Source organism: Cypionkella sp. (assembly GCF_036782355.1).
GTDB lineage: Bacteria > Pseudomonadota > Alphaproteobacteria > Rhodobacterales > Rhodobacteraceae > Cypionkella.
Window position 1 is genome coordinate 1,833 of record NZ_DAIPZF010000003.1, and the last position, 56,560, is coordinate 58,392.

Consider the following 56,560-nt stretch of genomic DNA (forward strand, 5'->3'; position numbering starts at 1 on the left):
ATTTAGTAGCGGTAATGCTCGGCCTTGAACGGGCCTTCGATTTTAACGCCGATATAGTCGGCCTGATCTTTGCGCAATTCAGTCAGTTTCACACCTATTTTCTTCAGATGCAGACGGGCAACTTTTTCGTCCAGCTCTTTCGGCAGAATATAGACGCCGGGCTGATAGTTGCTGCCGTTGGTCCAAAGTTCGATCTGCGCCAGAACTTGGTTGGTGAAAGAGGCCGACATCACAAAGGAAGGGTGGCCGGTGGCATTGCCAAGGTTCAACAGGCGGCCTTCGGACAGCAGGATGATCCGCGCGCCCGAGGGCATTTCGATCATATCGACTTGGTCTTTGATATTGGTCCACTTGTGGTTTTTCAGCGCCGCAACTTGGATTTCATTGTCAAAGTGGCCGATGTTGCCGACGATCGACATGTCTTTCATCTCGCGGATATGCTCGATGCGGATCACGTCTTTGTTGCCGGTGGTGGTGATAAAGATATCGGCGCTTGCGACGACGTCTTCCAGCAGCACAACTTCAAAGCCATCCATCGCGGCTTGCAGCGCGCAGATCGGATCCACTTCGGTGACCTTGACGCGGGCACCAGCGCCTTGCAGGCTGGCGGCCGAACCTTTGCCGACATCGCCGTAACCGCAAACCACGGCAACTTTGCCTGCCATCATCGTATCGGTGGCGCGGCGAATGCCGTCGACGAGGCTTTCTTTGCAGCCGTATTTATTGTCGAACTTCGACTTGGTGACCGAATCGTTGACGTTAATTGCAGGGAAAGGCAGCTCGCCCTTTTTGTGCAGATCATAAAGACGGTGAACGCCGGTGGTGGTTTCTTCGGACACGCCTTTGATCGCGGCTTTGGTTTTGGCGAACCAACCGGGGGATTCTTTCATCCGCTTTTGGATCTGCGCTTTGATCACGACTTCTTCTTCGGAAGAGGGCACCGAAAGCACATCTTCGCCGGCTTCCATCCGTGCGCCAAGCAAAACGTACAGCGTCGCATCGCCGCCATCGTCCAGGATCATATTCGCGCCTTCGGGGAACATGAAGGAGCGGTCAAGATAATCCCAATGTTCAGCCAGCGACTGGCCTTTTACCGCAAAAACCGGCGTGCCGCCTGCTGCAATGGCAGCTGCGGCGTGGTCTTGGGTCGAGAAAATGTTGCAAGATGCCCAGCGCACATCGGCGCCCAGCTCGACCAGCGTTTCGATCAAGACAGCGGTCTGAATCGTCATATGCAGCGAGCCAACAATACGCGCGCCTTTCAAAGGCTTTGAAGCGCCGAACTCTTCGCGGCAGGCCATCAGGCCCGGCATTTCGGTTTCGGCGATGGTCAATTCTTTGCGGCCATAATCGGCCAAGGCGATGTCTTTAACGATATAGTCCATATCTCTACCTAGATGACTTCTATTTTGCCGCGCAGGTAGCATGAACAGGGCTTTTAAGCAATGTGACATGCCTGCGCCAAAACCTCGCTTTTGACGCAAAGCGATGCTATTGCCACAGGGCGAGTGTCGGAGGAATGATGTGGACCTGGTTTAGAACCCCTGCGCGGCTGGTTCCAACGGCGTTTTTGCTGGTGATCTTGTTGGGCACTGCGCTGCTGAGGATGCCGATCTCGCAAGCGGGCTCGGGTGAGACCAGTGTTTTGCAGGCGCTATTTACGGCCACCTCTGCGGTGGCGGTGACGGGTCTGGTTGTTGTGGATACCGCCAAGCATTGGTCGCTGTTTGGTGAGGCTGTGATCTTTGCGCTGTTTCAGATTGGCGGCGTGGGCATCATGACCAGCTCGACGCTGCTGGTGCTGATGGTGTCGCGGAAACTGAGCCTAACGCAGCAGATTATGGTGACAACCGAAAGCCGCGGCATCGTGATGGGCGATGTGAAAGCGGTGCTGACGCTGGCCATCGGTGTGATGCTGACGGTCGAGCTTTTGGTCGCAAGCGTGATGGTGCCGCATTTTCTGGGTCGTGGCCTTGGCTTGCCTGCTGCGCTTTGGCAGGCGATGTTTAACGCAAGTGCCGCGTTTACAAATGCTGGTTTTTCGATCTACCCGGGCGGCATGGCATCCTTTATCCACGACCCTTGGCTGTTGATCGCAATCATGGTGGCGGTGCTGATCGGCGGGCTTGGTCTGCCAGTCTATTACGACCTGCGCCATTTGCACGGGTCACAGCACAAACTGTCGCTGCACAGCAAATTGACGCTGATCACCACAGGCGCGCTTTTTGCGCTGTCTTTCGTGCTGACCGCGGGGTTTGAATGGAGCAATCCGCAAACCCTTGGGCTTTTGCCGCTGCAAGAACGCTTGGTGAATGCCGCCTATCACGGTTTTATGGCGCGCTCTTGTGGCATGAACACTTTGGACATGACCGCCATGACCGAAGAAAGCCTGTTGTTGACCTATGGCATGATGCTGATCGGTGGTGGCTCGGCTTCGACGGCAGGAGGGATTAAAGTCTCTACTCTAGCGATTTTGGTCCTAGCAGTCTGGCACGAGGTGCGCGGCAATCAGGATCTGACCGCCTTTGGCCGCAAGGTGTCCGCGATCGTTCAGCGAGAGGCGCTTTCGGTCTTGGTGCTGGCGGTGGGGATGCTGTTTGCGGGCATCATGGCATTGCGGATCCTGTCGGATCTGCCGCTGCGGCAGGTGGTGTTCGAGGCGATCTCGGCCTTTGCCAATGTCGGGCTTTCAATGAATGCAACAGCGCTTTTCCCGCCAGCAGCGCAGGTGGTGCTGATTTGTTTGATGTTTATTGGCCGCGTCGGCACCATCACCGTGGCCGTGGCCTTGGCGCTGCGCTATCGTCGGGCCAGCTATCACTATCCGGAGGAACGTCCAATTGTTGGGTAAACTGTTTGGCCGCAAAGCCGAGTCGAGAGACGATTCCGTGGTCGTGATCGGCATGGGCCGCTTTGGCAAATCGGTGGCGACCAGTCTGGCGCAGCTGGGCCACGAGGTGCTGGGCATCGACGAGAATGCCGAGTTGGTGCAGGAAATGTCGGGCACGCTGACGCATATGGTGCAGGCCAATAGCACCTCGGTTGAAACGCTGCGGCAGCTGAACGTCGGCAATTTTACCCATGCGGTGGTGGCGATCGGGTCAGATCTTGAGGCCTCGATCCTGTCGGTTTTGGCACTGTCGGAACTGGGAGTGCCTGACATTTGGGCCAAGGCAATCAATGAACGCCATGGCCGGATTTTGCAGCGCACCGGCGCGCATCACGTTATCCAGCCCGAAAAGCTGATGGGCGAGCGGGTGGCGCATTTGGTAACCTCGAAACTGATGGAATATATTACCTTTGACGACGATTTTGCCATCGCCCAAGCCCATGCCCCGCAAGACAGCATCGACAAAACCTTACAGGAAAGCGCGCTGCGCCAGCGCTATAATGTCACCGTGGTGGGCATCAAACGGCCGGGCGAAGATTTCACCTATGGCCAGCCCGAAACCATGGTGCGACACGGAGATGTGATGATTATTGCTGGGAAAATCCACGATGTTGAAGCCTTTGCAGGCAAAAGCTGATGCCGAAACAGCCGCGGGCGTGGCAACGCATGCTGTCAGGGCGCAGGCTTGATCTGCTGGATCCAACCCCGATGGATATCGAGATTGACGATATCGCGCATGGTCTGGCCTTTGTCGCGCGTTGGAATGGCCAGACGCGGGGCGATTGGCCCTATTCGGTGGCCGAGCATTCGCTTTTGGTCGAGCAGATTTTTAGCCGCCAAACCGCCACCTCGCCAAGATGGCAGCTTGCTGCGCTTTTGCACGACGCGCCAGAATATGTGATTGGCGATATGATTAGCCCAGTAAAAGCCGCGATTGGGCAAAGCTATGGCGAGCTTGATCTGCGGCTGACCGCAGCGGTGCATATTCGCTTTGGGCTGCCAGCGGTGCTGCCTGTTGAAATAAAAAAGGCGATCAAGGCGGCGGATAAAGTTTCGGCTTGGTTAGAAGCAGTACAAATCGCAGGTTTTAGCGAAAGCGAAGCAAATAAGCTGTTTGGCAAGCCCGAGACTTCGGTTTTGCGGGGCTTAAAAATTCATCTTCGCGCGCCCACAATTGTGCGCGAAGATTTTATAAACCGTCACAGCCAGCTGCTTGTGGCGATAGGGTAAAATGAAAAAGGGCCGCATGTTGCGGCCCAAATCCTTTAAAGCGACAACTCTTCTGGTGTTTTTCCGGCAGCCAAAGCCTCATTGAACCAACGAGGCTTGCGTCCGCGGCCAGACCAGGTGTCAGACGAATCATCTGGATTCGCGTATTTTGCAACCGCTGGGGAGCGTTTGCGTGGTACGGTAACCCCAGCCAAATCGGCAAGGGAAAACCCCTTGGCGCGAGCAATTTCTTCAAGTTCTGCAATAGCTTCTTTGCGCTTACGGTCTTCAAAAGAAGAAATAGCCTTAGCAACTTGGGATTGTAAATCTTTCAGTTCCTTAAGGGAGAGATCGTTAATATCAATAGTCAAGTTGACATCCTTTTTACATCATCATGTCTTTTAGTAAGTGATTTAATTTAATCAATCAATAATTCTATTTCGGGCTGCGCTTTGCAAGGATTCTTTGCAAAGTCCTGCGATGCATTGAAAGTCTGCGCGCAGTTTCAGATACGTTGCGATCACACATCTCATACACGCGCTGGATGTGTTCCCAACGCACACGATCGGCCGACATCGGGTTTTCTGGCGGTGGCGGCATCATTGCGCCCTTAGCCAAAAGGGCATTTGTGATGTCATTCGCGTCAGCGGGTTTTGAAAGATAATCTGTCGCGCCGAATTTAACAGCAGCAACCGCCGTCGCAATTGCACCATAGCCCGTTAAAACTACGATCCGGCTATCTGGGCGACGCTCGCGCAGCGTTTCGACGACATCTAACCCATTGCCATCTTCAAGCCGCAGATCAATGACGGCATAGGCCGGCGGACGCGCCATCGCAATTGCACGACCTGCGGCAACCGAACTTGCAGTTTCAGGTGCAAAACCACGCTTTTCCATTGCCTTTGCAAGCCTTTTTACAAAAGCCTCGTCGTCATCAACCAAAAGCAAAGACCGATCCGGCCCCAGCTCTACGCCAAGATCTTCAGTCATAAGTTCCCTCACATTCCACTCTGACCATATCTAGGTCGCAATGCTGTCTTGGTCAAATAAGCTGTCAACTGTGATCAATAAAACAAGCCGTGCGATCGGCCATTTGTTGCGCCGTATCGTCTCGACCAAAGAAATCAGCAAAGCCTGTCCCGGGCAACATTAGATAAGTAAAGGTAGAGTGATCCATCAGATAATATTGATCACTGCTATCTTGTTTCTTGAAATAGGTTTTATAGGCTTTTGATGCGGCCTTAATCTGATCTTCGGTGCCAGTGAGACCAACCATCTTTGGGCTTAGGTTGGCGCTGAATTCCTTAACCACGGCGGGCGTATCGCGTGCGGGATCAATGGTGATGAACACAGGCGTCACATCATAGCCTTTGTCTGCCAGCAGATCGACAGCCTCGACGTTGCGGGCATTGTCCAAGGGGCAGACATCGGGGCAAAAGCTGTAGCCAAAATAAACAAGCGAAGGCTTGGCCAGAACCTCTTTATCGGTGACGGTCTTGCCAGTGCTGTCGATCAGCGTGAAAGCGCCACCAATCGCGCCACTGCCACCTGCAACGGTTGCGCTTCGGCATTCGGCAAAGCGATCATTGCTTTGCTGGTTCCAGACCATAAGCGCTGTCCCGCCCAGCAGACCGGCCACTGCTGCAATTGCCAGCGCGGAATAAACCTTTAGCATTGCCCTCACCTCCATGGTTGCGCGGAAATTTCGCGTCTATGGGCTTTGTTAGAACCTGAAACCCGCGCAAAAGGCCAGAGCTGACCATGTCAAACCCCCGTGACATTTTCACCCAAAGTGATGATTTTCGCACCGAGCAGAATGATTGGCTGCGGCTGCGGACACTTATTTTGCTGCGCTGGACTGCAATTTTTGGCCAGCTTGCGGCGCTTGCGGTGGCAACCCAGTATTTCGCGCTTCAGCTGCCGCTTGGCCTGTGCTTTCTTGCCATAGGTTTAGCGATTATTGCCAACCTGCTGGCTGTGTTTATTTTCCCAGCGAACAAGCGTCTGAGCGAGGGGGAAGCCATGCTGACGCTGGTCTTCGATCTGGCGCAGCTTGGGTTTTTGCTGTTTTTGACCGGCGGCCTGACCAATCCTTTTGCGCTGCTGATCCTTGCACCGGTGATTGTCTCGGCCACGGCTCTGCGGCTGCGCAGCACGATTGTATTGGGGATTTTGGCCGCAGGCATTGTGACGCTGATTGCGGTCAAGAACCTACCACTGCGTTATCGCGACGGCAGCGACTTTGCTATCCCCGAGCTGTTTGCTTTTGGATTTTGGATCGCGCTTTTGATTGGTATTGGCTTTTTAAGTGTCTATTCGCGCCGAATCTCAAGCGAGATGCGATCTATGTCGGATGCGCTTTTGGCAACGCAAATGGCCTTGGCACGGGAACAAAAGCTGACCGATCTGGGCGGCGTGATCGCTGCGGCGGCGCATGAGTTGGGCACACCGCTTGCGACAATAAAGCTGGTCAGCACTGAATTGATTGACGAGCTTTCCGATCAGCCAGACTTGGCGGAAGATGTTTTACTGATCCGAGACCAGGCGGATCGCTGCCGCGACATTTTGCGGTCTATGGGCAAGGCGGGCAAGGACGATCTGCATATGCGGCAGGGCTTGCTCTCGGCGGTGCTGCGCGAAGCGGCAGAGCCGCATCTGGATCGCGGCAAAACGGTTCACTTTTCGGTGACCGCTGCGGCGCAATCGGGGCTGCGTGAACCTGAAATTCTGCGCCGCCCCGAGCTTATTCACGGTCTGCGCAATTTGGTGCAGAATGCCGTCGATTTTGCGCGGGACAGGGTCTGGATCGATGCGCACTATAGCGACAGCCGCTTGCGGATTTTGATTGTCGATGACGGGCCGGGCTATCCCTCACAGGTGATTGGCCGCATCGGCGACCCCTTTGTGCGCTCGCGGCGCGATCCGCGCGACCTGAGCCGACCAGGCTATGAGGGCATGGGGCTGGGGCTGTTTATTGCCAAGACCTTGCTAGAGCGAACGGGGGCAGAATTGTCTTTCGCCAATGGCAGCGACCCGTTTTTGCAACCCGAAGAACGGCCCGAGCGCAGCGGCGCGATTGTCGAGGTGGTCTGGCCAAACGCGGTGATTATTGCCGAAAGCCGTGCAGGTTTGGGGCTTAATCAAGTGATCGAGCCTTAATGCACCTAGCGTCGCTTCTGCTCCGTTCTTTAACCGACCGTTAACGAAGATGTCGTTAATCTTAACGAGCGAATTTTTAACGGCGCGATTGGAAGACAAGGATGGATTGGCAAATATTTTTTGCCGCACTCTCCGCAGGGCTTGTTGCTGCGGCGGTGGGGATTTTGGCGCTTTGGTTTTCGCACAGTCAGGTGGTTGGTTTTGAAAAAAGCATTTTTACCGACGAGACCCGCGCGGCGATCTTTTTGTTTGACGGTGAAAGCCTGATCGACAGCACGCCTGAGGCGCGCGGATTGCTTGCGGCCAGTCAGGCGCCGGGCACAGAGTGGGAAAAGCTGATGGCCTTTCTTGCGCCACGCTTTGACGGACTGGAGGCGCAGCTTTTACGACTGCCAGAGCTAGGCAGCTTTGACCTCGCCTCGCGCTGCGCCAGTCCTGCCTTGACCCTGCGGGCAGAACATCGAGGCGGCCTGAGTCAACTCGAGCTGAGGGATGCCGCAAGCGGGGCAACGCAGGGCAGTGATCCCTTGATCCAGCGCGCGGTGCTAGAGGAACTGAGCATGCTGCGCGATGCGATTGCGGCCGCCCCCCTGCTGGTTTGGCGCGAAAACGGCGCGGGAGAGGTGATCTGGGCGAATGGACCCTATTTGCTGCAATCTTGCGCTGTTCTGACGGAAGGCCGCGAGTTGGGCTGGCCCTTACCAAGGCTGTTCACCCCGGCAACCAGCCAAAAAGATCTGAACGATCATCGGCAAAACCTGAAGCTGCCCTCGGGCCAGCAAGCTTGGTTTACGATTTCAAGCAAAGTCGAAACGCTGGGCTGGCTGCGCTATGCGGTTCAGGCAGATGGCGCGGTTCAGGCCGAGACCGCTTTGCGCGATTTCATGCAAACCTTTACGAAAACCTTTGCCCAATTGCCAATTGGCTTGGCGATTTTCGACGCCGATCGTAAATTACAGCTGTTTAACCCAGCTTTGCTGGATTTAACCCAGCTTCCAGCTGATTTTCTTTCGATGCGGCCGACGCTTCTTTCGGTTCTGGATGCGATGAGGGATCGAAAGATGTTGCCAGAACCGAAAGACTATCGCGGTTGGCGGCGACAGCTGAGTGAGATGGAAAAAGCAGCGGCTTCGGGGCTTTATGAAGAAACTTGGAACCTGCCAGATGGGCAGACCTATAAGGTTGTCGGCCGGCCCCACCCGAATGGCGCGATTGCCTTGATGATCGAAGATATCTCAACCGAAATGCTGCGAACGCGGCGGTTTCGAGCCGATCTGGAACTGGGACAATCGGTGATTGATCAGCTGGAAGATGCCATCGCGGTCTTTGATCAGGCGGGGCTTTTGGTGATGTCGAACGCGGCCTATGCCCAACTTTGGGGTCATAATCCCAGCGCGTGGGTCAGCGATTGCAGCTTGCGCAGTCTGAGCGCACATTGGCGCAGCCTGTCGCCACCAAGCGGACTTTGGGCCGAGGTCGAGGATTATGTGGCCACGATCGGCGACCGCGAGGCTTGGCACGCCGAGGCGCGGTTGCTGGACGGCAGGCTGCTTGACTGTGAGTTTGCGCCTCTGGCGGGAGGCGCGACGCTGGCGCGGTTTCGGGTGCAACCGGTCACTCAAGCACTGCCGACCAAGCTCGCGCCGCGCGCAAAGCAGCAACGCCGCTAACGATCCTATCTTGCGGTGCGCGGTGGGCAGGCTAGACTCGCGCCTATGGATCAAATGGCACCACTTTGTATTTTTCTGCCCTCGGAAGAGGCAACGACAGCGCTTGGCGCTTGGTTCGCCAAGCGTGCGCAGATTGGGGATACACTGCTGCTTTCGGGGCCGATTGGCGCGGGCAAAAGCCATTTCGCACGCGCTTTTATTCGCGCAAGGCTCGGGCGGGCCGAGGATGTTCCCTCACCGAGCTTTACTTTGGTGCAGACCTATCAAGCGGATGTCGAGATTTGGCACAGCGACCTTTACCGCTTGTCGCATCCGGATGAGGTGCTGGAACTGGGGCTGGAGGAGGCGTTTTCGACAGCAATCTGTTTGGTGGAATGGCCAGATCGGCTGGGTAAATTCGTGCCAAAGCAAGCAATTTGGATTGGTTTTGCCAGCAAATCCGAGGGTCGGATGGCCGAAATCCGCTTTACAGATCGCGGGGCTTTGCGTGCAGATCTCGTCGAGGATTGGGTGCGATGACAGCGCGTTTGCCGTCAGATCAGTTTTTGCAGACCGCGGGCTGGGGCGATGCGAACCGGCAGTTTCTTGCCGGCGATGCCTCAGATCGCAGCTATGAGCGGCTCAGGCGGGGAGATCAGACTGCGGTCTTGATGGATGCCCCCCCAGGAAAAGGTGACGATCCTGCCGATTTTCTGAAGATTGCGACGCATCTCAGCGAGCTGGGCCTCTCTTCACCACGCTGTTTGGCGCAGGATTTGGCAAATGGATATCTGCTTTTAGAAGATCTGGGTGACGCCCTGTTTGCGCGCCTGTTAGAGCAGGATATTTCCATTGAAAACCGTCTCTATACGGCTGCAACGGCGGTTTTGGTGCATTTACAAAGGGCTGCGCCACCTGCTGATCTGCCCAATCTTTCTGCGCAAGATTGGGCAGAAGCCGGCTGCTTTGCACTGGACTGGTATCGTTTTGCAATCATGGGTGACAGCGGTGAAAAGGATGATTTCAAAGCAATATTGACAGAGGCGATGACAGACTTTGCTGATGGACCGCGGGTGCTGATTTTACGCGATTTTCATGCCGAAAACCTGTTATGGTTGCCAGAACGTCTGGGCCTTGCGCGCGTTGGGCTGCTGGATTTCCAGCTCGCGCAGCTTGGCCAGCCCGGCTATGATCTGGTCTCGCTGCTGCAAGACGCCCGCCGCGATGTTTCACGTGAAACCGAAATCGCAATGCAGCATCAGTTCTTGCAGCTGCAAGGTGGGTCTGAGGCGGATTTTCAAGCCAGTTATGCCTGCCTGGGTGCGCAACGGGCATTGCGCATCCTTGGGATTTTCGCGCGACTTTGCCTGCACGGCGGCAAATCTGGCTATCTTGCCCTATTGCCGCGGGTCTGGGGGCAGTTGCAACGCAACCTTGCCGCGCCCGAACTTGCACCGCTTGCTGCAATCTGTGCAAAACTTCTTCCATCACCCAGCCCTGAAGCCCTACAAAAGATAGGCTCGCAATGCGCCCAGTTTCGGTAATGCTCTATGCAGCAGGATTTGGCACCCGTATGGGAGCGTTGACAGCGCATCAACCCAAGCCAATGGTTAATGTGGCCGGAAAACCTCTTATTGATCATGCTCTTAGCGTCGTGGAGACGGCCGGCATCACGGATATAACCGTGAACCTGCACTATCTTGGTGAGCAAATTGAACAGCATTTACAGCGGCGTAGCATCAAGTTTTCGTATGAAATCCCGCAGATCCTCGATACTGGGGGCGGGTTGAAAGCCGCGGCAAAGCATCTTGGCAAAACGCCTGTGATCACCCTGAACACCGACGCAGTCTGGACAGGGCAAAACCCGATCAAGCAATTGCTGGCTGCTTGGGATCCTGCGCGGATGGATGCGCTTTTGCTGCTTCTGCCACAAGATCAGGCGCTTGGGCACAATGGCACGGGCGACTTTCTGCTGGATGATACCAACCGCATCACCCGCGCGAAAGGCGCCAAAGCCCCCGTTTACCTTGGAGCGCAAATTCTTAAGACAGAGCTGGTTTTCGATTTTTCAGAGACAGTATTTAGTCTCAATACCATCTGGGATCAAATGATCGAACAAGGACGGGCCTACGGCATTCTGCATCAGGGCGGCTGGTGCGACGTCGGGCGGCCCGAGGGCATAGCCCTCGCCGAAAGCCTACTGCATGTTTAACAAAAACCACATTTTCGCTCTGCCACCCGGCTGCGATTTTCCTGCCGAAGTGGTGCGCGGTCTGACACAACGCTTGGCCGATCAACCACCCGAGGCAATGGCTCGTGTGACGCTCTACCTCAACACTGCGCGGATGCTGCGGCGAGTTGAAACGCTTTTTGCCGCGTCAGAGCCGCGTTTTCTGCCAAAACTCCGGTTGGTCACTGACCTGGTGGCAGACCCGCTGCTGGCCCTCCCGCAACCGATTCCGCCCCTGCGCCGCCGCCTGCAACTGGCCGAACTGATCGCCAAACTGCTAGATTCCCAACCCGATCTTGCACCCCGCTCGGCGCTTTACGACCTTGCCGACAGCCTTGCGCTTTTGATGGACGAGATCCAAGGAGAGGGGGTGCAGCCCGAAGCCATTGCCACTCTGGATGTCTCTAACCACTCTAAACATTGGGAAAGAACTCAAGCTTTTCTGCGTATTATCGCGCCAGTCTTCGCCGAAACTTTAGACAAAGAGGCGCTGCAACGCCAAGCCGTTTTGCGCCTTTCCCATCGCTGGAGCGTGGCTCCGCCGATGGATCCGATCATCATTGCGGGCTCCACGGGCTCGCGCGGCACCACGGCTTTGCTCATGCAGGCGGTGGCGAAACTGCCGCAAGGCGCGCTGATCTGGCCGGGCTATGATTTCTCGACCCCGCCCGCAGTCTGGCAAGCAATGGAGGATGCGCTTACTGCCGAAGATCATCCGCAATATCGCTTTCGGCACCTGATGGATCTGCTCGACATCCCAGCCCATGCCGTACACCCTTGGACATCCGCCAGCCCCCCTAACGCCAATCGCAACAGCTTAATCTCGCTCTCCCTGCGCCCAGCTCCTGTCACCGACCAATGGCTGATAGAAGGCCCTAACCTGCCTGATTTACAGGTTGCGACCGCCGAAATTGCTCTGGTTCAGGCCCCCACCCAGCGCATCGAGGCGCTCGCAATCGCAATGATCCTGCGCGAAGCGGCGCAAAATGGCACCAAGGCTGCGCTGATTTCACCCGATCGCAACCTCACACGACAAGTTACTGCTGCCCTTGACCGCTGGGCGCTCTTGCCCGACGATTCTGCTGGCCGGCCGCTTGCGCTCTCGGCCCCGGGACGGTTTTTGCGCCACATCGCTGGCCTTTTTGGGGAAAGGCTCACCGCCGACCGTTTGCTGACAGTGCTGAAGCACCCGCTGACCGCGTCGGGTGACGCGCGCGGCAACCATCTGCGCCATACCCGCGATCTCGAACTGAAACTGCGTCGCAAGGGGCCCGCTTTTCCACAAGCCGCTGATCTGCTGGCTTGGGCCGCCGCGCAAAAAGACCCTGAAGCTGTCACTTGGGCCAGCTTTTTCGCTCCAGCCCTGACCAACCTAGACATAGTGCAAGAGGCCCCCCTAACCGAGCATGTCAGCCGCCACCGACTGCTCGCCGAGAGCATCGCCCGCGGGCTTGACCCAGAGGGCAGCGGTGGGCTTTGGGCGAAAGAGGCTGGTGCCGAGGCGCTAAAGCTTATGGAAACCTTGGCCGCCGAGGCCCCCCATGGCGGCAGCTTTACCGCCGCAGCTTACCGTGATCTGTTTGAATCTTTGGTGCATCAAGGCGAGGTCCGCGAGGCAACCCAAGCCCATCCAAACATCATGATTTGGGGCACGCTTGAGGCCCGAGTTCAAGGTGCCGAGCTGCTGATCCTTGGCGGTTTGAACGATGGCATCTGGCCCAGCTTGCCAGCTGCCGACCCGTGGTTGAACCGCAAAATGCGCAAAGATGCGGCTCTGTTATTGCCCGAACGGCAGATCGGCCTGTCGGCACATGACTACCAACAGGCTATCGCCGCGCCGCAAGTGGTGCTGACCCGCGCCCTGCGCAATGCCGAGGCAGAGACCGTCCCCAGTCGTTGGCTGAACCGGCTGACCAATTTGATGCAAGGCCTGCCGCAGCGCAATGGGCCGCAAGCGCTTCAAGATATGCTCAAGCGCGGCGATGACTGGCTTGCGCTGACAACCGCCCTTGAAGACCCGCCCAAAGCCCTGCTCTGCGATCCTCGGCTTCAACCCGCCAAACGCCCCGCTCCACAGCCGCCGGTGACAGCGCGGCCCGATCGCTTGTCTCTCACGCGAATCGAGACGCTGATCCGCGACCCCTTTGCAATTTATGCGCAATATATCCTTGGCCTGCGCCCGCTTGACCCATTGCACCAATCCCCAAATGCGCGGGATCGTGGCATTATCGTGCATGAGGTGCTGGAGCGTTTTGTGAAACTTCGCCCAGAAACCGAGACCAAACCGCAGGCGCGCGCGCGTTTGTTGCAGATTGCGCAGCAGGTTTTGGCGGAAGAGACCCCCTTCCCATCAGCTCGCACACTGTGGCTGGCGAAACTTGAACGCGCGGCAGATCATTTTTTGACCCAAGACAGCAAACTTGGTGGCACAGCCTTGGCTGTTGAAACCCAAGGTGCGCTGCAACTTGGCGAGCTGCCCTTTACACTGTTTGGCACGCCGGACCGCATCGACAGGCTGCCCGACGGCAAGCTGCATCTGATCGATTATAAAACCGGCACGCCGCCCTCGGCTGACAAGCAAAAGCAATTTGCCAAACAGTTGCTACTGGCAGCTGTCATGGCCGACAAAGGCGGTTTTGCCGATCTGGGCCCCTCAGAGGTAGATCAGATTTCCTATATCGGTCTGAATGCCGCTAAATCCGTGGAAGACACGCCGATCACCGAGCAGATTATTGACGAACATTGGGAAAAACTAATCGCATTGATCAGCAGATACCTGCGGCGCAGCACTGGCTATAGCGCGCGCCGTGCGCTGTTTGAAAGCCGCTTTGCGGGCAGCTATGACCATCTGTCGCGCTATGGCGAATGGCAGATGTCAGACCGTGCAGAGCCGCAACCCGTTGGACCAGAGGATGCGCCATGAACCGCAATGACGCCTCTGAACGGCAAGTCCAAGCCTCTAAACCTGCGGATTCCGTCTGGCTTTCGGCCAATGCCGGATCGGGCAAAACCCGCGTTCTCACCGACCGGGTGGCGCGTTTACTGTTGGGTGGGGTCGAGCCGCAGCATATTCTATGCCTAACCTACACCAAAGCCGCCGCGACCGAGATGCAGAACCGGCTTTTCAAGCGCTTGGGCGAATGGGCAATGATGCCCGATGCCGCACTGCACAAAGCGCTTGCGGAACTGGGCGACGAGGCAGGGCACCGCGCCCCGGCGCTTTCGCGTGCGCGTCAGCTGTTTGCGCGCGCGATTGAAACCCCCGGCGGGCTGCGCATTCAAACCATCCACAGCTTTTGTGCCACTTTGCTGCGCCGCTTTCCGCTTGAAGCTGGGGTTTCGCCGCAATTCACAGAACTTGACGACCGCGCCGCCCGCCTTTTGCGCGAAAATATCATCGAAGACCTTGCCGGATTTCGCGCACCCGATCTGATGGCCGACCTTGCGCGCGCCTATTCGGGGGAAGACTTTGCCGCGCTCATGGCTCAGGTTGCCGCAAAGCGTGCAGGCTTCGCGCGGCACCTGACAGAAACCCAGGCACGCGCTCTGTTTGATGTTGCTGATACCGCCACATTAGAGACGATTTTAGCCGATGTCTTTCTAGGCGCAGAAGCAGATCTGATCTCCGCAATCCTGCCAGCCCTTCAAGCCGGGTCTGTCACCGATGTCAAAACCGCGGCGAAATTGGCGGCGCTTGATTTTGCCGCCCCAAGCCTTGCGACTTTGATTGCTGCCGAAGGTATTTTCCTGTCAGGAGCCAAGACAAAAACCCCTTTCGTGGCGAAAATCGATGCTCTGCCAACCAAAGACACCCGCAGGGCAATCGCAGATCAGCAACCGCAGCTAAACAATCTTATGGCGCGCGTAGAGCAGGCGCGCGGGCTGCGGATTAGGCTGATGGCGGCGGAAAAAACGGCTCTGTTACACCGTTTTGCTTCGGTTTTTCTGCCGCTTTACGAAGCCGCCAAAGCGGCAAGAGGCGTTTTGGATTTTGATGATCTGATCACCCGCGCCAAGACATTGCTGACCGATGCTTCAGTTGCAGCTTGGGTATTGTTCCGGCTGGATGGCGGCATTGATCATATTTTGGTCGATGAGGCGCAAGACACCTCGCCCGATCAATGGCGGGTGATCGAGCTGTTGGCGGCGGAATTTACCGCAGGCCAAGGCACCCGCGAGGTGGAACGCACGCTTTTTGTCGTTGGCGATAAAAAGCAGTCGATCTATTCGTTTCAGGGCGCGGATGTCGCCGCCTTTGACGAAAAAGCGCAAAGTTTTCAAGCCGCGTTTCAGGCCGCCAACCAAAGCTTTGTGCCGCTTGAACTGGAATATTCCTTCCGCTCCTCGACTGCGATTTTGCGAGTGGTCGATGATATTTTTGGCAGCCGCTTTCCGCAGGCGATGGGGCAACAGGTGCGCCACCTTGCGTTTAAATCTGAACTTTCAGGGCGTGTTGATCTTTGGCCGATGGTGGAAAAATCCTCGGACCCCAAGGATGAACACTGGGAAGACCCCGTCGATCTGATTTCCGAGGCCCATCACGCGGCGATTTTGGCAGATAAAATTGCTCTCGAGATCAAACAGATGATCGAAACCGGCACCCAAATTGAAACCAACGACGGCATCAGGCCAGTGCATGCGGGCGATGTATTGATCCTTGTGCAGCGCCGCTCGGCGATCTTTTCGGAAATCATTCGGGCCTGCAAAAAAGCGGGCCTGCCGATTGCAGGGGCGGATCGATTAAAGCTGGGGGCGGAACTGGCGGTCAAGGATTTGGCCGCATTGCTATCGTTTCTGGCGACGCCAGAGGACGACCTGTCACTGGCGGCCCTGCTGCGCTCGCCGCTGTGTGGCTGGACCGAGGCCGAGCTTTACGATCTGGCGCATGGTCGAAAAGGCTATCTGTGGGAGGCTTTGCGCAATCGCAGCGACCATCCGCAAACGCTGGAAATGCTGCAAGATCTGCGCGATCAGGCTGATTATCTGCGCCCCTTCGATCTGATCGAACGCGCGCTAACACGCCACGATGGCCGCCGCCGTCTGCTGACCCGTCTTGGGGCCGAAGCGGAGGACGGGATCGACGAATTCCTCAGCCAAGCCTTGGCCTTTGAGCGCAACGAGATTCCCAGTCTGACCGGCTTTCTGATCTGGCTGGAAACCGATGACATCGAGGTAAAGCGCCAGATGGATTCCGAAGGTCAGCGCATTCGGGTGATGACAGTGCATGGCGCCAAAGGCTTGGAAGCGCCGATTGTTTTCCTGCCCGAAACCGCCGATCGCGCCCCACGCGACAATGACGAGATTTATCTGCTGCCCGAAGGCACGCCAGTTTGGAAAACAAGCGGCGACGATAGCCCCGAGATTCTTGTGAACACCCGAGAGCAGCGCAAGGCAAAGCGTGAAGAAGAAAGTCTGCGGCTGCTTTATGTGGCGCTGACACGCGCGCGGGTTTGGCTGATTGTCTGTGGCGCGGGCGAGGCAAAGCAAAGCATGTCCTGGTATAATTTGGTTGCAGACGGCATGAAATCGGCTGGAACAGAGCCGCTTTCTGGTGGCAGGTTGCGGCATAGCTTTGGCGCTTGGCCCGCAGCTACAGCTGGCGCGGCAGCAGTGCAATTGTCCAGCGTTCGACTGCCCGATTGGGCCAACCAGGTCGCCGCCGTAGAGCCGCGCCCGATGCAAAGCCTATCGCCTTCAGCGCTTGGCGGCGCCAAGGTAATGCCCGGCGAGACGGACGCGGCCGAGAGCGAAGCCGCCCTGCTGCGCGGCACCGCCTTGCATCTTTTGCTGGAACATCTGCCGCTTGCGCCGCAGGCTGACTGGCCCGATTTGGCGCAACGCCTGATCGAAGACCCAGCCCTGCGCGCCGATCTGTTGCGCGAGGCGATGGCGGTGATCGCCGCCCATCCCGCGATCTTTGCCGCCGATGCGCTGACCGAAGTTGCCTTTACCGCGCCGCCCTTCAAAGGCGCGATTGATCGGCTGTTGATCCGGCCCAATCATATTCTTGCCATTGATTTCAAATCCAATCACCGCGTGCCGACCCACCCCGAAGACACCCCCGAGGGCCTGCTGCGGCAGATGGGCGCCTATGATCACGCGCTGCGGCAGATCTACCCTAACCGCGAGATCAAGACCGCCATTCTATGGACCCGCACCGCCGCCCTGATGGAGTTGGATCGCAATATGGTGAGGGATGCCTTTGCGCGCGCTACCATCCCTTGACGCGCCGCGCTGCCAGTCTTACGTTTGGACCTTGAAATTTTCCCTTAGGAGATCCCGCCATGGGTGCCAATACCATCGCTGTGACCGATGCAACCTTCGATGCCGAAGTGCGCAAATCTGACATTCCTGTTGTTGTCGATTTTTGGGCCGAATGGTGTGGCCCCTGCAAGCAGATCGGCCCTGCGCTGGAAGAGCTTGCTGCGCAATATGCCGGTAAGGTTAAAATCGTCAAAGTAAACGTCGATGAAAATCCTGACAGCCCCGCACAGCTGGGTGTGCGCGGCATTCCATCGTTGTTCTTGTTCAAAAATGGCGAAGTTGTTGCCAATAAAGTCGGTGCAGCCCCTAAGGCGGCGCTGGACACTTGGATTGCCGCTTCGATCTGATCGTGGTTAAAAGGGCCCCTTGCGGGCCCTTTTAAATTGGCCAAGCATGATGCCGCAGCCGTATCAGGATTTGGTCGGCTGCGTTCTCTGCATTGGCGGAAATCGCCTGCTCTCGAAAAAACCAGTGCAAATAGGGCGCGAAATTCTGCGCTGTTTCAACTGATTTAAACGCGGCCTTAATCCCTTGTCTGGGGACCGATCCGGCGATGTGATGAAAATCAATCCGCGCGAAAAGAACCAGCGGCTTTGAGGCGAAATAGCCAATCAATCCCAATGAGGAATTCTCTGTCACAACATAATCGCAGCCCGCCAAAAGCGAAAGCGAGGGTTGCTCTGACAGATGAAAACGATCGGGCAGATCACGCAAGGCGTCGCGCTCGGCCTGACTGTAAACCTCACGCGGGTGCAGCGTGGCAAAGATTTGGCGTTTGGGGTCAGCCGCCAAGGTGGCATGTATCATCTCGATTGGGCTTAAAACCTGAAAGTGGCGTCTTTCCAACAGCTTGCCTTGCAGCGGCATAAAGATATAACCGCCCGAGCGAATTTGAAGCCCGCTAAAAACCTGCTCGCGCCAAAACTTCTGAAACCAATTGGTCCCCGCGCGTGGCGTAAAATCGGATTTTGCCACCTGCCAATCCCAGCGGTCATTGGTGGGCTCGATCCGGAAGAAATGTTTGAAATAGCAATGCCGCAACGACAGGCAATTCAGTTCGGTGACGGGGCGGTTATAGACCATGTGAAAGCCGGGGCCCGCAATCGGGGTGGCCAGATCCTGAAGCTTGACCTGCCATCCGGCGCTGCCAACCGCCTCGACAATCTTGCCGAAAATGCCATCTTTGGCCTCAGCCTGCTTTTGCTGATGGTCTTCAAGGTAAAAATTCATAAGCTGCTGCACTGACATCGTAAAATGCTATTGAAAAAGCCTTGTCGCGTCTAGCCGGGGCTTCCATATAGAAAGCAGAAGTGGAGAACCCTATGGCCGAAGACAAATTTCCGGGCTGGCATGGCACAACAATTTTGGCCGTGCGCCGGGGTGGCGAGGTGGTGGTTGCTGGCGATGGTCAGGTCTCGCTGGGTGCAACGGTGATCAAGGGCACGGCGCGCAAGGTGCGGCGGCTGCAGGTCGGCGGCCATCATGTGGTGGCGGGCTTTGCGGGCTCGACCGCCGATGCCTTTACCCTGTTGGAACGGCTGGAGAAAAAGCTTGAGGCCGCCCCCGGACAGCTTGCCCGCGCCTGTGTTGATCTGGCGAAAGACTGGCGGATGGACAAATATCTGCGCAACCTCGAAGCGATGCTGATCGTCACCGATGGGGCGGATCTATATGTGATCACAGGGGCTGGCGATGTGCTGGAACCCGAGCATGACGTTGCGGCCATCGGGTCGGGCGGCAATTACGCGCTGGCCGCCGCGCGCGGTTTGATGACCACCGATCTTGGCCCCGAAGACATCGCCCGCCGTGCCATGGCGATTGCGGCCGATATTTGCGTCTATACCAACGGCAATCTGACCGTGGAAAGAATCTCGAAATGACCGACCTCACCCCGCGCGAAATCGTCTCAGAGCTTGATCGTCACATCATCGGCCAGCGCGACGCAAAACGCGCCGTCGCGGTGGCGCTGCGCAATCGCTGGCGGCGCAAGAACCTGCCCGATGACATTCGCGACGAGGTTTATCCGAAGAATATTCTGATGATCGGGCCAACCGGCGTTGGAAAAACCGAAATCTCGCGCCGCTTGGCGAAACTGGCGCGCGCGCCGTTTCTGAAGGTCGAGGCGACGAAGTTTACCGAAGTTGGCTATGTTGGCCGCGATGTCGAAAGCATCATCCGCGATCTGGTGGATGCCGCGATGATCGACACCCGCGCGCGGATGCGTGAAGAGGTTGCCGCCCGCGCCAAACAGGCCGCCGAAGACCGCGTCATCGAGGCGCTTGCCGGCAAAGACGCGCGCGAGCAGACCCGCGAGCTGTTTCGCGGCAAGCTGCGGCGCGGTGAATTAGACGATACCGAGATCGAGATCGAACTTGCCGAAACTGCGGCACCGATGCCGATGATGGGCGGGCAGGGCATGGAAATGCAGATGCAGGGCTTGCAAGATCTGTTCAAAGCCTTTGGCCAACGCACCACGCGCAAAAAGGTAACTGTGGCCAACAGCTATGATCTGCTGATCGGGCAAGAGGCCGACAAGCTGCTGGACGACGAGGCGGTGAAGGCCGCAGCCCTAGAGGCCGTGCAAGAAAATGGCATCGTGTTTCTGGACGAGATCGACAAGATCTGCGCCCGTGCTGATGCGCGCGGCGCCGATGTGTCGCGCGAGGGCGTGCAGCGCGATTTGCTGCCGCTGATCGAGGGCACGACGGTTTCGACCAAATATGGGCCGGTAAAGACTGATCATGTGCTGTTTATCGCCTCGGGGGCGTTTCACGTTGCCAAACCTTCGGATCTTTTGCCGGAACTACAGGGGCGTCTGCCGATCCGCGTCGAGCTTTTGCCGCTGACCGAAGCCGACTTCGTGCGGATTCTGACGGAAACCGATAATGCGCTGACCCGGCAATACACCGCGCTGATGGGCACCGAAGCGGTCGAGGTCAGCTTTACCACCGACGGTATCGCAGCGCTTGCCCGCATTGCAGCCGAGGTAAACCGCAGCGTGGAAAACATCGGCGCGCGCAGGCTTTACACGGTGATGGAGCGGGTGTTTGAAGAGCTGTCCTTTGCCGCCCCTGATCGCGCGGGTGATAAGGTTGTGGTCGACGCCGCCTTTGTCGAGGCCAATCTTGGCGAACTGTCGCGCGATAGCGATATCTCGCGCTATGTGTTGTGATCAGACTGCTGAAAGCATCGCTTGACCTCAGGGGAAGACTAGGAAAATAAGGCTTATGCTTCGCATTTTCCTGGCTCTTTCCGTTTTGGCGCTGATGGCTTGCACCCCAAGGGGTGAGGTGACGCTTGACCCAGCGGCGGCAACGGTGGGCCAAGTGCAGCGGGTGTTCATTGGCACCACGCGCGGGCAAAATGATGATGGCAGCTTTGGCAACAAACGCTCGGAGGCGGTGCGGTTTGCCCGCTATGACATCTCGGTTCCGCCCGACCGAAAGCTGGGGCAGATCACTTGGCCGCCGCGGCATGGCGCGATAAATCCAGAAAAGCAGTTTCTGACCACCGACGAGCTGATCTATCAGGCCGATGTCGCCTTTCGAGCCGACCTGAAAACCCAACTTGCGGCGCGCGGCGGCGAGGCGGTGATTTTCGTTCACGGCTATAACAACAACTTCGCCGAAGGCGTCTACCGTGTTGCCCAATTCGCCCATGACCTAAAGCTGCCGGGGGCTGTGGTCCATTACGCTTGGCCCTCGGCCGCTGAACCGCTTGGCTATGCTTACGATCGCGACTCGACGCTGTTTGCCCGCGATGGCCTAGAAGAACTGCTGCACGAAGTCGCGGCCTCGGGGGCCAAGCGCATCGTTTTGGTGGCGCATTCAATGGGGGCGGCCCTGACGATGGAAGCCCTGCGCCAAACCGCGATAAGGGGCGATCGTAAAACGCTGGATTTGATAAGCGCGGTGATCCTGATTTCGCCCGATATCGACGTTGATGTGTTCAAACGCAGCGCGCATTCGATGGGAAAACTGCCGCAGCCTTTCCTGATCTTTGGCTCTGACCGCGACAAAGCCTTGCGGTTTTCGGCGCTGCTGAGTGGGCAATGGGAGCGGCTGGGATCGTTGAAAGACATCACGCGGCTGGCCGATTTGCAGGTGACCTTTTTAGACGTCAGCGAGTTTTCGCAAGGGGTTGGCCATTTTACCGTGGCAGATTCGCCAGCGCTGATCACGCTTTTGACGGGCATTCAATCGGTTGAAGGCGCGTTCGAGTCAGATCGGCGCGCGCGGGTGGGGCTGTTGCCGGGGGTGGTTTTGACCGTGCAAAACGCCACGCGGGTTGTGTTGCAGCCGGTGGCACTGGTGGCGTCAGACCTGACGCGCTAGGCCTTAGCGACGCCGCAAATAGACGTAATAGGCGCCAGAGCCGCCATGCCGCAGATGCGCCTCGGTGACTTGCAGCACCGCAGGGCCAAGCGGCGACATTCGCAGCCACTGCGGCACCTGATGCCGCAAAGCGCCCATGCGCTGCGGAATTGGGCCATCATCATCGCGCCGCTTGCCCTTGCCCGTGATCACCAGAACCAAGCGCAGGCCCGCCGATTGCGCGTTTAGGATAAAGCGGATCAGTTCGGGATGCGCCTCGGACAGGGTCAGCCCATGCAGGTCGATCCGCGCCTCGGGAGCCAGCTTACCACGGGTCATTTTACCATGGGTCTTGGCGTCCATCTGCAAGGGCGCAGCGGCCAGCCCCTGTGCGACGGTCGGGGCCAGATCATGCTTGGGCTTTACCCGCGATTTTTCACCAAGCCGGAACAGCGCAAGCCGCGGCTGCGCTGGCACCAAAGGCGCTGTGGTCTCGGTTTTCAGAACATGCGGTTCCGGCGGAGGAAAGCTGGGCGTCAGCACATGCATCGGCTTGACCGTGCGCGCAACCGCATGCCAAATTTCCTCTTCTTCGGGGCGAAGGCTGCGACGACGGGCCATCTTAACCCTCGGGCTGCAGCGCATAGGCGCGGTCGATCGGCAGCAAAACGATCATGCGACCGCCATCTTTGATCGTGCCAGCGGCATTACCAGCGGCGTCGCCCGTGCCATAGAAAATATCCGCCCGCTGCGCGCCTTTGATCGCACCGCCGGTGTCTTGGGCCACCATCAGGCTACGGATCGGCGTCGCGCCGTCTTTCTCGACCCAAACCGGTGCGCCCATTTGGGTGAAGTCAGGATCAACCGCCACCGAGCGCATCGGCGTAATCGACCGCCCCAGCGCCCCAAGCGGGCCCTGATCACTGGTCAGATCCGAAATGACGCGGAAAAACACATAAGACGGGTTCACGTTCAACAGCTCCATCCCCGAAGACGATCCGCGCACATAAGCGCGAATATCTTGGGCCGAGACTTGGTCAGGGCTGCGCAGGCCGCGCGCAACCATCTCTTGCCCGACCGAGCGATAGGGATGGCCATTGCGCCCCGCATAGCCGACCCGAAGGATATGGCCATTGGTCAGATGAATGCGGCCAGAGCCTTGAATTTGCAGAAAAAACACCTCGACCGGATCGGCCAGCCATGCGATTTCAAGCCCACGGCCGCGCAAGGCCCCGGCTTCGATCTGGGCGCGGCTGTAATAGGTCTGGCCGTCTTGCAGCTCGGGGGGGCGGGCATAAAGCGGATAGGCAAAATGCGGCGTGCGGGTTGCCGAGCCTTGATGCACTGGCTCGTAATAGCCGGTGAACAGCGCGGGCGGCGTGCCGAATTGCACTGGTTTGAACATCAGCTCGAAAAACGCCTTGGCGGCGGCGTCGGATGTATTTGCATCGCCTGCAAGCGCGCAAATCGGCGCCCATTCAGCATCTGTGATCTTATCACAGGTTTGCAAGAACGCCGACAAGGCCGCGCGATGGTCGTCTTGCGCCCAGCCTTGCAGATCAGAAAAGCCAAGCACCTGCGCCTGAAGTGGCGGCGCGGTCATGCCAACCGCCAAAGCCAAGGCGCAAAGCCGGGCACGCATTACTCGCCAGTTGCGACAAGTTGCCAGTTGGGGTCTTGCACCCCCATGCGGCGCGCAAACACCCAAACATCGCGCTGGCGCTTCACCTCGGTGGTAGAGCCTTCGACGATTTCGCCAGCCTTATTGCGGGTGACTGAGGTCAGCTCGCCGGTAAAGCGCACCGAAATCTCGGCGGTTTTGCTGCTGGCGTCAAAATCAGCTTCGACCAAGGCAAGATCACGAATGCCAATGAACTTTGCCTCGGTGGTTAGCCCAGCCTGTTCACGCGCATTGATGGCTTGGGCAAAGGTGGCTTCCACCTCATCCGCAAGGAAGGGCCGAATGCTGTCGATATCGCCGCTTTCAAAGGCCATAACGATCATTTCATAGGCCCCCCGCGAGCCACGCAGGAACTCTCCGACAGCAAAACTGGGCTCTGCGGCCTTCATCGCCGCCAGCGCACGCGCGCTTGCCGAACCTTCTGCCGCATGATCGGTGATGTCAGCGTCTGGCCCGCCCTCGATCACCTCGAATTTCGCGCGTTTGGCCGGAGCCTCTGCGGCAACACGAGGTTTTTCAAACCCCTCGCGGGTGCCAAGCACTGCACGCAGCTTTAAAATAAGAAAGACCGCAATTCCGGCCAGAACAAGCAATTGAATAAGAGAGGATTCCATTAAGCGCCTCGAAGATTTGCCGGGGGGTTGGTTATCCGGATGTTGAAGCCTTATGTAGGGGCTGGGTGTGCCTAAGTCTACCATCTGGGGCGCGCGTTCTGCACGGAGGTTGCGCGAATGTGGATTTTTGGGCTGTTTTTGGTGATTCCCTTGGTGGAAATCGCGCTTTTTGTCACGGTTGGCGCATGGTTAACGCTTTGGCCGACCCTGGGAATTGTGCTTTTTACAGGTGTTCTGGGCGCTTGGCTGGTGCGCTTGCAGGGCCTAGGCGTGCTGCGCGAAATTCAGGCCGCAGGCCCAACGTCAGATCCTTTATCGCCGCTTGCCCATGGTGCGCTGATTTTGATCGGCGGCTTTATGCTGATGCTACCGGGGTTTTTCACCGATACGCTTGGGTTTTTGCTGATGGTGCCTGTGCTGCGGCGCGGGATCATTGCCTATCTGGGCGCGCGGATCAAACTATCGAGCGTGCAAATGGGTGGCTTTCGCAGTGGGCCGAGCGCCGATTGGGTCGATGGCGATTATAAGGACGTCACCCCTGAAAATGAGCGTTCATCATCAGACCGGATAGAGCGGCCATCAAAATGGACAGAGCATTAGTCAGATGTTAGGAAGACGCAGGAATTTTTAAGGAGTGGGCTTATGTCCGAAGAGAACAGCGGCGCGCCGCAAGTAAAAATGTCGGTTCTAGCGCAATTTGTGCGGGACATGTCGTTTGAAAATATGGTCGCGCAAAAGGGCATCGCCTCGGCGGATGTGCAGCCAGACATTCAAGTGCAGGTCAGCCTTGATGCGCGCAAGCGGGCGCAAGAGTTTCAATACGACATTGTGACCAAGTTCAAAGTCACCTCGAAAAACAAGGTCAACGACGAGACTTTGTTCCTGATCGAGCTGGATTACGGCGGCATTTTCCACGTTGAAGGGGTGCCGGATGAGCAGTTGCACCCGTTTTTGCTGATCGAATGCCCACGGCTGTTGTTCCCCTTTGTGCGCCGCATCATCTCGGACGTGACGCGCGATGGTGGCTTCCCGCCGCTGAACATCGACACGGTGGATTTCCTTGCGCTCTATCGCAACGAAATCGCGCGGCGGCAGGCTTCAGAACTGAACTAAGGCTGTCAAACACTGAAAAGCCGGCCTTTCGGGGCCGGTTTTTTCATATTTGATAGTAATCGCGATACCAGCGCACAAAGGCCGAGACGCCCTCGCGGAAGTTGGTTTGCGGCGCGTATCCTGTCAGCGCTTTCAACAGATTGGCATCAGCATAGGTTGCAGGCACATCGCCGGTTTGCATCGGCATGTAATTGCGGATGGCTTTGCGGCCAATCTCGTCCTCAATCGCTTCGATGAAATCCAGCAGCTTGACCTTATCGGAATTTCCAATGTTAACAACGCGGTAAGGTGCTGCTGGTGACAAGCTGTCCCCGGGTGCTATGTCTTCTGGCGTGGCGGGGCGCTCTGGCACCGCGTCGATCAGCAAACGGATGCCGCGCACCAAATCCTCGACATAAGTGAAATCGCGCCACATATCGCCATTGTTGTAAATGTCGATCGGGGTGCCTTCCAGGATCCCGCGGGTGAATTTGTAAAGCGCCATATCGGGGCGGCCCCAGGGGCCATAGACGGTAAAAAACCGAAACATCGTCACCGGCAGACCGTAGATATGCGCGTAGGAATGGCCCATCGCCTCGTTCGCCTTTTTGGTGGCGGCGTAAAAAGTCAGCGGGGTTTCGGTCTTATCAGTCTCGACAAAAGGCATTTCGGTATTGGCGCCATAGACCGAAGAGGTCGAAGCCATCAGCAAATGCTGCACCTTCAGCTCGCGGGCAAGGTCCAGCACGTTAAAGCCGCCGACAAGATTGGCGTTCAGATAGGCGCGCGGGTTTTCCAGCGAATAGCGCACCCCCGCTTGGGCCGCGAGGTGGACGATCACATCAGGCTTGGCCGCGCGCATGGCGGTTTCCAGCGCGGTTTGATCTTCCAAAAGCGCCTCGGTCATCGAGAAATTCGGGCTTTGCATCAGCATGGCATGGCGGCGCTGTTTCAGCGTGACGTCATAGTAATTGGTCATGCCATCATAGCCCACAACACGAAAGCCTTCGGCCAGCAGAAGTTTCGACAGGTGATAGCCGATAAAGCCCGCAGAGCCCGTAACAAATACCGTTTTCATAAAGAACCTTTGAATTTTGGCTATGTTAGAGCCGTTTTTTCCAAATTGCAGCTTCGCCCATCTTGTCGACAAATGCGGCATGCGCCTCAGCTTCGGCGGCACTCAGGCGGGGGGAAAGCGGTGTTGTGCGCGGACGGGGGCGCCAATCGGTGGCGCTTTGGCTGTTGCCAGAGGTGTTGGATTGCGCGGCGGGGTTAAGGCCAAAATCGGGCTGACGACCGCCGACGAGTTCTAGATAAACCTCGGCCAAAATTTCAGAATCGAGCAAAGCACCGTGCTTTTCCCGCGCAGAATTGTTGACACCAAAGCGGCGACACAGCGCATCAAGCGAGGCAGGCGAGCCGGGGAATTTCTTGCGCGCGATCATCAGCGTATCGGTGGCGCGCGCCATCGGAATGATCGGCAGGCCGACGGCGTTCAGCTCGTGATTCAGGAATTTCATATCAAAAGCGGCGTTATGGATCACCAGCTGCGCGTCACCGATAAAATCCAGAAAGGCTTGGCCAATGTCTTTGAACACTGGGAATCCGCGCAGAAAATCATCGCCCAGACCATGCACTTCGAAGGCGGCGGTCGGCATGGCACGCAGCGGATTGATATATTGGTGATAGGTGTTGCCCGTCGGCAGGTGGTTGAACAGCTCTACCGCGCCGATTTCAACGATGCGGTCGCCTTCACTGGGTTCAAAGCCAGTGGTTTCGGTGTCGAGCACGATTTCACGCATGGGTTTGCCTTTGTCGGATATCTTGCAAGATCTGTTTCACAGCATGGGCGGCGCTGTCTAGGGTGGTGGTGTCAATCACCCAAGTGGCGCGCGCGCGTTTTTCGGCGTCTGGCAATTGGCGCGACAGAATAAGCTCTAGCTCGGGCTCTGTCATCTGCCCCCGCGCTAGAACCCGTTTGCGTTGGATTTCCGCAGGAACAGAGACGACCGCGATGCCATCACAAAGGCTGTCTGAACCAGTTTCAAACAAAAGCGGAATATCAAGCAGAACGATCGGCGCCACAGTTTGTGCCAGAAACATGATGCGACTGGCGGCAACAAGCGGGTGAATTTTAGCTTGAACCAGATCCAGAAAAGCCGGATCTACGGCGATTTTGGCGCGCAGCAGCGGGCGAGACACCGCCTCGTCTTCAATCACTTCGGGACAGAGCTTTGCGAGAATTTCAGTAGCTTGGCCGCCCTTGGCATAAAGCGCATGCACAGTGGCATCGGCATCCCAAACCGGAATGCCTTGGGCTGCGAAAAACTGGGCGGTGGTCGATTTGCCCATGCCGATTGATCCGGTCAGGCCAAGTCGGTAGCTCATGCCGAAAGCACGGCTTGCCGGGTGGCGGCGTCAACTTCTGGACGGTGCCCGAACCAGCGTTCAAAGCCGGGGGCAGCCTGATGCAACAGCATCCCCAAGCCATCAACCGTGGTGCAGCCTTTGGCGGCGGCGTCGATCAAGAACTGCGTTTGCAACGGTGTATAGACGAGGTCTGTCACAAGCGCGGATTTTTCCAAGGCATCAAGTGGCACGCGAAAATCAGATTTTCCTGCCATACCAAGCGAGGTGGTGTTCACCACCGTTGCAGCACCTTCCAGCATGCTGGGGGCTTGCACCCAATCGACCACAACAAGCTTTGCACCGAAATCTGCACGCAGGGCCTCGGCCCGGTGGCGGGTGCGATTGACGATTCGAATTTCGGGAACGCCTACCTCGATCAGGGCGGCAATCACGGCACGCGCTGCACCTCCGGCCCCAAAAATCGCCGCAGGGCCAGCACTTGGCGTCCACTGTGGCGCATTTTGCCGCAGATTGGCGATAAAGCCGGCGCCATCGGTGTTATCCGCATGCAAGCGGCCATCAGCGCGAATAATCAGCGTGTTCGCCGCCCCAATCAAAGCGGCACGATCGGTGACGACATCGGCGAGTTTCAGCACGGCTTCTTTGTGCGGAATCGTGACATTTGCACCAACAAACCCCAGCTTTGGCAGCACCTCGAGCGCCTGTTGCAAATCTTGTTGCGCAATGTGCAGCGGCACATAATGGCCCTTGAGACCATAGCGTTGCAGCCAGTAGCCGTGCAGTGCCGGCGAGCGGCTATGGGCGATCGGGTCACCAATCACACCAGCGAGGGGGATGCGCGCAAGCTCTGTCATGTTTCGATGAAATCTCTTGTTGCCAGAAAACCAAGGAGCGGAAGCAGGGGAAGGCCCAATATCGTAAAGTAGTCGCCAACGAGGGCGGTAAACAAGCGAATACCTTCTTCTTCCAGCTTATAGCCGCCAACCGAATGTTGGATGCTGTGCCAATTTCGCGCAAGATAGGCATCAAGATAGCTGTCAGACACCTCGCGCATGGTCAGGCTGGCTGTGGCAACATGCCGCCAGATTGGCTTGCCCTGATCATAAAGCACAAGCGCTGAGATCAGCTGATGTGTCTGGCCGCGCAGCAAGACCAGCTGTTGACGCGCCTCTTCGATGCTTTCCGGCTTACTGAAAAGCTGGTCTTTCAGCGCGAGCACCTGGTCACAGCCCAAAACCAAGGCTGTGGGGTTTTTCTCAGCCAACTTACGCGCCTTCATTTCGGCCAGAGCGTCGGCGATGTCGCGGGGTTTGGCATGTTCGGCCAAAAGCGCGTCGCGGATCGTCGCCTCGTCGATACGGGCGGGCTGAGCGGTCGCCTCAAGCCCAGCTTGGTGCAAAAGCTGAAGACGAATGCTGGAGGCAGAGGCGAGAAGGAGGGGGCGGGACATGGGGCAGCCTTGTGGAAAAACTCTGTTTGTTCTCGCGGGATAGGTTCTGGATAAGCCGCAGCCTGCGCTGACGAAGCAGGTTGGCTGTGGATTTGTCAAGCTTTTGGCAGCAGTTCACGACAGTTACACACATGGGGATAGCGATGTAACTTGGCTGTGGGGAGCAGAGTTATCCGCAGGCTGTGTAGGGAATTTTTGGAAATAAATGTTTCTTAAAATACTGATAATTAACAATTTATTTACAGTTTACCGTTGAGCAAGATAAACCGCCCACAGAAGGCACCTTGGGGATAAGGCACTGGAAAAAACAGGAAATTCTGTTATCCACGCCCCCTACATCATCATCTATCTTTCTAGAATCTTTTCTTTAAGAAGAAGTAAAGAAGCGAGGTTGGGCTGTGGGCGACTTGTTGGCGAGCGTTTATCCTTGGGTGAAATCACTTCATGTGATGTCTGTCATCGCTTGGATGGCTGGGTTGTTCTATTTGCCACGGCTTTTCGTCTATCATGTTGAGGGTCTAAAAAAGCAGGGGGTGCTGGCAGGCAGTGAGATGGATTTGCTGTTTCAGCATCAGGAACGGCTGCTTTTGAAGGCAATTACAAATCCGGCAGGGATTTCGACTTGGATCTTTGGTCTGGCCTTAGTGTTTACGCCCGGGATTGTGGATTGGTCGCAGGCTTGGCCTTGGGTGAAGGCGGGTTCGGTGATTGGGATGACTTGGTTTAACGTTTGGTTAGCGGCGCGGAGGTTGGAGTTTCTGGCAGGGAAAAACCAGCTGACTGGGCGGCAGTACCGGATGATGAACGAGGTTCCGACGGTTTTTATGGTTTTGATCGTGATCTCGGTGATTGTGAAATATTGAAATGGTTGACTTCTGACGGCGCTGGGCTTAGCTGGCGGTCAGCGAGGCCATTCGGCCAGTCCGCTTTCCATTTACATTGCTGCTGCTGGGCCTGCTGGGCTTTGCGCCGAAGGTGATCCCCTGATGACTTCCCCCACGATTGTTGAACAATTGAATCTTGCTGACTTGAAAGCCAAGACGCCGGCAGAGCTGCTGGCGATGGCCGAAGAGTGGGAGATTGAGAACGCGCCTTCGATGCGCAAGGGCGAGATGATGTTCTCGATCTTGAAAGAGCATGCAGAAGAAGGCTGGGAGATTGGCGGCGACGGCGTGTTGGAAGTGTTGCAGGACGGCTTTGGCTTTCTGCGCTCGCCGCTGGCAAACTATTTGCCGGGACCAGATGATATTTACGTCTCGCCCGATATCTTGCGGCAGTTTTCGTTGCGAACAGGCGACACCATTGAAGGTGTTATTCAGGCGCCGCGCGAGAATGAAAAATATTTCTGCATGACCAAGGTCACAAAGATCAACTTTGATGACCCAGAACGGGCGCGGCACAAGGTGCATTTTGACAACCTGACGCCGCTTTATCCCGATGAGCGGTTGAAGATGGAAGTGGAAGATCCGACGATCAAGGACCGTTCGGCGCGGATTATTGACTTGGTTTGCCCTATTGGCAAAGGCCAGCGGGCGCTGATCGTGGCGCCGCCGCGGACGGGTAAGACGGTGTTGTTGCAAAACATCGCCAATTCGATCGCTATGAACCATCCTGAGTGTTATTTGATTGTTTTGCTGATTGACGAGCGGCCAGAAGAAGTGACGGATATGCAGCGGTCGGTGAAGGGGGAGGTTGTGTCTTCGACCTTTGACGAGCCTGCAACGCGGCATGTGGCGGTTGCCGAGATGGTAATCGAGAAGGCCAAGCGGCTGGTAGAGCATAAGCGCGATGTGGTGATCTTGCTTGATTCGATCACGCGTTTGGGTCGGGCGTTCAACACTGTGGTGCCTTCGTCGGGTAAGGTTTTGACCGGTGGTGTTGATGCGAATGCTTTGCAGCGGCCGAAGCGGTTCTTTGGCGCAGCGCGTAATATTGAAGAGGGTGGGTCGTTGACCATCATCGCGACGGCGCTGATTGATACCGGAAGTCGGATGGACGAGGTGATCTTTGAAGAATTCAAGGGCACCGGCAACTCGGAAATCGTGCTGGATCGTAAGGTTGCCGATAAGCGCGTGTTCCCTGCGATTGATATTCTGAAATCTGGCACGCGGAAAGAAGATCTGTTGGTTGAGAAGACCGATTTGCAGAAGACCTACGTTCTGCGGCGGATTTTGAACCCGATGGGCACGACGGATGCGATCGAGTTCCTGATCGGCAAGTTGAAGCAAACCAAGAGCAATGCGGAATTCTTCGACTCTATGAACGCTTAAGCGTTCATAATCAGAGGGTTAGCTATGGAAACCATTTTCGCTCTTGCCACTGCGCGGGGTAAGGCTGGCGTGGCTGTCGTGCGACTGTCAGGGCCTTTGGCGCATGCGGCCGTTGGCAAGCTTTGCGCTTTGCCCGAACCCCGGCAAGCGGGCTTGCGGCGGTTGCTTTGGCAGGGTGAGGTCTTGGACGAGGCCTTGGTGCTGGTGTTCGAAGATGGCGCGAGTTTTACCGGTGAATGTTCCGCAGAGGTGCAATTGCATGGGTCTGTTGCAGTTGTCGCAAAAGTCTTGCAGGTGTTTTCCGGAATGGATGGGCTGCGTCTGGCGGAAGCTGGAGAGTTTACCCGCCGCGCCCTAGAGAATGGGCGGCTTGATCTGGCGCAGGTGGAGGGGCTTGCTGATCTGATTGATGCCGAGACAGAGGCGCAGCGACGGCAGGCTTTGCGGGTGTTTTCGGGCGCTTTGGGGCAGCGCATTGATGTTTGGCGCAGAGATTTGGTGCGGGCAGCAGCCTTGATCGAAGCAACAATAGACTTTGCAGATGAAGAGGTGCCGGTTGATGTGACGCCAGAAGTGCGCGGGCTTGTGTCGGGGCTTTTGGCGTCGTTGCGGTCTGAGCGCGCGGGTGCTGTGGCTGCAGAACGCGTTCGCGACGGTTTCGAGGTGGCGATTGTTGGTGCGCCAAATGTTGGAAAATCGACTCTGTTGAATGCCTTGGCTGGGCGTGAAGCGGCGATTACTTCGGAGTTTGCAGGCACGACACGCGATGTTATTGAAGTTCGGATGGATATCGGCGGTTTGGCGGTAACATTGTTGGACACAGCAGGATTGCGCGATTCCGTAGATGTGATTGAGCGGATCGGTATTGGCCGTGCAATTGAACGGGCACAGAAAGCCGATCTCCGGGTGTTTTTGCTGGAAACTGAAGGTGAGACCTTTGAGGTAGAGGCAGAACCTGATGATATATTTGCTCTTGGTAAGGCGGATCAGCGGCCTGGGGTGACTCAGGCGGTCTCTGGGAAAACTGGCGTCGGCGTGGACTGGCTGATTTCTGCAATTTCTTTACGATTGGGCGCGCGGGCGGCGTCCGCGGGATTGTTGATTCGAGAGCGGCAGCGTATTGCTTTGCAGCAGGCGATTGTCGGATTGGAAGCTGTTGAGCAATTGTTGCCATCTGCTTTGGAGTTTCCTGAGCTGATAGCCGTTGAATTGCGTCGCTCTTTGCGGGCTTTGGAAATAATGGTTGGTCGAATCGATGTTGAAAGCTTGTTGGATGAGATATTCTCGAGCTTCTGCATAGGAAAATGAGGCTGTTTCACGTGAAACATTTTGACGTTATTGTTATTGGCGGTGGGCATGCGGGGGCGGAAGCAGCTGCGGCCTCTGCGCGTATGGGCGTGCGCACAGCTTTGGTGACGTTACGCCGGGCCGCGATTGGTGTCATGTCGTGTAATCCGGCGATTGGTGGTCTGGGAAAGGGCCATCTTGTACGTGAAATCGACGCGATGGATGGAATTATGGCGCGCGCGGCGGACCGAGCGGGCATTCAGTTTCGGCTTTTGAACCGCAGGAAGGGGCCAGCAGTTCAGGGACCGCGGGCACAAGCAGATCGCCGCTTGTATCGCGAGGCTATTCAAGAGTTTTTGGGTCAAGAGCCCCTTTTAGAGGTCGTAGAGGGCGAAGTTTCGCGTCTTATGGAGGCCTCCGGTCGGATTACTGGTGTTATTTTAGCGGATGGTACAGAGATTCTTGCACAAGCAGTTATTTTGACTGCTGGAACATTTCTGAACGGAATCATGCATATTGGTGATCAACGCAGCCCGGGTGGTCGCGTTGGGGATAAACCGTCTGTTTTGCTTGCCGAGCAGTTGGCTGGGCTAAACCTGGCAAGAGGCAGGCTTAAAACGGGGACACCACCACGGCTCGATGGCCGCACGATCAACTGGTCGGTTCTAGAGTCCCAGCCGGGCGATGAGACACCAACGCTTTTCTCGTTTTTAAATAAGGTGCCGACTGCAAGACAGATCTCTTGTGGGATTACTCATACCAACGAAAAGACCCACGACATTGTTCGTGAAAACCTTAACCGTTCTGCCATGTATGGTGGCCATATTGAGGGGATTGGCCCGCGGTATTGTCCCTCGATCGAGGATAAAATCGTGCGATTCGCTGATAAGGTATCACACCAAATTTTCCTTGAGCCTGAAGGTCTTGACGACCATACGGTTTATCCGAACGGCATATCTACTTCTCTTCCTGCCGAGGTTCAGGAGAGCTATGTTCGGTCAATCCATGGCCTGGAGCGGGTCACTATTTTGCAGCCCGGATACGCGATTGAATATGATTATTTTGATCCACGCGAACTTGATCTTTCGCTACAATTGAAAGCTTTAAAGGGGCTTTATTTTGCTGGTCAAATAAATGGGACCACTGGCTATGAAGAAGCGGCGGCGCAGGGCTTGTTGGCCGGCTTAAATGCAGCAGCCACAGTTTTAGGGAAAGAGCCGATTAGCTTTGGCCGTTCCAGCAGTTATATTGGTGTGATGGTTGATGATTTGACGTCGAAAGGGGTGACAGAGCCCTATCGAATGTTTACCTCGCGCGCCGAATTTCGTCTTACAATGCGTGCCGATAACGCAGATGGTCGATTGACGCCGCTTGGAATTGATCTTGGTTGCGTCCGCGAGGCGAGGCGTGTGGCATTTTTACAGAAGCAAGAACAAATTAATTCTGCAACCGATGTGCTTTCGAATAGAGTTTTTTCTGGCAAGGATTTTGCTTCGGTCGGCATTACATTGAGCCAAGATGGCGCAAGGAGGTCGGCATTGTCGATCCTCGCTTTCCCAGATGTTTCAGTGGATCAGGTAGAGATTTTGGTCCCTGAGTTTGTCGCGTTTGAAGACGAAATAAAGCGGCAAGTTGCGATAAACGCGCTCTACGCACAGTATCTTTCTAGGCAAGCAAGTGAGGCTAAATCCTTGCGAAAGGAGGAAGAAACTTTGATTCCTCCGTCTCTGAGCTTTGTGGGAATGCCTGGTTTGTCGGGAGAACTTGCACTAAAGCTTGGGCGCCTGCGTCCTGCCAATTTGGCACAGGCAGCGCGAATCGAAGGCATGACGCCAGCAGCTTTAACATTGATCTTAGCGCAAATCCGCAAGCAGCGTCGGCAGGCCTCACTGTGAGAGATGATTATCTAACACTTCCAGATTGGCTTGATGTTTCACGTGAAACATTCACAAAGTTGGCCGCTTTTCAGGCATTGGTTGAGAAGTGGAATCCCGCAATAAATCTGATCTCCAAGAGCCGTATTTCGGAATTATGGGATCGGCATATTCTTGATTCTGCACAGTTAATCAGGTTTTGCCCCCCAGGCACAATCAGTTGGTGTGATCTCGGTTCTGGCGGTGGATTTCCTGGACTGGTTATTTCGATTTTGGCGCAAGACCGCTTTCCGGATCTTACCGTTACACTTGTCGAATCTGACCGCCGAAAGGCAGTATTTTTGGGTCAAGCTATTCGCGAGCTTGCCTTGAATGCCGTGGTGGAAGCGAAAAGAATTGACGACTTGCCAAACCTTAACAGTCAAGTCGTATCGGCTCGGGCCCTGGCTTCGCTGACTGATCTTCTTCCCTGGGTTCAACGCCATCTGTGTCGTGACGGCGTCGCGATTTTCCCTAAAGGCGCAAATGCTCAGCAAGAGGTTATTGATGCCCGCAAAAATTGGTCTTTCGATATTGAAGAATTTAGCAGCTTCACCTCAATCGAATCTCGCATTCTGGTTCTGAAAGACATTTCACATGCCTAATGTTTTTGAAAAGTCCTCCCCTATTATTATTTCTGTCGCCAACCAGAAGGGCGGTGTTGGTAAGACCACGACAACAATTAACCTCGCGGCTGCGCTGGCAGAGCGCGGTGCAAATACTTTGCTCATTGATCTAGATCCTCAGGGCAATGCTTCAACCGGCCTTGGCTTTCCGCCAACGGAACGGAAAAAGACCACCTACGATATCCTGATTGAAGAAACTCCGCTGCTTGAAGCGATTGTCGCGACGAGCGTCGCAGGTCTCTCGATTTGCCCGTCCAGTGCAGACCTTTCGTCTGCCGATATTGAATTAATGGCGAACGAAAAGCGCAGCTTTCTGCTGCATGACTCTCTGCGTGACCCACAAATTTCCCAACTCGGGCTCGACTTTATCCTGATTGACTGTCCGCCCTCGTTAAGTCTGCTGACCGTCAATGCCTTGGTTGCCAGTCACGCCGTGCTTGTACCGCTTCAGGCGGAATTTTTCGCCCTTGAAGGGCTTTCGCAACTTATGCTGACGATCCGTGAGGTGCGGCGTAGTGCGAATCCTGCATTGCGGATTGAGGGTGTGGTTTTGACGATGGTAGATGGTCGCAATCGGCTGTCACAGCAGGTTGAAAGCGATGCGCGTAAGACATTGGGCGAGCTGGTTTTTGCCACAACAATCCCCAGAAATGTTAGGCTAAGTGAAGCCCCCTCTTACGCGCAGTCGGTCTTAGATTATGATGGCAATTCAAAGGGAGCTGAGGCCTATAGAGCCTTGGCGCAAGAAGTGCTGGCGCGGCATTCAGGGGTGTTGTGCAACAGGAGGACTGACTGATGGAAAAGAAATCGGAGCGTCGCGGTCTTGGCAGGGGGTTATCTGCTCTCATGGCCGATGTGAATCTTGATGTTAGCCCAGCGGTCGCGCAGCCACGGTCGGAAACTCTGCTGCCCGTGGAGAGGATTGTTCCGAACCCAGAGCAGCCGCGCCGAGATTTTGAGCCGAAAGCGCTACAGGATCTTGCCGACTCGCTTCGTCAAAAAGGCGTGATTCAGCCGCTTATTGTACGCAAGATTGCCAACCAAGATATGTATGAGATTGTTGCTGGTGAACGGCGCTGGCGGGCTGCCCAGATTGCGAAGCTTCACGAATTACCGGTAATAGTCAGAGAGTTTAGCGATTCGGAAGTTCTTGAAATCGCGATTATCGAGAATATTCAACGCGAAGAGCTGAATGCCATTGAAGAGGCGCTTGCATATAAGCAGCTGATGACTCGTTTTGGGCATACCCAAGAGAAAATCTCTGAGGCGCTTTCACGCAGTCGCAGCCACATAGCGAACCTGTTGCGCCTTCTGTCTTTGCCTGACGATGTGCAGCACATGGTAAAAAGTGGAACGCTCTCGGCAGGTCATGCGCGTGCGCTTATCACCACACCAAATGCTCTTGAGCTTGCTTTAAAGGTTGTTGGAAAGGGGCTTTCGGTCCGTGAAACTGAAGATTTGGTGCGTAAATCTTCGATAGACCCCACCAAGCGCCGCAAGGCAGCACAAAGTGATGGCAAGGATGCTGACACGAAGGCTCTTGAGGCTGACCTTTCCGCCAATTTGAAGATGGCGGTAAGAATAGATCATGAACCCGCAGGTGGCGGGCGGATCAGCATTTCATACCACAGTCTCGATGATCTTGATTTGCTGTGTCAGGTGTTGTCAGTGATCCCGCGCGATATGGCGCGCTCTTAAGCACCAGCGAGTTTTCTTATAACCGCGTTTAATAAAACGCGTCCCTTCGCTGTTGCAACTAGTCTTCCATCGTGGCGGATGAGAAGGCCATTTTCAGATAAGTCATTGATTATGTTTGCTTCTAGGGCTGATTTTGATATTTGAGTGTGACGATCAATATCCAATCCTTCACTTAAGCGAAGTGACATGAGCAGATATTCAAGCCCGTGTTCCTCGCAAGAAAGGGCCTGTCGTGCCAATTCAGGTTTTTGATCTGCCAAGGCCATTTGCAGCCAAAGTGCGGGCGATTTAGGCGACTCGGTCGCGTATCTTTGCCCATTCAGTGTTAACCGGCCATGCGCGCCTGGCCCGATGCCAAGATAATCGCCGCCACGCCAATAGATCAGATTGTGTCGTGATTCGCTGCCCAGTTTCGCATGGTTCGACACTTCATAAGCAGGCATTCCTGCCTGCTCGCAGGCCTCTTGCGTTAGGTCGTACATGTCGGCGGCCAGATCTTCTTCCGGCAATCCCTTCAACCCGCCCCTGCTTAATCTATCCGAAAAGGCCGTACCGTCTTCAATGGTTAGTTGGTACAAAGAAATGTGATCAATTGATAGGGCCAGCGCTGATTTCAGTTCCTGCCTCCAGTCGCTAAGGCTTTGGTCTTGTCGGGCATAAATCAGGTCAAAGCTCACACGTTCAAAACATTTTCGTGCAATATCAAAGGCTTTTATCGCTTCCTTTGCGCTGTGACGCCGCCCCAGCCTTCGCAGGTCTGCATCATTCATCGCCTGCATGCCCATCGAAACCCTGTTGATGCCTGCATCGCGATAGCCCCTAAAGCGTTCTGCTTCTATAGAACTTGGGTTGGCCTCAAGCGTGATCTCGGGGTCGTTCACCATCGGCCAAGTGGTGCGCACTGCTTCCAGCACCCCATTGACTGTCTCTGGGGTCATCAGCGAAGGCGTGCCGCCACCAAAGAAAACAGTCTGTAAAACACGTCCTTTGGTTTCTGCGCCAAGTCTTTTGATTTCCTTGACATAGGCTGACTGCCACTGTTTCTGATTAATCGTCGCAGCAACATGGCTGTTGAAATCACAATAGGGACATTTTGATTCACAAAAGGGCCAATGAATATACAGACCAAAGCCGCCCGCTTTCCAATCCTCATCCGGCTGCATGGTTCGCTCCGATTAGCACAATCCTCTTGGCGCCCCGTGAATGTTTCACGTGAAACATCCGGTCACAAGCTGTTGAAAAGCTTGACCTCTGTGGCTTATTTTATTCTTGGTCTCCCGATCCAGTTCGGCGCAAGTCAAAGCAAAGCCGTCGGGCACAAACACAGGATCATAGCCGTGACCATGCTCACCCCGCGGTGGCCATACAACCTGCCCAGGCATGACGCCTTCGAAGACTTCATCATGCCCATCAGGCCAAGCCAAAACCAAGGTGCATCGAAACTGAGCGCTATAGGGTGCTGAGGCGTTGCGCGCGCTGATCGCCGCCCATGTCCTCGTCATTGCTAACATAAAGTCGCGACCCGTTGGCGTTTCCGCCCAATCTGCCGTGTAAACCCCAGGCGCGCCCTCTAGCACATCGACTGTGATCCCAGAGTCATCAGACAAGGCTGGCAACCCCGTCGCGCGCGCCGCAGCATGGGCTTTGATCCGAGCATTGCCAACAAAACTCGTCTCTGTTTCGGCAGGTTCTGGCAGACCCATCGCTGCGGCAGAGACAACTTCAATCCCAAAAGGCTGAAGTAAATCAATGATTTCCTCAAGCTTTCCTCGATTATGCGTGGCAACCAAAAGCCTGGCTCCAGAAAACTTCCGCATCAAATCAACCCCAAGGCAGCCTTTTGGGCGGCTACCAATTCCGCGGCCCCTGCTTCCGCCAAATCCAGCAGCGCGCCCATCTCTTCACGCGAAAACGTCGCACCTTCGGCCGACATTTGCACTTCAATCAGCCGCCGGCGGCCAGTCAAAATAAAGTTACCATCGGTACCAGCCGCAGAGTCCTCAGGATAATCCAGATCCAAAACTGGCTGCCCCGCATAAATCCCACAAGAGATTGCGGCAACATGATCAATCATCGGATCGCTCACAATCGTTCCAGCCTTCATAAGCTTGTTCATCGCCAGCCGCAGCGCAACCCAACCACCTGTGATCGCAGCACAACGCGTGCCGCCGTCGGCTTGAATAACGTCGCAATCCACAACGATCTGCCGCTCTCCAAGCGCCGATCGGTCAACGCCAGCCCGCAGCGCTCTACCTATAAGCCTTTGAATTTCCTGAGTTCGTCCAGTTTGCTTTCCCATGGCCGCCTCACGACGCGTTCGCGAGTTCGTCGCGCGTGGCAGCATGCCATATTCCGCCGTCACCCAGCCAAGCCCAGAATTCTTCAGGAATGACGGCGCCTTGTCTTCAATCGTTGCCGAGCACAGCACATGCGTTGCCCCCATCTTGATCAAACAAGATCCTTCTGCATGTTTCATCACATCGATTTCGATCGACACGGGGCGCATTTCATTCAGTTTCCGGCCAGACGGGCGCATGTTCATTTCCTTATTTTTCTGGGCTCCAGATAGTCCCGTGCCGCTTCCAGATGCAAGCCTCATTGACGCGGGCGCGGAAGCCTCCTTAATGAAAGCTCAGGTTGGGAATTTCGCAATGAATGACGGCAAAAAACTACTGTCCGAAATGAATGACCGCTCCCGCGAGGTGTTCCGCCGTGTGGTCGAGGGCTACATCGCCTCGGGCGATCCTGTCGGCTCGCGCACCTTGACCCGCAGCATGACCGAACGTCTCTCTGCCGCCACCATCCGCAATGTGATGCAGGATCTCGAATTTCTGGGCCTTCTCGACAGCCCGCATGTCTCGGCAGGGCGAATCCCGACTCAGATGGGCTTGCGCATGTTTGTCGATGGCCTACTCGAGGTAGGTGACGTCGGTGTCGAAGACCGCAAATTGATCGACACGGCCAGCTCTGGCACCGACCAAGACATTGCCGGCCTGCTCGATACTATCGGCGGCACGCTCTCGGGTATCACCCGCGGTGCCAGCGTGGTGCTGGCCCCCAAGGTCGAGGCCGCGATTCGCCATATCGAATTCGTTAGCCTCTCTGCCGAACGCGTGCTGGTGGTTTTGGTCTTCGCCAACGGCCATGTCGAAAACCGCCTGTTCACTCCACCCCCCGGCCAAACCCCTTCCTCAATGCGCGAGGCTGCGAATTTTCTGAATTCCTTGGCCACTGGCAAAACCCTTTCGGAACTGCGCCGCACCATGGGTCAAGACATCGCTCGCCGCCGTCAAGAAATCGATTCGCTGGCGCGCGAACTGGTCGAAAGCGGCATCGTTTTGTGGGAAAACAGCGGCGAGCAAAGTGAACGCCTAATCGTGCGCGGCCGTGCCAATCTGATCGAAAACAGCAGCGAATCCGAAGACATCGACCGCATTCGCGTGCTGTTTGATGACCTTGAACGCAAGCGCGACATCGCCGATTTCCTTGAATTGGCCGAAACCGGCGAAGGTGTCCGCATTTTTATTGGCTCTGAGAACAAACTCTTCTCACTTTCGGGTTCCTCTCTGGTGGTCTCTCCCTATATGAACGCTGATCGAAAGATCATCGGTGCGGTAGGTGTGATTGGTCCGACGCGGTTGAATTATGGCCGCATCGTTCCCATTGTTGATTATACCGCGCAGTTGGTTGGCAGGCTTTTGTCCGAACGTGGTTCGGGATAAGCCTCGCTGCAAGACGGTTTGAATGTAAGGAAGACGACTATGGCGCAGGAAAACAACGGCCCCGAAGATTTAGACCTTGGCGGTCTGGAAGATTTTATCCAAGCGGATGAGCTTGAAACACTGCGTGCCGAACGCGACGATATGCGCGACCGCTTCATGCGCGCTCTTGCCGATGCTGAAAACAGCCGCAAGCGCAGCGAGCGTGATCGTCGCGAGGCTGAACAATACGGCGGCAGCAAACTCGCCCGCGACATGCTGCCCGTCTACGATAATCTCAAGCGCGCCCTAGACGCCGCAACCGAGGAAACCCGCACACAGGCAGCCGCCCTGATCGAGGGGCTAGAGCTGACCCTGCGCGAGTTGACCAATGTTTTGGCCAAGCACGGCGTCACCGAAATCAACCCGTCTTTGGGCGATGTCTTTGATCCGCAGCAGCACCAAGCCATGTTCGAAGCCCCCGTCGGCGGCACCAAAGCAGGCCAAATCATTCAGGTGATGGGCACTGGCTTTATGCTGCACGACCGCCTGCTGCGCCCCGCGCAGGTGGGTGTTTCCTCCAACACCCAAGGCTAAACGCGCTACAGCCTAGGGTTTCAGCAGATCCTTCAGGCTGTAGACCAAACGCAGTGCCTCAATCGGGGTCAGCTCATCCGGCATGACCTCTTTCAACCGCGCCTCAACGGCCGAAGCCTGCGTGACAGGCTTCGGTGCCGCCACCGGAATGGCGCGAAACAGCGGCAAATCGTCAATCAAGGTCTTTTGCCGCGCGCCGCCCTCACGCTCGCCCGCTTCCAAAGCCTCCAGCACCACCTTCGCCCGCTCGATCACCGCCATCGGCAGCCCCGCCAGACGCGCCACCTGCACGCCATAGCTGCGATCCGCCGCGCCGCGCTTGACCTCGTGCAAAAAGATCACATCGCCGTCCCATTCCTTCACCGTGACGGTGGCGTTTTCCACGCCCTGCAACTTATCCGCCAAGGCTGTCATCTCATGATAATGCGTGGCAAACAGCGCGCGGCATCGGTTGGTTTCGTGCAGATGCTCCATCGTCGCCCAAGCAATCGACAGCCCGTCATAGGTCGCGGTGCCGCGCCCGATCTCGTCCAGAATAACCAAGGCCCGATCATCGGCCTGATTCAAAATCGCCGCGGTTTCGACCATTTCAACCATAAAGGTCGACCGCCCCCGCGCCAGATCGTCCGAGGCCCCAACCCGGCTGAACAACTGGCTGACCAGCCCGATATGCGCCGATTTCGCCGGCACAAAGCTGCCCGCCTGCGCCAGCAAGGCGATCAGCGCGTTCTGCCGCAGAAACGTCGATTTACCCGCCATATTGGGCCCGGTCAGCAGCCAGATCGCGGGCGTCTGCTCTTGGGTCAGCGCGCAGTCATTCGCCACAAAAGCCCCGCCACCTTGCCGGCGTAGGGCGCGTTCAACCACTGGATGCCGTCCGCCCTCCACGACAAAGGCGCGGCTCGCATCGACGCGCGGCTCGCTCCAGTTTTCGGCCATCGCCAAGTCGGCAAAACTCGCCGCAAGGTCAATCTCGGCAAGCGCACGTGCCGCCGCACCAATCGGCCCAGATTGCGCCAATATACCGTCTCTAAGGGCGGAATAGTGACGTTTTTCAATCTCCAAAGCATGGTTGCCCGCGTTCAGGATCTTGGTCTCGATCTCGTTCAACGGTAGAGTGGTAAAGCGCACCTGATTGGCGGTGGTCTGGCGATGGATAAAGCTGTTCGAAAGCGGTGGTGCCAGCATCTTTTCGGCATGCGTCGCGGTGGTTTCAATGAAATAGCCCAGCACATTGTTGTGCTTGATCTTCAAACTCTGCACGCCAGTTTGCTGAATATACTCGGCCTGCATCGCTGCAATCACGCCACGGCCTTCGTCGCGCAATCTTCGCGTTTCGTCCAATTCTGCATCATAGCCTGCGGCCACAAAGCCGCCATCCCGCGCAAACAGCGGCGGTTCGGCAACCAGCGCCGCATCCAGCAGATCAATCAAGGCACCGTGGCCCAGCAGCGCTTGACCGGCGTCGCGCAAAATCTCTGGCACATCGCTCAGCCGCGCCGCGATGCTTTCGGCTTGGGTCAGCCCCGCACGAATGGCCGCAAAGTCGCGCGGCCCGCCGCGATCAAGCGCCAGCCGCGACAGCGCGCGGTCAATATCGGGCACGCGGCGCAAATCCGCCCGCAAAGCCTCGCGCAGCGCTGCGGCATTCAGTAAAAACCGCACCGCCTCCAGCCGCGCCCCGATCGTCGCCAGATCGCGTGAGGGGCTGGAAATCCGACGCTCCAACAACCGCGCCCCCGCCGCTGTCATTGTTCGGTCAACGGCAGCAAGCAACGACCCCTCGCGTCCTCCCGAAAGCGCTTGGGTGATCTCAAGGTTTCGGCGGGTCGAGGCATCAATCTGCACCGCGCCATCGGCGCTTTCCCGCAGCGGCGCACGCAACAGCGGCAGCTTGCCGCGCTGGGTCAAATCAAGGTAATCGACCAGCCCACCCATCGCCGCAATCTCGGCGCGGCCAAAATTGCCAAAGGCCTCCAGCGAGCCGATCTGCCACAGCTGACACAGCCGCGCCTCGCCACTGGTGGAATCAAAACTCCCCCGTGCCAAACCTGTCAGTGCGGCCCCCGATTCAGTGACTATTGCCGCCAAATCAGTCTCTCGCGCTTCGGAAACCAGCACCTCGCGCGGCGCCAGCCGTGCCAGTTCCGGCCCCAGTCGCACCAGCGGGCAGGGCATCACCCGCAGCTCTCCGGTCGAGATATCCACCCAAGCCAGCGCTGCTTCGTCGCGCACTTCGGCAAAGGCGCAAAGATAGTTGTGCCGCCGCGCCTCGAGCAGGGAATCTTCGGTCAAAGTGCCGGGTGTCACCAGCCGCACCACATCGCGCTTCACCACAGATTTCGAGCCGCGCTTTTTCGCCTCGGCCGGATCTTCCATCTGCTCGGCAATCGCCACGCGAAAGCCTTTGCGGATCAGCGTCAGCAGATAGCCCTCGGCGGCATGATAGGGCACGCCGCACATCGAAATCGGTTCGCCCTTGTGAAAACCGCGCTTGGTCAGCGCAATGTCCAGCGCTTCGGCCGCAGCGACGGCGTCGTCAAAAAACATCTCGTAGAAATCGCCCATCCGGTAAAACAGCAGCGCGCCGGGGTTCTGCGCCTTGATCTCCAGATATTGCGCCATCATCGGCGTTACAGTCTCGTCGCTCACCCGACCCCCCAAGGCTTATGTCGCGGGCAGCAAAGCATTTTGGCAGCAAAAAGGGAACCACCGCTGGCCCGCCATTTGACTGGAAACCGCCGCGTTCCGTGTTAATACTTTCGCATCAGACCGAATTTGTTGCCAAATCATTCAGTGAGTGTCGTGCTTAACCAGATAACTTTTCATCAAGCGCCGGACGGCCTGATTTTGAACCCCTTTGGCGGGGAAGGGTTTGCGATGTTGCAGCAGCCAGATTTTTTCTGGCGGCCAAGGCCAAGGGCGCAGATTCACGGTTTTGCTGCCAGCGAACACCCCGAAATGAACGAGAAGATCGAAGCGCATCTGGCTCTAACGCGCAAGCATCGCAGCTTTAAGCAGGCGATCGAGGTTAAATGCGCTCCGGTTTTTCTGCGGGACGTTTGGTTCAAGAAATCTTTCGTGACGACGGGTGGTAAATGTTTGGTCAATGGTGCTTCGGGCTCGCGCCTGTTGAATCATTATTGTTGGAAGAATGAGACGCAGGATTTTGACCCCGAGCAGGCTTTGGTCGATTATTTTCACCACTGCCAAGCCGAGAACGCGGGCAAAACGGCGCCGCTTGTCGCCACAGCGCTGCCTTCCGAGACCGCCTTTGCCATCGAATGCCGCAACACCTTTAACTATTTTCACTTTATCAGTGAAGCTCTGTGCCAGTTAACCTTGGTGGCCGAGGCTGGAGTGCAGGGTCCGATCTACTTTCACTATCCAAATTCAAACGACAAGACTCGGCTGTTTGCCTTTGCCTTTATTGAGGCGCTGTTTCCTGAATTGGCTGATCGGGTGATCTTTGAACGCGCGCCCTTCCATCACGCCGAGGTGGTTCTGCCCTATAGCTTTGGGCCCAGCTATTACCATTTGCCTGTGACGCAAAGCGCCGAGTTGGATGCCTTTGCACCCTCGAAAACTCTTTGGAAGGGTCGGGTGGCGACGCGCGCTTCGCATGGCATTCTGGCAATGAATTCGGTTGATTCAACGCTTTACGCCCTGCGTGCGCGGGGGTTGCAGGCGATTGCGGGTATGGATTTCAGCCATCTGCCGCGGCGGTTTTGGGTTGGCCGAGAAGAGGGGCAAGCGCGGCCGCGCCATATGAAGGGCGAGAACGAGATCTTTGATCTTTTGGGCCTGTTCGGATTTCAGCATGTGGCGTTTGAAAATCTGACGCCGCTGGAGCAGATCGCTTTGATGGCAAATGCCGAGGTGATGATTTCCTATCATGGTGCTGGTTTTGCCAATATGCTGTTCGCCGCGCCAGAAACCTATGTGATTGAACTTGGCACCTTACAAACCGCCACGACGCGTTGGGGCGATTTCTGGCGATTGGCCAATGCAAGCCAGTGTCACTATGTCAGCTTTTTTGCCGATTATAATTCCAAGACCCCGCTGGCTGATCCTGTTTTTGCAACCGATGGCATAGTGCCTGTACATCTGTCACCTAGCGGTTTGGCGCAGGTGATGTCTTTCGTAGTGTCGCTTCTGGGGCAGCCGCCGGCATTGACGCGGGTGGAGGATGTGCGCAGGGTCGCAGCGCAATTGGTGCAGGTGGGGGCGCCAACCCAAGCGCGGATGGTGATCGAGCAGAACCCACATGCCGCTGAAAGTGATCTTAGCACATGCTTGACATTGTCAGAGTGTTGCGAGGCGCTAGACGACCGCACTGGCCAGCTTGCAGCACTTTATTCCGCCTATCGGATTGATCCCAGCCGCTGGCAAACGCTGGTGAGCGTGATCTGGTGCGCGCGTGCCTTGAGTGATCTGGAAACGGTGCGCGCGGCATTGGATGTGTTCCGCGACAGCTTTCCCGAGCAGTTTCACAACTTTTCAAAGGATCGCCCTTGGATCAAGGCGCAGCTGCGCAGCAAAGCACGCAAGGCCTAGCGGCGGTTAGGTGTCATTGATGTCGTCGTGCCAAACCTTCACGCTGCCTTTTCCATTGCCAAATTTTGCCCGCAGCCCCAGCCAGGCCAGCAGCGCAAGCAGGGTATAAAGCAAAATCAACAAAGGCAGGCTTTGCGTCAGGTTCAGCGTTACCAAAGCCGCCATAATCACTGCGGCGATGGCAAAGCCCAGAAACAGAAAGCCGGGCACCAGAACCTCGAGCACAGCAAGACCCGCGCCAAGGGTGATCCAGACCCACCAGATGCCCAAAAGTGTCATATCAGCGCCCCTTCAACATTTTAAACGCATCGCCAAAGGCCTCCAAGGCCTGAGCCGGAACGATGATAGTCTGCTTGCCCGCCCCTTGACCAACGGCGGTTAGCGCCTCGACCTGTTTCAGCGCAACCTGATATTGCGCGGCCTCTATGCCGTTTTCCTTGATCGCAGCGGCGATGGTGCTGGTGGCATAGGCTTCGGCATCTGACAGGATGCGCCGCGCCTTTGCCTCTTGTTCGGCCGCGTAAAGTTCGGCATCGGCGTTCAGCTCGACCGCGCGCTTTTTGCCCTCGGCTTCGGTCACCTGCGCACGACGGGCACGCTCGGCGTTCAGCTGCTGCATCATCGCCTGGCGAGTGGCCTCATCCAGCGCCACATCCAAAATCTCGGCGCGCGTCACCTCGATACCCCAATCATCGACCATCGCCCGCACATGTTCGCGGATATTGGCGGTCAGCTCGTTGCGGTTCGATTGCACCTGATCCAGTTCCATCTTGCCGATTTCCGAGCGCACGATCCCCGCTACGGTTGTCGCAATCGCCGCGTCAACGTCACGAATCCGGTAGACGGTCTTTTCGGGCGAGATGATGCGATAGAACACCGAGGTTTCCACCTGCACCAAGACGTTATCTGTGGTGATCGCGTCTTGGCGGGCGGTTGGCAATTGGCGTTCCAGCACCGAAACCTTATGCGCGATGCGGTCCAGATAGGGCACAACAAGGTTCAAACCGGGCCCAAGCACCGAATGCAGGCGGCCAAAGCGTTCGACAACGAACTTTTGGCTTTGCGGCACAATCCGCACGGCCTTGTAGAGGGTGACGATAATCAGCAGCGCAATGGCTAAAAAGGCGGCACCGCTGCCAAGCAATTCGTTGGGCATGGAATATCCTCTCTGGAAAAGCGTTCAGACTACAGATGGGGGGTGCGCCGCTGCGGGTCAATTCCTATTTGCCAAGAAATCCGCGAGAAAGCCGCAGCCGATTTTGGTGGTCTGGGGGTATGCGGCGGGATACTTTGATTTTGACCCCGCCAATGTTATCGGTAACATGGGCGAGAGAAGGAGGCAGGATATGACATTCTTTGAGAGCCATGACGCAAGATTTGCACGCTTTGTGATGGGCAATGCTCCGGTGAAAAAGCTGGCGACGGGGTTTGACTGGGTCGAGGGGCCGGTTTGGTTTGGCGATGCGGGCTGTCTGCTGTTCTCGGATATTCCGAACAACCGCATTTTGCGCTACACGCCCGATCACGGCATCAGCACCTATCGCGCGCCGTCAAACTACGCCAATGGCCACACCCGTGATCGGCAGGGGCGGCTGTTGTCTTGTGAACATGGCACGCGGCGGGTGACGCGGACCGAATTGGATGGATCAATCACCGTTATCGCCGACAGCTATCAGGGCAAAAGGTTGAATTCGCCCAACGATATCGTCGTCACCGCCGATGGCGCAATCTGGTTCAGCGATCCGCATTACGGCATCATGACCAACTACGAAGGTTTTGCGGGCGAACAAGAGCTGCCTTGTCATCTCTACCGCGTTGATCCCTCGGGCCAGATCGAGGCGGTTCTAACCGATTTCAACTGCCCCAACGGGTTGGCGTTCAGCCCCGACGAACAGGTGCTTTATGTCGCCGATACCGGCCGGATGTTCAGCGATGATCCACAACATATCCGTCGCTTTGACATGACCTCTGGCCGACCCAAGGGCGGCAAGGTTTTTCACAGCATCAGCGCAGGCTGCGCCGATGGAATCCGCTGTGATAGAGACGGAAACCTATGGTCTTCGGCCGCCGATGGGGTGCATTGCCTTGCGCCTGATGGGGCTTTGTTGGGGAAAATCCTTGTGCCCGAAGTTGTCTCGAACCTGTGTTTTGGCGGGCGCGCCAAGCATCAGCTTTTCATTACCGCCACAACAAGCCTATACGCGATCACCTTGAACCGTGTTGGAGACCAGAAACCATGACGAACACCGCGCAAATCGGCCTGATCGGGCTTGGCACTATGGGGGCCATGCTGGCCCTCAACATCGCTGAAAAGGGGTTTCCGATTGCGGTCTGGAACCGCACCACCGCTGTGACGCATGGGTTTAAGGCCGAGGCCGGCGCGCTTGCGCCGATGATCACCGCGACCGAGAGTTTGGCCGAACTGGTGGCTGCCATCACGCCCCCGCGCGCGATTGTTCTGATGGTGCCGGCGGGGCAGGCGGTGGATGATATGATTGCCGATCTGACGCCGCTTTTGTCGGCGCAAGATCTGATCATCGACGCGGGCAATGCGCTGTTTCATGACACCAATCGCCGTGCGGCGGCGGCAGCCAAGGGCGGTCCGCGGTTTTTGGGCATTGGCGTTTCCGGCGGCGAAGAGGGCGCGCGCCATGGTCCTGCGATCATGGGCGGCGGCGATAAGGCCGATTGGGACCGCGTTGCCCCCGTGCTGAACGCCATTGCCGCGCAGTATAAGGGCGAGCCTTGCGCTGAATATATGGGCCCAGCCGGGGCGGGGCATTTTGTCAAAGCCGTGCACAACGGCATTGAATACGCCGATATGCAGATGATCGCCGAGGTTTATGGCGTGATGCGCGACGGCTTGGGCATGCAGGCCGCCGAGATTGCAACAGTGCTGCGCGGCTGGAACGCTGGCGTTCTACAGTCTTATCTGATCGAGATTTCCGCCGAAGTTGCCGCCGCCACCGACAGCCATAGCGGCAAACCGATGCTGGATATGATCTTGGACCGCGCAGGCCAGAAAGGCACAGGTCGCTGGACGGTGATCGAGGCGCAGCACCTTGCCGCCACGATCCCCGCGATCGAGGCTGCGGTGATGGCGCGCAATCTGTCGTCGCGTCTGGAAGAGCGCTTGGCAGGCGAGGCGCTGTTTGGTGCGGCACCGCAGCCGACCACTTCTGTGACTTTGGCGCAATTGGAACAGGCGATGATTGCGGGAAAGATCCTGTGCTATGCGCAGGGCTTTGCTTTGATCTCGGCTGCGGCCAAGGCCTTTGATTGGCCGATGCCCTTGCCCGATATCGCGCGGGTCTGGCGCGAAGGCTGCATCATCCGCTCGTCGATGTTGAATGACATGGCGACTGCGCTAAGCGATGACGCCGCGCGCAACCTGATGTTCGCGCCGTTCTTTGCCGATCATCTGAAGGCCAGCCACGGCGATCTGCGTGCCGTGGTTGCGGCGGCAGCGCTGGCCGGGCTGCCGGTTCCGGCGCTGGCGTCAGGTCTGGCTTGGTTTGATATGATGCGGACTGGTCGCTCGACTGCGAATATGATCCAAGCGCAGCGCGATTTCTTTGGCGCGCATGGCTTTGAACGGGTGGATGGTTTGGCCGATAAACATGGGCCATGGGCCGGCCACGGACTCTAGGCCGATCTTACAGCAAAACGTTGCGCAATGCCCCGAATCCATTAGGCTTCGGGGCATTGGTTTTTGCATTGGGGGCTGTCATGCCGATCACGCGGCGCGGGTTTGGGCTTGGGATGTTAAGCGTCTTTGCCGCCCCGGCTTTGGCATCGACGGCGGGCTTTGACGCCTGGCAGCGTGGATTCCAGACGCGGGCGGTAAGGCAGGGCGTCTCAGCAGCCACTCTGCGCCGCGCGTTTCAGGATCTGCGGCTTTTGCCCGAAGTGATTGCGCAAGACCGCAAACAGATCGAGGGGCGGCGCAGCACCGAAGAGTTTATGGCAATCGCCACCTCGCCCGAGCGTATGGCTTTGGGGCGCAAAGCCTATGCCCGCCATGCGCGCACACTTACAGCAATCGAGGCGCGCTTTGGGGTCGAGCCGCATGTCGTCGCCGCAATCTGGGGGTTTGAAAGCTTTTTCGGCACCAAACGCGGCGATATTCCAACCATTTCAGCCTTGGCGACGCTGGCCTATGAAGGCCGACGCGGGCCGTTCTTTGAAAAGCAGTTGATTGCCGCGCTGAAGATCTTGCAGCGCGGCGATGTCACGCCGCAAAACATGCTGGGCAGTTGGGCCGGGGCGATGGGCCACACCCAGTTTATTCCCACCACCTTTCAGGCCTATGCGGTGGATTTCACCGGCGATGGTCGCCGCGATATTTGGGGCGAGGATCCAACCGACGCGCTGGCCTCGACTGCGGCCTATCTGGCGCAATCGGGCTGGACGCGCGGGCAGCCTTGGGGGCAAGAGGTGATCTTGCCCAAAGGGTTTTCCACGCGCGACAAAGGGCCACGCAAAGATTGGGCGGCTTTGGGGCTGCGACCGGCTGCGGGGGGCAAGCTGCGAAACTTTGGCGCCGCACGCCTTAGCCTGCCGGGCGGTGCCATGGGGCCTGCGTTTTTGCTCTATCACAACTTTGGCGTCATCAAGCGCTATAACAACAGCGATAAATACGCGATGGCGGTGGGCTATCTGGCGGATCAATTGGCGGGCAAACCTGCGCTGCGCGGGTCTTTTGGGCCGGATGCGCAGGGGATGACGCTTGCAGATCGCCAGCTTTTGCAGCGGCGGCTGACCCAAGCGGGCTTTGACATCCAAGGCAGCGATGGCGTGATCGGTAAAAACACCATTGCGGCGATTTCGGCTTATGAACAGGCGCAGGGGCTGGCCGTTACTGGCGCGCCCTCGCTGGCGCTTTTGGCGCGGTTGCGCTGATCTTAACGATATATTCACCAGTTTTGGCGCAGGCTTTGCGCTATGAGCATAGATCGCGCCTTTCAGGACTTGGGCTTGCCGCTGTTCACCCATGAAGAGGGGGACGAAGCGCTGGGCGCGCCTGTCTTGGGCAGATTGCCGTCCTATATCGCCGATCACCGCAAACGCCTGCGCAGCCGTTTTATGGAAGGTGGTGCGGCAGCGATGCCTGATTACGAGATGTTGGAACTGCTGCTGTTTCGCGCCATTCCACGCCAAGACGTCAAGCCCTTGGCGCGGCTGTTGCTTGACAGCTTTGGCGATTTTAACCGCGTGGTCACCGCCAGCCCAACACGCTTGCTGGCGGTCAAAGGCGTGGGCGAGGCTGTGGTGCAAGAACTGAAGATCGTCGAAGCCGCAGCCCAGCGGATGATGCGCGCGCGGGTGATGAACCGCGCGGTGCTGTCGTCTTGGGATGCGCTGCTGGATTATTGCCACACCACCATGGCGCACCGTGAAACCGAACAGTTCCGCATTCTGTTTCTGGATCGCAAAAACGTGCTGATCGCCGATGAAGAACAGGCCAAGGGCACGGTCGATCATGTGCCCGTCTACCCGCGCGAGGTGGTCAAGCGCGCGCTAGAGCTGAACGCCAGCGCGATTATTCTGGTGCACAACCACCCTTCAGGCGACCCGACACCTTCGGATGCTGATGTGTCGATGACGCATCAGATCAAAGATGCTGGGGATGTTCTGGGCATTTTGCTGCATGATCACCTGATTATCGGCAAAAGCCGCGAGCTGAGCTTTCGCGCGCAGGGCTATCTTTAGCGGCCCGCAAAGACGGGTTCCAACCACAGCTCGACCCGTCGGTTCAACCGTCGACCAGCGGCGGTTTTATCGCAGGCAATTGGCAGCACCTCGCCAAAGGCTGCAATGCTGGGCAGCTTGGCCTCGGGTGTGCTTGGGATCAGGGTCTTTAGCGCGTCTAACACCGCTTGCGCGCGGGCCTGCGCCAGCGCACGGTTTGCCGCGGCCCCACCAGTGCCATCTGAAAACCCCGCAAGAATAAGCTTGGTATTGGCGAAACCATCCACCTCGATCAGCCGTGCCAGATCGGCAAGGCTGTTTTGCGCACTCGCGTCCATGTCATTCGACCCGTCACGAAAGCGGAAGGTCAGCGACAGCCGGTCGGCCTGCTGCATCACAGCCGCAAGCTGTTGCAGATCGGCAAGCGAGGTTTCCGCACCCGCATGCGCCAGCGCAGTCATCAGACGCGCACCATCAGCGACCAGCGGTTGCCGCTCGGGGCTGCGGTCACTATAGCCGCTGGCCGCAATCGCAGCTTGGGCGCTGGGCTGGGCCAAAAACTCCAACAACTCGCGCGCCATCAGCGGCAAGCGGCGGCGCGGGGTTAGAAAATAAACCGGCAGTGTCAGTGGGTAATCCTCGGCCTTTATTGCAAGCGGGCTGGGCGACAGCGGAAAGCCGCAGCTGTCGGTCAAGGCCAGCTGCTTGGCACGGCCGATGCCGTTTCGCCCGGTGATCGCCAGCGCCCAAGGGTCTTTGGCCACCGCCTGCGACAAGCTTTTCAGGCTGGAATGCGGGATGATCGGCGCAGTGCTACCACCCAATCGAGCCGTCAGCGCACGTTGCAGATCGCTGTCGGCCTCCAGACCATGCAGCACCAAAGGCATGTCGGGGCCGCCAAGCTCTTGCCAGTTGTTCAGTTTCCCCGCCAGTGCCTTGGCCAGATCTACGGTCGAAATCGCGCCCAAGGGATTATCAGGCGCAACAATCGGCACCAAAGCCTCGAGCGCCAGCGCCTTGCTGCCAAAATCGGGATCGGCGATGGCCGCCAGCATCAGTTCGGCACGGCCCTCGGTCAGCGCAGATTTTGCCGCAGCGGGGGGCAGTGCTTGAAACGAGATTTCGGCCAAAACCTGCTGCGTGATCGGGTCGCTCAGCAGTGCGGTGTTTTCTGGCAGCTGCATCGGGCTGTGATCCAACCCAAGCGCATCGGCAAAACTTGTGATCAGCGCTGGCAGCAGGGCTTGGCCTATTTCGGCTTCACCAACAATGCGGATCTTGGCTTTTGGTGCGTTCAAATCGGGGCAGGCGGGGCCATCGCAGATCACGCCAGCGGCATCAATTGTCAGCAGACCATAGCGGCTTTGAAGCCGAAACACTTCGCCATCATAGCCTTGCAACAGCCCTGGGATCGCCAACGCGCCATTGCGCGAGGTCAGAGTGACGTCTTGGGCAAAACCGCCAAAGGGAAAACACAGGGCCCATATTGCCACCGCCCAAAAAACATTCATAAAATCGACCGCTTAATACACCTACTCAGAAGAGGCGATTTTCATCTCGGGAACAAGATCATTCAGCAAAAGATAGTCGCCAATCGCATCACAACTTGGCATGGCGACGGTCAAATCGGCTTTGACGACCTGACCTTGCAGGCTGAACAGCGTCTCGCCCAGCATTTCACGGCCGCAGCTGGTCTTGGTCACGGCCGCTTCAACCACAATCGCAGACTGGGAGGCAGGGTCCGGTGGATAGGTGTAAACCTGTGCCAGCAATGGGAAATCGGTGCTGCTGTCGCCTAGGTCTACCAAAAAACCTGCCTTTGCGGCTGCGCCCGCTGCGGGGGTGTTTGGATTTGTACGGCTGATATCGCCAGCCGCGTCGAAATCGGCGTTATGCTCTAGCCCGTGCAGTTGAAACTCATCCTCGCCCCCCCATTGCACAGCAAAACGACGGAGGTTCACAGCCTCGGGCAGCTCAAGGCTGCTGTGCAGTCGGCTGCCGTCTTTGAACAGCACTTCGACAGTGGCTTGCGGCATCAGCCCAGGGAGATCGGTAAAGATTGCGCCTGTCACTGTGGTCTTAGCCGTGATCGCAAGCCCCGCATGCTTTAGCACAACCCTTTCGTTCGGATGGCAGCTGGCCACAAGCGTCACCGCAATCATCGCGTTTTCCAATGCGGCAAGATCAAGACTGGTGACGCAATCGCGCTGTATCTTTGCGGGCGGTTTCGGCACGACCTCTGCCTGTGCGGTGACTGTTTCGATTTTGATCGGATGAAGATGCAGCTGACTTGAGACCGGCAGCGGTTGAGGCGCCGTGCTTTGCAGGTACTGCCCCGCAGCCAAGGCCAAAGCCAGCACCAGACAGCCGCGCGTCAAGGTCTGATAAGGATGAGCAGGCATAGGACCCTCCAGTTTGGTCGGACCCCCTGTTTTCGGCATTAAACACGGCAAGAGCGTGGCGAAATTGCGGAATGTTTCCGAATTTATGGTTAATACAGCGTGGTTTGATGGCTTGAACCTCTGGCCGCGCTGGTGTTCGGTGAGGGTCAGCTGTGCAGCGCGAGGAGGCCTTTATGACGATTTTAAATGTTGGGTCGATCAATTGGGATCGGGTGTATCGGGTCAAGCATTTCCCCGCGCCGGGTGAAACGATTGCGGCGGCAAGTGCCAGCCTTGGTTTGGGGGGCAAGGGGCTGAACCAATCGGTTGCCATTCTGCGCGCTGGTGGTGATGTGCGCCATATTGGCGGCGTTGCAGCCGATGATGCGCGTATGCTTGCGGCGCTGGCAAGTTTGGGGCTTGATACTTCGGGTCTGGCGTTGCTTGCAGATACCGAGACCGGCTCGGCGCTGATCTTGGTGGATGATGCGGCGGAAAATGTCATCGTGCTGGATCCGGGCGCAAATGCAAAGATCCCCGAAGCGGCGGTGTTGCAAGCGCTGGACGCCGCCCCCGTTGGCGGTTGGCTCTTGATGCAAAACGAGACAAACCTGCTGGATTTCACCCTGACCCAAGCGCGTGCCCGTGGATTGCGGCTGGCTCTTTCTGCCGCGCCCTTCCGGCCCGAGGATGTGACTCCGCATCTGCACAGCTTGGATCTTTTGTCGGTGAATGCGGTCGAGTTTGCGCAGTTGCAGGCCTCGCTGCCCAAGGGCGTCTCTTTGCCCAAGGATCTGGCGATTCTGGTGACCAAAGGCGCGGCAGGGGCCGATTACATTTTGGGCGATCAGGTGCTTTCGGCGCCGGCCCATCCTGTCGAGGCGGTTGATACCACGGGGGCTGGTGATACCTTTTTGGGCTATTTCCTTGCGCGGCTTGATGCAGCAGACGGGGTCGAGGCTGCGCTTGCCACAGCTATGGCCGCAGCTGCCTTGCAAGTCACCCGCCAAGGCGCTGTCGCCGCGATTCCCAATTTGGCCGAGGTGCATGACTTTCTGGCATCGCTTTGATCCTTTGCCGGTAGGGCCTGTCTAGCGCAACCGAACTTGGCTGCGCGCCGACCGCCCCTCGGCATCAATCACCGATAGGGTGACAAAGCCGCGCCCCAGATCGCCCAGCATCACCGCGCGCCCCCGTTCGGCCACCACCACTGGCGCGCCATTGGCCAGCCAGGTAAAGGGCGGGGTGCCTCCTGAAACCCGCGCCAAGACCCCATCGGGCAGCAGTTCGACCTCGGCGCCATCGGGCGGAAATGCCACGGCAGGCGTATCGGCAGGCGCGTCAAAAGCGGCACTGCGACTGCGGAAATGCCGCAGCGGCTGCGGCAGATCCAGCGTCGAGACCAGCAGCGTCGCGGGCGGGGCGGGGGGTTGCGGTGTCAGGGTAGGCTTCAGCCGCGCAAAGGCTTGAAACAGCACGGGCGCTGCCAGATCCGCGCCAAAGGCGCCCGGCACCGGCGTGCCATCGGGTCGCCCCATCCAGACCCCGATCACATGCCGCCCGTCGTAGCCAATCGCCCAGGCATCGCGGTGCCCGTAAGAGGTGCCGGTCTTATAGGCCAAGCGGTTGGCAGGCGCGCCGGGCGGCGGGGCCAAGCCCGCAAGGATATCGCCAATCTGCCACGCAGCAGCCTCTGACAGCACCCGCTGGCCCTGCGGATTTTGCGCCTGCGCCTTGTGGATCAGCGGCAGGCTGACCCCGCCGCGCGCGATCATCGCATAAAGCTGCACCATATCTTCCAACCGCAAACCAATGCCGCCCAAGGCAATCGCCAGCCCCGCCGTGCCATTGGGCAGCGCATAGGGCACCCCCGCCTGATCCAGCCGCGCCAGCAGTTTTGCAGGCCCCATCGCTTCGGTCAGCGCCACCACGGGGATGTTCAGCGATTGCTGCAAGGCCTCGCGGATGCGGATGGTGCCGCGATAATGGCGGTCAAAGTTCTGCGGGCGATAGCCGTTGAAATCGCTGGGCTGATCCTCGATCAGGGTTTCGGGATGTGCGAGGCCTTCGTCAAAGGCCATGCCATAAATCAGCGGCTTTAGCGTCGATCCGGGGCTGCGGATGGCGCGGGTCATATCGACAAAACCCGCGCGTTGGTCGGCCTGAAACGCCGCCGATCCAACCGAGGCCAAAATCTCGCCCGAGGCATGATCGGCCACCACCAGCGCCACTTGCAGCCGCGCGCCTTGGGCTGCGACCACCTCGCGGGCAAGCTGTTCCAGCTTGATCTGCAAAGTTTTGTCCAAGGTAAGCTGATGGCGTGACGGGCTGGGGGTTTCGGCCAGAACGCGGTCGGCCATATGCGGGGCAAGGGCGGGAAAGCTGCGGCGGGCGGCGGGCACCACCTCGCTGCGGGCGGCGCGCAACTGGTCGTTGTCAATCAGCCCATCGCGCCGCGCCCGCGCCAGAACGCGGTCGCGCGCATCAGAGGCCGCCGCCACTGCGCGGTCTGGCCGGCGGGCCTCGGGCGATTGCGGAATGGCGACCAAGAGCGCGATTTGCGCAGGCGTCAGGCGCAGCGGCTCTTTGCCAAAATAGGCCAGCGTCGCGGCGCGCAGCCCCTCTAGGTTGCCGCCATAGGGTGCCAGCTTTAGATAAAGCGTCAGGATTTCAGCCTTCGACAAGCGCCGCTCTAGCGCCAGCGCCAGCCGGATTTGCCGCAGTTTGCCCGCCCAATGCCCGGTGCCGCTGGCTTCCAACAGCCGCGCCACCTGCATGGTGATCGTTGATCCGCCCGAGTTGACATGCCCCTGCCAAACCGCCTGCGCCAGCGCGCGCAGCATCGCGCGCGTATCCACGCCGCTGTGCTGATAAAACCGCTTGTCCTCGTAAGACAGCAGTGCGGCGACAAAAGCCGGATC

The 56,560-nt window shown here is 57.3% G+C and carries 53 protein-coding genes (1 of these 53 running past the window's edge); 31 read left to right on the top strand and 22 right to left on the bottom strand.

Annotated features, from left to right (window positions below):
• Positions 1–2: 2 nt before the first annotated feature.
• Positions 3–1,385 (bottom strand): adenosylhomocysteinase, encoded by a 1,383-nt coding sequence (ahcY, locus tag V7Q10_RS01870; RefSeq protein WP_333867334.1) that lies wholly within the window; start codon positions 1,383–1,385, stop codon positions 3–5.
• A gap of 137 nt (positions 1,386–1,522) precedes the next feature.
• Between ahcY and V7Q10_RS01875 the strand changes: the two genes are divergently transcribed.
• The 3 genes from V7Q10_RS01875 to V7Q10_RS01885 are packed head-to-tail and all read left to right on the top strand — an operon-like array spanning position 1,523 to position 4,120.
• Positions 1,523–2,851, top strand: a complete 1,329-nt coding sequence (locus V7Q10_RS01875) for a TrkH family potassium uptake protein (RefSeq protein WP_333867335.1) — start codon at positions 1,523–1,525, stop codon at positions 2,849–2,851.
• Positions 2,841–3,527, top strand: coding sequence for a potassium channel family protein (locus tag V7Q10_RS01880; protein WP_333867336.1), 687 nt, complete (start codon positions 2,841–2,843; stop codon positions 3,525–3,527). Before V7Q10_RS01875 ends, V7Q10_RS01880 begins: the two co-directional genes overlap by 11 nt.
• Complete coding sequence (locus tag V7Q10_RS01885; RefSeq protein ID WP_333867337.1) at positions 3,527–4,120, top strand: HD family hydrolase; 594 nt, start codon at positions 3,527–3,529, stop codon at positions 4,118–4,120. The genes V7Q10_RS01880 and V7Q10_RS01885 overlap by 1 nt, the downstream gene beginning before the upstream one ends.
• A gap of 35 nt (positions 4,121–4,155) precedes the next feature.
• On the opposite strand, the gene V7Q10_RS01890 is transcribed toward V7Q10_RS01885, so the two are convergent.
• The 3 genes from V7Q10_RS01890 to V7Q10_RS01900 form a co-directional block, all read right to left on the bottom strand.
• Positions 4,156–4,470: an H-NS histone family protein gene (locus V7Q10_RS01890; RefSeq protein ID WP_333867338.1), complete on the bottom strand. Its 315-nt coding sequence runs from the start codon at positions 4,468–4,470 to the stop codon at positions 4,156–4,158.
• A gap of 64 nt (positions 4,471–4,534) precedes the next feature.
• Complete coding sequence (locus V7Q10_RS01895) at positions 4,535–5,089, bottom strand: ActR/PrrA/RegA family redox response regulator transcription factor (protein WP_333867339.1); 555 nt, start codon at positions 5,087–5,089, stop codon at positions 4,535–4,537.
• A 64-nt stretch (positions 5,090–5,153) separates the two neighbouring features.
• Positions 5,154–5,774, bottom strand: a complete 621-nt coding sequence (locus V7Q10_RS01900) for an SCO family protein (protein ID WP_333867341.1) — start codon at positions 5,772–5,774, stop codon at positions 5,154–5,156.
• Between the two features lie 86 nt (positions 5,775–5,860).
• Here V7Q10_RS01900 and regB point away from each other — a divergent pair, with 86 nt between their 5' ends.
• From regB to trxA, 8 genes are all read left to right on the top strand, one after another.
• Entirely contained in the window at positions 5,861–7,258 is a 1,398-nt protein-coding gene (gene regB / locus V7Q10_RS01905; RefSeq protein WP_333867342.1) for a sensor histidine kinase RegB, read from the top strand.
• Positions 7,259–7,359: 101 nt separating this feature from the next.
• Positions 7,360–8,928, top strand: coding sequence for a PAS-domain containing protein (locus tag V7Q10_RS01910; protein WP_333867343.1), 1,569 nt, complete (start codon positions 7,360–7,362; stop codon positions 8,926–8,928).
• A 45-nt stretch (positions 8,929–8,973) separates the two neighbouring features.
• On the top strand, positions 8,974–9,447 hold the full coding sequence (gene tsaE / locus V7Q10_RS01915; protein ID WP_333867344.1) for a tRNA (adenosine(37)-N6)-threonylcarbamoyltransferase complex ATPase subunit type 1 TsaE: 474 nt from the start codon (positions 8,974–8,976) through the stop codon (positions 9,445–9,447).
• Positions 9,444–10,451, top strand: a complete 1,008-nt coding sequence (locus V7Q10_RS01920; protein ID WP_333867345.1) for an aminoglycoside phosphotransferase family protein — start codon at positions 9,444–9,446, stop codon at positions 10,449–10,451. Before tsaE ends, V7Q10_RS01920 begins: the two co-directional genes overlap by 4 nt.
• On the top strand, positions 10,433–11,119 hold the full coding sequence (locus tag V7Q10_RS01925) for a nucleotidyltransferase family protein (RefSeq protein ID WP_333867346.1): 687 nt from the start codon (positions 10,433–10,435) through the stop codon (positions 11,117–11,119). Before V7Q10_RS01920 ends, V7Q10_RS01925 begins: the two co-directional genes overlap by 19 nt.
• On the top strand, positions 11,112–14,060 hold the full coding sequence (gene addB / locus V7Q10_RS01930; protein WP_333867347.1) for a double-strand break repair protein AddB: 2,949 nt from the start codon (positions 11,112–11,114) through the stop codon (positions 14,058–14,060). The genes V7Q10_RS01925 and addB overlap by 8 nt, the downstream gene beginning before the upstream one ends.
• Positions 14,057–17,362, top strand: coding sequence for a double-strand break repair helicase AddA (addA, locus tag V7Q10_RS01935; protein WP_333867348.1), 3,306 nt, complete (start codon positions 14,057–14,059; stop codon positions 17,360–17,362). Before addB ends, addA begins: the two co-directional genes overlap by 4 nt.
• 59 nt (positions 17,363–17,421) lie before the next feature.
• Complete coding sequence (trxA, locus tag V7Q10_RS01940; protein WP_333867349.1) at positions 17,422–17,748, top strand: thioredoxin; 327 nt, start codon at positions 17,422–17,424, stop codon at positions 17,746–17,748.
• Between the two features lie 31 nt (positions 17,749–17,779).
• Here the strand turns inward: trxA and V7Q10_RS01945 are convergent, their stop codons facing one another.
• Positions 17,780–18,631, bottom strand: coding sequence for a hypothetical protein (locus V7Q10_RS01945; protein WP_333867350.1), 852 nt, complete (start codon positions 18,629–18,631; stop codon positions 17,780–17,782).
• Between the two features lie 92 nt (positions 18,632–18,723).
• Between V7Q10_RS01945 and hslV the strand changes: the two genes are divergently transcribed.
• The 3 genes from hslV (at position 18,724) to V7Q10_RS01960 (ending at position 21,735) form a co-directional block, all read left to right on the top strand.
• Positions 18,724–19,281 carry an ATP-dependent protease subunit HslV gene (gene hslV / locus V7Q10_RS01950; protein ID WP_333867351.1) on the top strand — a complete coding sequence of 186 codons (558 nt, stop codon included), beginning with the start codon at positions 18,724–18,726 and terminating at the stop codon, positions 19,279–19,281.
• Positions 19,278–20,573: an ATP-dependent protease ATPase subunit HslU gene (hslU, locus tag V7Q10_RS01955; RefSeq protein ID WP_333867352.1), complete on the top strand. Its 1,296-nt coding sequence runs from the start codon at positions 19,278–19,280 to the stop codon at positions 20,571–20,573. Before hslV ends, hslU begins: the two co-directional genes overlap by 4 nt.
• 118 nt (positions 20,574–20,691) lie before the next feature.
• Positions 20,692–21,735 (top strand): alpha/beta hydrolase, encoded by a 1,044-nt coding sequence (locus tag V7Q10_RS01960; protein ID WP_333867353.1) that lies wholly within the window; start codon positions 20,692–20,694, stop codon positions 21,733–21,735.
• 3 nt (positions 21,736–21,738) lie between these two features.
• On the opposite strand, the gene V7Q10_RS01965 is transcribed toward V7Q10_RS01960, so the two are convergent.
• From V7Q10_RS01965 to V7Q10_RS01975, 3 genes are read right to left on the bottom strand one after another with little or no spacing between them, the layout of a single operon-like run.
• Complete coding sequence (locus V7Q10_RS01965) at positions 21,739–22,335, bottom strand: Smr/MutS family protein (RefSeq protein WP_333867354.1); 597 nt, start codon at positions 22,333–22,335, stop codon at positions 21,739–21,741.
• 1 nt (position 22,336) lies between these two features.
• Entirely contained in the window at positions 22,337–23,356 is a 1,020-nt protein-coding gene (mltA, locus tag V7Q10_RS01970) for a murein transglycosylase A (protein ID WP_333867355.1), read from the bottom strand.
• Positions 23,356–24,009 carry a Tim44/TimA family putative adaptor protein gene (locus tag V7Q10_RS01975; protein ID WP_333867356.1) on the bottom strand — a complete coding sequence of 218 codons (654 nt, stop codon included), beginning with the start codon at positions 24,007–24,009 and terminating at the stop codon, positions 23,356–23,358. The genes mltA and V7Q10_RS01975 overlap by 1 nt, the downstream gene beginning before the upstream one ends.
• 117 nt (positions 24,010–24,126) lie before the next feature.
• Here V7Q10_RS01975 and V7Q10_RS01980 point away from each other — a divergent pair, with 117 nt between their 5' ends.
• A complete protein-coding gene (locus tag V7Q10_RS01980) occupies positions 24,127–24,609 on the top strand; it encodes an FxsA family protein (RefSeq protein WP_333867357.1) in 483 nt (160 codons plus the stop codon).
• 42 nt (positions 24,610–24,651) lie between these two features.
• Entirely contained in the window at positions 24,652–25,122 is a 471-nt protein-coding gene (secB, locus tag V7Q10_RS01985) for a protein-export chaperone SecB (RefSeq protein ID WP_333867358.1), read from the top strand.
• A 43-nt stretch (positions 25,123–25,165) separates the two neighbouring features.
• Here secB and V7Q10_RS01990 read toward each other — a convergent pair whose 3' ends face one another.
• The 5 genes from V7Q10_RS01990 to V7Q10_RS02010 are packed head-to-tail and all read right to left on the bottom strand — an operon-like array spanning position 25,166 to position 28,921.
• The gene (locus V7Q10_RS01990) at positions 25,166–26,179 is read right to left on the bottom strand and encodes an NAD-dependent epimerase/dehydratase family protein (RefSeq protein WP_333867359.1); all 1,014 of its coding nucleotides are present in this window, start codon (positions 26,177–26,179) and stop codon (positions 25,166–25,168) included.
• A 25-nt stretch (positions 26,180–26,204) separates the two neighbouring features.
• Positions 26,205–26,903 carry a DNA polymerase III subunit epsilon gene (gene dnaQ / locus V7Q10_RS01995; protein ID WP_333867360.1) on the bottom strand — a complete coding sequence of 233 codons (699 nt, stop codon included), beginning with the start codon at positions 26,901–26,903 and terminating at the stop codon, positions 26,205–26,207.
• Positions 26,896–27,489: a dephospho-CoA kinase gene (gene coaE / locus V7Q10_RS02000; RefSeq protein WP_333867361.1), complete on the bottom strand. Its 594-nt coding sequence runs from the start codon at positions 27,487–27,489 to the stop codon at positions 26,896–26,898. The genes dnaQ and coaE overlap by 8 nt, the downstream gene beginning before the upstream one ends.
• The gene (locus V7Q10_RS02005; protein ID WP_333867362.1) at positions 27,486–28,325 is read right to left on the bottom strand and encodes a shikimate dehydrogenase; all 840 of its coding nucleotides are present in this window, start codon (positions 28,323–28,325) and stop codon (positions 27,486–27,488) included. The genes coaE and V7Q10_RS02005 overlap by 4 nt, the downstream gene beginning before the upstream one ends.
• Positions 28,322–28,921 carry a Maf family protein gene (locus tag V7Q10_RS02010; RefSeq protein ID WP_333867363.1) on the bottom strand — a complete coding sequence of 200 codons (600 nt, stop codon included), beginning with the start codon at positions 28,919–28,921 and terminating at the stop codon, positions 28,322–28,324. The genes V7Q10_RS02005 and V7Q10_RS02010 overlap by 4 nt, the downstream gene beginning before the upstream one ends.
• Before the next feature lie 449 nt (positions 28,922–29,370).
• Between V7Q10_RS02010 and V7Q10_RS02015 the strand changes: the two genes are divergently transcribed.
• The 7 genes from V7Q10_RS02015 (at position 29,371) to V7Q10_RS02045 (ending at position 36,715) form a co-directional block, all read left to right on the top strand.
• Positions 29,371–29,784, top strand: a complete 414-nt coding sequence (locus V7Q10_RS02015; RefSeq protein WP_442885806.1) for a CopD family protein — start codon at positions 29,371–29,373, stop codon at positions 29,782–29,784.
• A gap of 138 nt (positions 29,785–29,922) precedes the next feature.
• Positions 29,923–31,191: a transcription termination factor Rho gene (rho, locus tag V7Q10_RS02020; protein ID WP_333867437.1), complete on the top strand. Its 1,269-nt coding sequence runs from the start codon at positions 29,923–29,925 to the stop codon at positions 31,189–31,191.
• Positions 31,192–31,215: 24 nt separating this feature from the next.
• Complete coding sequence (gene mnmE / locus V7Q10_RS02025; RefSeq protein ID WP_333867365.1) at positions 31,216–32,499, top strand: tRNA uridine-5-carboxymethylaminomethyl(34) synthesis GTPase MnmE; 1,284 nt, start codon at positions 31,216–31,218, stop codon at positions 32,497–32,499.
• A gap of 11 nt (positions 32,500–32,510) precedes the next feature.
• The gene (gene mnmG, locus V7Q10_RS02030) at positions 32,511–34,373 is read left to right on the top strand and encodes a tRNA uridine-5-carboxymethylaminomethyl(34) synthesis enzyme MnmG (protein ID WP_333867438.1); all 1,863 of its coding nucleotides are present in this window, start codon (positions 32,511–32,513) and stop codon (positions 34,371–34,373) included.
• The gene (gene rsmG, locus V7Q10_RS02035) at positions 34,370–34,996 is read left to right on the top strand and encodes a 16S rRNA (guanine(527)-N(7))-methyltransferase RsmG (protein WP_333867366.1); all 627 of its coding nucleotides are present in this window, start codon (positions 34,370–34,372) and stop codon (positions 34,994–34,996) included. The genes mnmG and rsmG overlap by 4 nt, the downstream gene beginning before the upstream one ends.
• Complete coding sequence (locus V7Q10_RS02040) at positions 34,989–35,813, top strand: ParA family protein (protein WP_333867367.1); 825 nt, start codon at positions 34,989–34,991, stop codon at positions 35,811–35,813. The genes rsmG and V7Q10_RS02040 overlap by 8 nt, the downstream gene beginning before the upstream one ends.
• Positions 35,813–36,715: a ParB/RepB/Spo0J family partition protein gene (locus tag V7Q10_RS02045; protein WP_333867368.1), complete on the top strand. Its 903-nt coding sequence runs from the start codon at positions 35,813–35,815 to the stop codon at positions 36,713–36,715. Before V7Q10_RS02040 ends, V7Q10_RS02045 begins: the two co-directional genes overlap by 1 nt.
• On the opposite strand, the gene hemW is transcribed toward V7Q10_RS02045, so the two are convergent.
• From hemW to rph, 3 genes are read right to left on the bottom strand one after another with little or no spacing between them, the layout of a single operon-like run.
• Positions 36,712–37,878 (bottom strand): radical SAM family heme chaperone HemW, encoded by a 1,167-nt coding sequence (gene hemW / locus V7Q10_RS02050; RefSeq protein ID WP_333867369.1) that lies wholly within the window; start codon positions 37,876–37,878, stop codon positions 36,712–36,714. The genes V7Q10_RS02045 and hemW overlap by 4 nt on opposite strands.
• A 45-nt stretch (positions 37,879–37,923) precedes the next feature.
• Positions 37,924–38,535, bottom strand: a complete 612-nt coding sequence (gene rdgB, locus V7Q10_RS02055; RefSeq protein ID WP_333867370.1) for an RdgB/HAM1 family non-canonical purine NTP pyrophosphatase — start codon at positions 38,533–38,535, stop codon at positions 37,924–37,926.
• Entirely contained in the window at positions 38,532–39,251 is a 720-nt protein-coding gene (gene rph, locus V7Q10_RS02060; RefSeq protein WP_333867439.1) for a ribonuclease PH, read from the bottom strand. The genes rdgB and rph overlap by 4 nt, the downstream gene beginning before the upstream one ends.
• Positions 39,252–39,366: 115 nt before the next feature.
• Here rph and hrcA point away from each other — a divergent pair, with 115 nt between their 5' ends.
• Both hrcA and V7Q10_RS02070 read left to right on the top strand, forming a co-directional pair.
• A complete protein-coding gene (hrcA, locus tag V7Q10_RS02065; protein WP_333867371.1) occupies positions 39,367–40,437 on the top strand; it encodes a heat-inducible transcriptional repressor HrcA in 1,071 nt (356 codons plus the stop codon).
• A gap of 39 nt (positions 40,438–40,476) precedes the next feature.
• Positions 40,477–41,010 (top strand): nucleotide exchange factor GrpE, encoded by a 534-nt coding sequence (locus tag V7Q10_RS02070; protein ID WP_333867372.1) that lies wholly within the window; start codon positions 40,477–40,479, stop codon positions 41,008–41,010.
• Between the two features lie 12 nt (positions 41,011–41,022).
• On the opposite strand, the gene mutS is transcribed toward V7Q10_RS02070, so the two are convergent.
• Complete coding sequence (mutS, locus tag V7Q10_RS02075; RefSeq protein WP_333867373.1) at positions 41,023–43,662, bottom strand: DNA mismatch repair protein MutS; 2,640 nt, start codon at positions 43,660–43,662, stop codon at positions 41,023–41,025.
• Between the two features lie 309 nt (positions 43,663–43,971).
• On the opposite strand from mutS, the gene V7Q10_RS02080 reads away from it, so the two are divergent.
• Positions 43,972–45,567: a glycosyltransferase family 61 protein gene (locus V7Q10_RS02080; RefSeq protein WP_333867374.1), complete on the top strand. Its 1,596-nt coding sequence runs from the start codon at positions 43,972–43,974 to the stop codon at positions 45,565–45,567.
• Between the two features lie 6 nt (positions 45,568–45,573).
• Here the strand turns inward: V7Q10_RS02080 and V7Q10_RS02085 are convergent, their stop codons facing one another.
• Positions 45,574–45,846 (bottom strand): NfeD family protein, encoded by a 273-nt coding sequence (locus V7Q10_RS02085; protein ID WP_333867375.1) that lies wholly within the window; start codon positions 45,844–45,846, stop codon positions 45,574–45,576.
• 1 nt (position 45,847) lies between these two features.
• Complete coding sequence (locus V7Q10_RS02090; RefSeq protein ID WP_333867376.1) at positions 45,848–46,723, bottom strand: SPFH domain-containing protein; 876 nt, start codon at positions 46,721–46,723, stop codon at positions 45,848–45,850.
• A 190-nt stretch (positions 46,724–46,913) separates the two neighbouring features.
• Between V7Q10_RS02090 and V7Q10_RS02095 the strand changes: the two genes are divergently transcribed.
• The 4 genes from V7Q10_RS02095 (at position 46,914) to radC (ending at position 51,279) form a co-directional block, all read left to right on the top strand.
• Positions 46,914–47,807, top strand: a complete 894-nt coding sequence (locus V7Q10_RS02095; RefSeq protein WP_333867377.1) for an SMP-30/gluconolactonase/LRE family protein — start codon at positions 46,914–46,916, stop codon at positions 47,805–47,807.
• The gene (gene gndA, locus V7Q10_RS02100; protein WP_333867378.1) at positions 47,804–49,216 is read left to right on the top strand and encodes an NADP-dependent phosphogluconate dehydrogenase; all 1,413 of its coding nucleotides are present in this window, start codon (positions 47,804–47,806) and stop codon (positions 49,214–49,216) included. The genes V7Q10_RS02095 and gndA overlap by 4 nt, the downstream gene beginning before the upstream one ends.
• A gap of 80 nt (positions 49,217–49,296) precedes the next feature.
• A complete protein-coding gene (locus V7Q10_RS02105) occupies positions 49,297–50,469 on the top strand; it encodes a lytic murein transglycosylase (RefSeq protein ID WP_333867379.1) in 1,173 nt (390 codons plus the stop codon).
• A gap of 42 nt (positions 50,470–50,511) precedes the next feature.
• On the top strand, positions 50,512–51,279 hold the full coding sequence (gene radC, locus V7Q10_RS02110) for a RadC family protein (RefSeq protein ID WP_333867380.1): 768 nt from the start codon (positions 50,512–50,514) through the stop codon (positions 51,277–51,279).
• On the opposite strand, the gene V7Q10_RS02115 is transcribed toward radC, so the two are convergent.
• Positions 51,276–52,769, bottom strand: coding sequence for an OmpA family protein (locus tag V7Q10_RS02115; protein ID WP_333867381.1), 1,494 nt, complete (start codon positions 52,767–52,769; stop codon positions 51,276–51,278). The genes radC and V7Q10_RS02115 overlap by 4 nt on opposite strands.
• Positions 52,770–52,790: 21 nt before the next feature.
• Complete coding sequence (locus V7Q10_RS02120; protein ID WP_333867382.1) at positions 52,791–53,660, bottom strand: hypothetical protein; 870 nt, start codon at positions 53,658–53,660, stop codon at positions 52,791–52,793.
• Between the two features lie 173 nt (positions 53,661–53,833).
• Between V7Q10_RS02120 and V7Q10_RS02125 the strand changes: the two genes are divergently transcribed.
• Positions 53,834–54,709, top strand: coding sequence for a ribokinase (locus V7Q10_RS02125; protein ID WP_333867383.1), 876 nt, complete (start codon positions 53,834–53,836; stop codon positions 54,707–54,709).
• A gap of 21 nt (positions 54,710–54,730) precedes the next feature.
• Here V7Q10_RS02125 and pbpC read toward each other — a convergent pair whose 3' ends face one another.
• Positions 54,731–56,560 carry the 3' portion of a penicillin-binding protein 1C gene (pbpC, locus tag V7Q10_RS02130; RefSeq protein WP_333867384.1) on the bottom strand. Its footprint extends 213 nt past the window's final position, so the window shows 1,830 of its 2,043 coding nt (coding positions 214–2,043); the start codon falls outside the window, past its right edge; its stop codon occupies positions 54,731–54,733.

Excerpts from the sequence above, each read along its gene's own strand:
- regB (WP_333867342.1), top strand. The coding sequence starts at position 5,861 with ATGTCAAACCCCCGTGACATTTTCACCCAAAGTGATGATTTTCGCACC.
- hemW (WP_333867369.1), bottom strand. The coding sequence starts at position 37,878 with ATGCAGCCGGATGAGGATTGGAAAGCGGGCGGCTTTGGTCTGTATATT.
- radC (WP_333867380.1), top strand. The coding sequence starts at position 50,512 with ATGAGCATAGATCGCGCCTTTCAGGACTTGGGCTTGCCGCTGTTCACC.
- V7Q10_RS02125 (WP_333867383.1), top strand. The coding sequence starts at position 53,834 with ATGACGATTTTAAATGTTGGGTCGATCAATTGGGATCGGGTGTATCGG.
- mltA (WP_333867355.1), bottom strand. The coding sequence starts at position 23,356 with ATGCGTGCCCGGCTTTGCGCCTTGGCTTTGGCGGTTGGCATGACCGCG.
- V7Q10_RS02070 (WP_333867372.1), top strand. The coding sequence starts at position 40,477 with ATGGCGCAGGAAAACAACGGCCCCGAAGATTTAGACCTTGGCGGTCTG.
- V7Q10_RS01875 (WP_333867335.1), top strand. The coding sequence starts at position 1,523 with ATGTGGACCTGGTTTAGAACCCCTGCGCGGCTGGTTCCAACGGCGTTT.
- V7Q10_RS01990 (WP_333867359.1), bottom strand. The coding sequence starts at position 26,179 with ATGAAAACGGTATTTGTTACGGGCTCTGCGGGCTTTATCGGCTATCAC.
- V7Q10_RS02115 (WP_333867381.1), bottom strand. The coding sequence starts at position 52,769 with ATGAATGTTTTTTGGGCGGTGGCAATATGGGCCCTGTGTTTTCCCTTT.
- coaE (WP_333867361.1), bottom strand. The coding sequence starts at position 27,489 with ATGAGCTACCGACTTGGCCTGACCGGATCAATCGGCATGGGCAAATCG.
- V7Q10_RS02005 (WP_333867362.1), bottom strand. The coding sequence starts at position 28,325 with ATGACAGAGCTTGCGCGCATCCCCCTCGCTGGTGTGATTGGTGACCCG.
- V7Q10_RS02045 (WP_333867368.1), top strand. The coding sequence starts at position 35,813 with ATGGAAAAGAAATCGGAGCGTCGCGGTCTTGGCAGGGGGTTATCTGCT.
- V7Q10_RS01895 (WP_333867339.1), bottom strand. The coding sequence starts at position 5,089 with ATGACTGAAGATCTTGGCGTAGAGCTGGGGCCGGATCGGTCTTTGCTT.
- V7Q10_RS01900 (WP_333867341.1), bottom strand. The coding sequence starts at position 5,774 with ATGCTAAAGGTTTATTCCGCGCTGGCAATTGCAGCAGTGGCCGGTCTG.
- addB (WP_333867347.1), top strand. The coding sequence starts at position 11,112 with ATGTTTAACAAAAACCACATTTTCGCTCTGCCACCCGGCTGCGATTTT.
- ahcY (WP_333867334.1), bottom strand. The coding sequence starts at position 1,385 with ATGGACTATATCGTTAAAGACATCGCCTTGGCCGATTATGGCCGCAAA.
- V7Q10_RS01965 (WP_333867354.1), bottom strand. The coding sequence starts at position 22,335 with ATGGCCCGTCGTCGCAGCCTTCGCCCCGAAGAAGAGGAAATTTGGCAT.
- V7Q10_RS01910 (WP_333867343.1), top strand. The coding sequence starts at position 7,360 with ATGGATTGGCAAATATTTTTTGCCGCACTCTCCGCAGGGCTTGTTGCT.
- V7Q10_RS01885 (WP_333867337.1), top strand. The coding sequence starts at position 3,527 with ATGCCGAAACAGCCGCGGGCGTGGCAACGCATGCTGTCAGGGCGCAGG.
- V7Q10_RS02090 (WP_333867376.1), bottom strand. The coding sequence starts at position 46,723 with ATGCCCAACGAATTGCTTGGCAGCGGTGCCGCCTTTTTAGCCATTGCG.
- V7Q10_RS02095 (WP_333867377.1), top strand. The coding sequence starts at position 46,914 with ATGACATTCTTTGAGAGCCATGACGCAAGATTTGCACGCTTTGTGATG.
- V7Q10_RS01920 (WP_333867345.1), top strand. The coding sequence starts at position 9,444 with ATGACAGCGCGTTTGCCGTCAGATCAGTTTTTGCAGACCGCGGGCTGG.
- trxA (WP_333867349.1), top strand. The coding sequence starts at position 17,422 with ATGGGTGCCAATACCATCGCTGTGACCGATGCAACCTTCGATGCCGAA.
- V7Q10_RS02010 (WP_333867363.1), bottom strand. The coding sequence starts at position 28,921 with ATGTCCCGCCCCCTCCTTCTCGCCTCTGCCTCCAGCATTCGTCTTCAG.
- dnaQ (WP_333867360.1), bottom strand. The coding sequence starts at position 26,903 with ATGCGTGAAATCGTGCTCGACACCGAAACCACTGGCTTTGAACCCAGT.
- hslV (WP_333867351.1), top strand. The coding sequence starts at position 18,724 with ATGGCCGAAGACAAATTTCCGGGCTGGCATGGCACAACAATTTTGGCC.
- hrcA (WP_333867371.1), top strand. The coding sequence starts at position 39,367 with ATGAATGACGGCAAAAAACTACTGTCCGAAATGAATGACCGCTCCCGC.
- V7Q10_RS01925 (WP_333867346.1), top strand. The coding sequence starts at position 10,433 with ATGCGCCCAGTTTCGGTAATGCTCTATGCAGCAGGATTTGGCACCCGT.
- hslU (WP_333867352.1), top strand. The coding sequence starts at position 19,278 with ATGACCGACCTCACCCCGCGCGAAATCGTCTCAGAGCTTGATCGTCAC.
- mnmE (WP_333867365.1), top strand. The coding sequence starts at position 31,216 with ATGGAAACCATTTTCGCTCTTGCCACTGCGCGGGGTAAGGCTGGCGTG.
- addA (WP_333867348.1), top strand. The coding sequence starts at position 14,057 with ATGAACCGCAATGACGCCTCTGAACGGCAAGTCCAAGCCTCTAAACCT.
- V7Q10_RS02085 (WP_333867375.1), bottom strand. The coding sequence starts at position 45,846 with ATGACACTTTTGGGCATCTGGTGGGTCTGGATCACCCTTGGCGCGGGT.
- V7Q10_RS01980 (WP_333867357.1), top strand. The coding sequence starts at position 24,127 with ATGTGGATTTTTGGGCTGTTTTTGGTGATTCCCTTGGTGGAAATCGCG.
- V7Q10_RS02015 (WP_442885806.1), top strand. The coding sequence starts at position 29,371 with ATGTCTGTCATCGCTTGGATGGCTGGGTTGTTCTATTTGCCACGGCTT.
- V7Q10_RS02120 (WP_333867382.1), bottom strand. The coding sequence starts at position 53,660 with ATGCCTGCTCATCCTTATCAGACCTTGACGCGCGGCTGTCTGGTGCTG.
- V7Q10_RS02105 (WP_333867379.1), top strand. The coding sequence starts at position 49,297 with ATGCCGATCACGCGGCGCGGGTTTGGGCTTGGGATGTTAAGCGTCTTT.
- tsaE (WP_333867344.1), top strand. The coding sequence starts at position 8,974 with ATGGATCAAATGGCACCACTTTGTATTTTTCTGCCCTCGGAAGAGGCA.
- rph (WP_333867439.1), bottom strand. The coding sequence starts at position 39,251 with ATGCGCCCGTCTGGCCGGAAACTGAATGAAATGCGCCCCGTGTCGATC.
- V7Q10_RS01975 (WP_333867356.1), bottom strand. The coding sequence starts at position 24,009 with ATGGAATCCTCTCTTATTCAATTGCTTGTTCTGGCCGGAATTGCGGTC.
- V7Q10_RS01945 (WP_333867350.1), bottom strand. The coding sequence starts at position 18,631 with ATGAATTTTTACCTTGAAGACCATCAGCAAAAGCAGGCTGAGGCCAAA.
- gndA (WP_333867378.1), top strand. The coding sequence starts at position 47,804 with ATGACGAACACCGCGCAAATCGGCCTGATCGGGCTTGGCACTATGGGG.
- secB (WP_333867358.1), top strand. The coding sequence starts at position 24,652 with ATGTCCGAAGAGAACAGCGGCGCGCCGCAAGTAAAAATGTCGGTTCTA.
- V7Q10_RS02040 (WP_333867367.1), top strand. The coding sequence starts at position 34,989 with ATGCCTAATGTTTTTGAAAAGTCCTCCCCTATTATTATTTCTGTCGCC.
- V7Q10_RS02080 (WP_333867374.1), top strand. The coding sequence starts at position 43,972 with ATGAACGAGAAGATCGAAGCGCATCTGGCTCTAACGCGCAAGCATCGC.